This is a genomic window from Affinirhizobium lemnae (assembly GCF_022968395.1).
Taxonomy (GTDB): Bacteria; Pseudomonadota; Alphaproteobacteria; order Rhizobiales; family Rhizobiaceae; genus Neorhizobium; species Neorhizobium lemnae.
Map to the genome: position 1 here is coordinate 1 of NZ_JALJQZ010000013.1, position 57,671 is coordinate 57,671.

Consider the following 57,671-nt stretch of genomic DNA (forward strand, 5'->3'; position numbering starts at 1 on the left):
TCTTGCCATGGTCAACGTGGCCAATCGTGCCGATGTTCACATGCGGCTTGGTACGCTCAAACTTGCTCTTTGCCATTGATGCTTCCTGTGATCAAAAAGAATGATTCATCCGCGCGTGCGGATTTGGTGACGCCGTTTAAGGCTTTCCAGTTCAATGCGCAAGATAATTATTGCAAAGGCCCCGGGGGTATCCACGCGCAACAGTCAGACGCCATTAACTGGTGCATTTTAGTAGAATTTGGAGCGGGTAGCGGGAATCGAACCCGCGTATTCAGCTTGGAAGGCTGCTGCTCTACCATTGAGCTATACCCGCGGGCTTGCATTCGGTCGAAGATCAGAATGGTGGAGGGAGTTGGATTTGAACCAACGTAGGCTGAGCCAACGGATTTACAGTCCGTCCCCTTTAACCACTCGGGCATCCCTCCAGTATCTGTCTGGACCGAAGACCAAGCTTGTGAACCGCGTCGATTGCTGCAGTCACGGCGGCGTATATGACTGGCAGTTCGCCTGCTGTCAACACGACATCAAATGAAAATTTCGAGAAATTTCAGAACTTCTCTTCGACCTGTGGATGACGGTGGACTTTCCCCGTGGATGCACAGTCGCTATAAGGCAGCATGACGAAGAACGATAACAAAGATAAATCCGCCCGAGACAGCCACTACGCCAATCTGCGTCGGCAAGTTCGAGATTCCAAGAGAGAGCGTGGCGAAATTCCAACGCCGGTGCCTGCCAAACGCCGGAAGGCAGGCAGAGATTGGTCTCCGCCGCAGCTTGAGGCGGAACAGGTCTACCTATATGGGCTTCATACCGTGCGCGCAGCCATTGGAAATCCGGCGCGCAAACTCGTGCGCCTCTTTGTGACCCAAAATGCATTTATGCGGCTCGATATCGGTCCCGCGGAATCGCTGCCGTTTCCGGTGGAGTTCGTCGTTCCATCGGACATCGAGCGTGTCCTGGGTCCTGAAGCGATCCATCAGGGCGTCATGCTTGAGACTAGAGCGTTGCCAATTCGAAGGCTCGAAGCGCTGAAAGACAGCCCTCTCCTTCTGGTTCTCGATCAGGTAACTGATCCGCATAACGTGGGCGCGATCATGCGTTCAGCCGTTGCATTCGATGCGGGTGCAGTGATCACGACCCAGCGCCACAGCCCGACCGAATCGGGTGTCCTTGCGAAGTCGGCGTCGGGAGCACTGGAACTCATCCCCTACATTCAGACTACGAATCTGGCGGACGCTCTTGAAGAGCTCCATCGATTGGGGTTTCAGTCCGTCGGCCTCGATTCTGAAGGTCCTGCACCGATCGAGGGTGCGTTCGCCGGAAGCAAGATCGCGCTTGTTCTCGGTTCCGAAGGCAAAGGTTTGCGTCAAAAGACCCGCGAGACGGTTAGCGCTCTCGCACGCCTCGATATGCCGGGAGCAATCAAGTCTTTGAATGTGTCAAACGCTGCGGCAATAGCACTTTACGCCAGCCGACATTTCCTCAGCAGAAAATAGGTCAGGCGCAGCATCAGGATGCAAGTCGATTGAAGCGTTCCGGCGCAAATACGTCTGCGCCAGACCTGAAATCCGCGGCGATTTGTATGACAGCTACCAGCTCCAGATCGAAGATCGGCTTGGAAATGACACCGAGTGTTCCTGGCACGCCCTCCCCCAGCAAATCCGGGTTGGCGGTCATGAATAGCACGGTCGCGCCAGATTGCGCGAGTGCTGCACCAATAGTCGTGCCTGTTATGCCGTCCTGTAACTGCGCATCGAAGAGCGCGATTTTGCAGTCCTGAGCATAATTTATCGCGTCCTGTAAATTTGCCGCTATACCCATCATGTCGTCGCCGAGCGCCGTCACCGCATCCTAGATAGGAGGTGCGGTCAGCAACTGGTCTTCGACAATCAAAATTTTATAGGTCATAGAATTCGGCCCGCCATCAGATCCTTGAAAACCCACTATTACGGGAAAGGTTCCCATATTTTTCCGCGATTCTGAAGGTGAGGAACGACGACCCGGATGTTTCGGATGAATCATTTGGCGCGCGGCTTCCTCCATGGATCAGCCACGCGCCTCGCAACGCAGACACCAATTTCCGTTTTCAACTCTTTGGCTAAGAGAACCGGCTGTTCAGGCGGCAGCTCCCGACTCTTCGGTTCTCTCATGCGGAGCGTTCATGATTCTTCTGATATCCGGCAATGCGCTAATGAAAGCCTGAACACATTGCGGATCAAACTGACTGCCAGCTCTATCCTGAATATGCTGGATCGTCTTATCTATGGTCCATGCCTCTTTATATGGTCGAGCCGTCGTGAGGGCGTCGAAGCTATCGGCAATTGCAACGATGCGGCCCGCTAGAGGAATCTCTGCTCCCGAAAGGCGATGCGGGTAACCCTGACCATCCCATCTTTCGTGATGAGCACCAGCAATCTCGGCTGCGAGTTGTAGAAGACTAGAACGGGAGTGACCGAGAATTCGCGAGCCGATCGATGGATGACACTGCATCTGTTCCCGCTCGACATCCGAGAAGATACCCCTTTTCAGAAGCACAGCGTCGGGAATACCCACCTTACCGATATCGTGCATCGGGGCCGCAATGCGAATATCGGCGCAGATCTCATCTGGAAGCCCGTAAGCTTGGGCGATTGCTTCTGAATAGGCCCCCACTCGCAGAGTGTGCATGGCAGTTTCCGGATCTTTATAGCTTGCAGCCAGTGTCAGTCGGTAGATTATTTCCTGCTCACGCTCGCGCAGTTCGTTAACGACTTTTTCAACTTCGGTGCGAAGCCATTCAGCCCGATCCGCCAATTGATTTCGCGCAATGGTCAAGGCCGTAAGGTTGCGGATGCGTGCCTGAAACTCAAGCGGATTAATGGGCTTCGTCAGAAAATCGATTGCCCCGGCGTTGAGTGCAGTCATTCGCGTCGCGGTATCTCCGTCGGCAGTAACCACCACAAAAGGCTTGTCGCGATATTTATCGAAACGACGAATCTCCACAAGAAGGTCCACACCGTTGTAGACCGGCATCTGGAAATCGATCACGCCGATATCGAAGTCCAGATCCGGCATAGCGTGAAGCGCTTCTTCAGGACTGGAAAAACCGATTGCCTTGCATCCATCCACAGTCGCCACAAGTTTCTTCAGCAGAACCAGATTGGTCTTGTTGTCATCGACCACCAGAATGTTCATGTCTTTCTCCTCAGGCGGCCAGCGCAGTTTGCGCGGCACGAATTTGTTGCGAAAGCTCATCAATGTCAGCCAGTGTCAGTTCCCTCTTGCGAAGAGTTTGCGCACGTAAGGCGATCTCCTCCAACCCGATATTGGCTGCAGCTCCCTTGAGATTATGCAGAAGCGTGTCAAAATTTTCCTTACGCCCGTCCTGCATTGAGACATTTAGTGAGTTCAGCAGATCAACCGCGTCGTCAAAGAATGCGGCCATCAGCTCCTCGAAGGCATCAGCTCCTAGAATATCCTCGATTTCCTGACGCCGGTCAGCCACCGCAGCGAGACCGTGTTTAGGCGGATTTATGGGATCAGTTAGTAATGGATCGTTTGAAGCGCTTTCAGTTTGAATAGTTGGCAACGGTGTGATTCCCTTTAGCAAAGCATGCAGCGCAGCGAGGCTTATTGGCTTGGCCTGGAAGCTGGTCATCCCGACATTTATGCAGCGCCGCCGGTCTTCCTCCGACGCATTGGCTGTCAGCGCAACAATGGGTACATTTTTGTTGCGGCTCATGGGATCACGAAGACAACGCGTTGCCTCTATCCCGTCCATAATCGGCATCTGCATATCCATCAGAATAAGATCAAAGTCCTGCTGGGAAGCGAATTCCAGTGCAACCTGACCATTCTCCGCGACTGTTGCCGTCTGACCAAGATGACTGAGATAACCCAGGATCACCTGCTGATTGATTTTGTTGTCTTCCGCCAGCAGGATCCGCAGAGGCGCAATGCTGGCGAATGCCTTGGGTGTTTCGACATCTTGTTCCGTTGCCGGAGCCTCTGTTGCCTTCACAGGGACCTCGAACCAGAAGGTGCTGCCGAAACCGATAGAGCTTTCAACACCGATCCGGCCACCGAAGCGATCGACGATTTCCTTGCAGATTGTAAGACCAAGACCTGTCCCCCCGTAGCGGCGGCTGATACTGGCATCGACCTGAGAGAAGGGGCGAAACAGCTTTTTACGCCCTTCCTCGCCTATACCGATGCCTGTATCCTGGACTTCAACGCGCAACCAAACCTCGCTCTGCCGAACCTGCTGCCGCATTCGCAGGGTGACGGTCCCTTCGCTCGTAAACTTCACGGCATTGCTCATCAGGTTCAACATGACCTGACGCAAGCGCGTAGGATCCGCCAGGACATGCCGAGCATGCCAACGATGGGGAAGATCAACAGCGATCCGCGTTCCCGCTTCCGTCGCACGACCGCGCATCATCTCTGCCGAATTTTCAGCCAGTGAGACAAGATCTACTGGGCGTTCTTCGAGTTCCAGTTTGCCATGTTCGATCTTGGCGTAATCCAGGATCTCGTTGATGGTATCCAGGAGTGCCTCGCCTGATCGGCGAATCGTCCGCACCCGACTAAGCGCATCTTCAGGCAACTTGTTCAGTTCAAGAAGCTCTACCATTCCGAGAATTGCGTTCAAGGGCGTACGAATTTCATGCCCCATAGTCGCCATGAACTGCGATTTGGCCCGGTTTCCCGCCTCAGCTGCCTGATAGGAAACCGTTAATTCTTGCGCCATAGCTTCAAGGCTCGCACCTGCCGCCTGAACACCGCGCAACTGGCGTCTGAGCCCGACTATCAAAAGAAGAACCGATAGAGATAGTAGGCCGACGATCAGGAAAGCCTTCTGCTGGAGAGCCTCCACTTCTAGCCGGTTCTGTGCGCGCTCTTCGCTCGTAAGCGTGTTCGTATAGACGAGAAGAGCGCCCGTCGCTTCCGACAAAGCACTTGCCCGAGAGAGAAGTTCAACGGAATCCACGGTCGCGAAATCGATCTGCGTCAATTTGCTGAAGACCGGGTCCAGATGCATGATCATGTCCTGCACCTGCTCAAGTCTTGACTTTACTTCATTATCTGCAGAGAAGCCCTGCTCGAACTTGGACTTTCGCAATACGTCCATGCGCGAAAAAACAATATCGAAGCGTAAGGAGAGACGTTCACGGTTCGACGCTTCTTTCAATCCTCCTTCGATAACTTCCTTCAACGAGTGCAACAATTCGTCGGCTTCGCGATCGAGCTGATACACAGACCACATCGCGTTTTCACGGACGGCGTCTTCGAGGTTTCCCTGCCGGTTCGATATATCAATGTAGATGGATACGAGGATCCCCAACAGGATTACCCCAAATATCTGAAGCGCCGCCGTCGTCCGGCTGGCGCGGCGAATAACCTCCCCACCGAACGGCGTTGCTGGCGTCACGGCTTTACCTCAATCTCCTTGATCTGCCACACTGATCGAGAGAAGTACTTTTCATTATAGAGAGCAGGATCTTGGTCGAAGGGATAGATCAGGAAAAGCGGTCCCTTTTCCCGGATGGACATGACCTTCCCATTTTGCCGCGTCGCGAGAATTGTGTTCAGGTTTTCCGCATCCTCGATGGGAATCTCAGCGAAATAGTCGTTCAACGCCTTGACTTGTAGTTGGCTGCCCGTAGCTCCCGCCTCCTTCAGGATTGCGCGCAAAAGCGGACCGGAGAAACTCGTTTCACCTTCGGTCCATGGTGTCTTCATCTTGCCTGTGCGGCCATCCAGTTTCTCCAGCATTTCAAGGTCAAACTGTGCGGTCCCGCCAACATTGGCATGAGCAAGTGTGCCCTTCACGGTGAGGATTACAGGACCCTTAGGCGCGTCCAGTGCCAGGGCCGAGGAGGTAAACAGCAGAGAAGAAGCGATCAGCGTGAGAAATCGCATTTTGAACACCCGTTTCATTTTTTTTTTGCAGTCCGAAGAAGCGCGAACTCAGGCAGCCTGCGGAATTTGATCGTTCTCGAACAGACGTTCGATGTTGAGGTAACAGATCATTCCGGAGTCATGGGTGATGATCCCGTCACAATAGCGGCTGTCGAAACTAGTCAGTACAACGGGGACCGGTTGCAACTGGTCAGCAGATACGGTGAGCATGTCCGTAACGTGATCAACAACCAAACCGACTATAGTTGGGCCCGCCTCAGCCACAACAATGGCACTGCGTTCCGTACGTTCCGCTGGCGTCATGCCAAGTCGGCGCGCCAGATCAATGGTGGGAATCACGTTGCCGCGCAAGTTAATGACACCGAGCACGAATTCAGGAGCGTTCGGGATAGGCATTGATGGCCCCCAACCGCGAATCTCACGCACGCCAGTGGTGCGGATGCAAAAGTTTTGTTCGCCCAAACGAAAGGCGATGATTTCCAGAGCGTCGTTTTTAGTTGCGGCCGTCATGGGTCGATCCTCATCTGGCAGTTTCGGGCAATGGTTCCGAACCGACGAGGGATGCCGTTCACGCAAGAACAATGGCCTGCATGCCTGACAGCTGAAAATCGTGGGGATGTCCGCGCTGAAGATGGCTTAACTGCGTCTCAGCATCGATTCGGTCGGGTCCGCATTCATTTCGGTGGTGATGCGACCGCATCGCCCGACGCTTTCAACCTAGTAGAAAGAGTCTAATCGACGCTGAAGTAATTGCTTCAATTTGATTGAATTCTCGCTTTTTCAAGCAACGGCAGCATCTGTGCTGCAACATCGGATGGCGAGTATGAGGATATGAATGGTGCCCCCGGCAGGGTTCGAACCCGCGACCCCCTGATTACAAATCAGGTGCTCTACCAACTGAGCTACAAGGGCACTTGCGGGTGTCCAACTAGCATATCTGGCCGCTGTGTAAACCCCAAAATCCAATTTTCGAGAAGAAGAAGAGATAAAAGAGACGGAGAACCATCAAACCTCAGCGCGGACTTGTACCTGGAGACCGATATCGGCTACCAAAGTGCTCGGAACAAGGAGAGCCAATGTCATATAGCAGCTTTAAACTCTGTTTTCTGGCTTCTCCAGCACCAGAAGCACAGGCCGCTTATGCCGAGTTAACATCGCTCTATGGGAACCACGATATCTCAGACGCCGATGTCGTGGTTGCCCTAGGAGGCGATGGGTTCATGCTGCAGACGCTTCACCAGACAATTAACAGCGGTAAACGCATCTACGGCATGAATTGCGGCTCGGTCGGCTTTCTGATGAACGATTACCGTGTCCATGGTCTCAACGCGCGGATCGAAGCTTCGGTTGAAAACGACCTTCATCCTTTGCAGATGAAAACCTTTAATGCAGACGGATCCCGGTCCATCGCTCTCGCCATCAATGAGGTCTACATCTTCCGGCAATCTTACCAGGCGACCAAGGTGCGCGTGACCATCGATGGGCATACACGCCTGGAGGAGCTGATTTGTGACGGGCTAATGATCGCAACACCAGCAGGTTCAACTGCCTATAATCTGTCTGCTCACGGACCCATCCTACCGCTGGAAGCCCCTTTGCTGGCGATGACACCGGTGAGCGCTTTCCGGCCTCGTCGCTGGCGCGGCGCGCTTTTGCCGAACAAGGTCTGCGTTGAACTCGATATTTTGGAGCCCGGCAAACGTCCGGTGAACGCTGTCGCGGATAATACGGAGGTCAAGAGCGTACTAAAGGTGACCATTTCACAATCGAACGATCGGACGGCACGAATACTATCCGATCCCGATCATTCATGGTCGGAGCGCATTCTGGCGGAACAGTTCTCAGACTGAATATTCCCGCAGCGTACAAAAAAGCGACTGCGCAACTTGCACGCAGCCCTTTTGCTATCACGGCTCAAAGATCGAGCATCTCAATCGATGTCGGCCACGTCTGCTCCGGCACCACCGTTGATACGATGTGCGAGGGCCGCCTCCATAAACTCATTCAGTTCGCCATCCAGAACATCGCCCGGTGCAGTGCTTTCCACACCGGTACGTAAATCCTTGACCAACTGATAGGGCTGCAAAACATAAGAGCGGATCTGATGCCCCCATCCGATATCGGTCTTCGATGCGGCTTCGGCGTTTGCCGCCTCTTCCCGCTTCTTCAATTCGACCTCATACAGACGAGCGCGCAACATGTCCCACGCCTTGGCGCGGTTCTTGTGCTGCGAACGTTCCTGCTGGCACGCAACCACGATGCCGCTTGGAATATGCGTGATTCGTACGGCCGAATCCGTCGTATTGACGTGCTGTCCACCTGCACCGGATGAACGATAGGTATCGATCCGGCAATCGCTTTCGTTCACCTCGATCTGGATCGAGTCGTCAACCACAGGATAAACCCAGATCGACGAGAATGACGTGTGACGACGTGCGTTGCTGTCGTAGGGCGAAATACGCACAAGCCGGTGAACGCCGGATTCGGTCTTGAGCCAGCCATAGGCATTGTGGCCCTTGACCAGGATCGTGGCAGATTTGATGCCCGCCTCTTCACCGTCATGGACTTCAAGTAGTTCCACCTTGAAACCCGAGCGCTCCGCCCAACGGGTATACATGCGCAGGAGCATGTTGGCCCAATCCTGCGATTCGGTACCACCAGCGCCGGAGTGAACTTCAACATAGGTGTCGTTGCCGTCCGCCTCGCCCGAGAGCATGGCTTCGACCTGCCGGCGGGTTGCTTCAGCTTGAAGAGCCTTCAACGCATCTTCCGCGTCGCGAACGACGGTTTCGTCGCCTTCTTCTTCACCAAGCTCGATAAACTCGATGTTATCCCGCAGTTGCTGCTCCAGAGACTTTACGCCACTGATGCTGTCATCCAGCTGCTGGCGTTCGCGCATAAGCTTTTGCGCTTCGCTGGCATCGTTCCAGAGTGTTGGATCTTCCGCCTTGTTGTTCAACCAGTCCAGCCGTCTTACCGCCTGATCCCAGTCAAAGATGCCTCCTCAGCAGGCTTATGGCCTGCTTGATTTCGTCGATAACATTCAAAGTTTCGTTGCGCATTCTCTGCCTTCTCGTCCTTTCGGGATTTGACGGTTGAATAGTTCCACCGGCGAGTTCTGTAAAGCATCACGATGAGGCCATGACTGCCTCATCACAGGATCTCGGCAAGTTGTATGGTTAGAAGAGGCCACCGGAACCCGAGGTAACGGCCTGCTGTGCCTGTGGCGACGTCTTAAGGATTTCTTCCGGCGGTAACTGTGCATTAGCACCGATGATCGTCAGCGTATCTGCTGGTCCCGTTCCAGGCTTGAAGGCTTCGACAATCGTGTCCGGCTCGCCTTCGAGAGCGAACATGCCGGTTTTTCTGTTGACGGCAATGAACTGCATCCCAGCAGGAACCTGGAACTTCGTCGCCGGGGTTACCTTCGCCGCCTGAGCGAGGAATTCGCCAAAAATCGGCGCCGACAGGTTTCCACCGGTACCGCCACGACCGAGCGGCGTGGGTGTATCAAAGCCGATGTAGAGGCCAGCAACAAGGTTCGGCGTAAAGCCGACAAACCAGGCGTCCTTTTCGTCGTTCGTCGTACCCGTCTTGCCAGCGACCGGACGATCCTTCACCGGGATCTTGCCTGCGGCGGTGCCACGCTGGACAACACCCTCCATCATCGATGTTATTTGATAAGCCGTCATCGGGTCGAGAACCTGTTCGCGGTTATCTATCAGCGTTGGCTCGGGCTGGTTTGCCCAACTATTGAAATTACATCCCTCGCAAGTCCGCTCCTCATGGCGGAAGATGGTCTTGCCATAGCGATCCTGAATACGGTCAACCAGCGTGGGCTTGATCTGCTTGCCACCGTTCGCGATGACCGAATAGGCCGAAACCATACGCAGAACGGTAGTTTCACCGGAACCGAGCGACATAGACAGAAGCGGCGCCATTTTATCGTAGATGCCGAACCGTTGTGCATATTCCGCAACCAGATCCATACCCATATCCTGCGCGAGGCGCACAGTCATCTGGTTACGCGATTTCTCGATGCCAACTCGCAGCGTCGATGGGCCACCTGATTCGCCACCATAGTTATCCGGACTCCAGACCTGCCCACCAGACGTGACTTCGATCGGGGCATCCAGAATGACGGAGGATGGAGTGTAACCGTTGTCCAGCGCGGCAGCATAGACAAAAGGCTTGAATGACGAACCGGGCTGTCGCATCGCCTGTGTAGCGCGGTTGAACTCCGACTGAGCGTAGGAGAAGCCGCCCACCATGGCCAGGACGCGGCCTGTATGCGGATCCATCACCACCATACCGCCCTGTACCTTCGGAGGTTGTCTCAATGCGAAAATGCCAGGCTTGTTCTCGATCGGCTCGACATACACGACATCGCCCGGCTCGACCACACCGACGGGAGACTTGGCCGTTTTCTTGACGCCCTTCGCATCGCGGAAAGCCCATTTCATCTGATCGGCTGGTATTGTGCCCTTTTTGCGTTCCTCGACAACTTTACCGGCTACCAGGTCGGGTTGAAGGCCGATATCGACCTGCTTGTCGGACACGGCGGTGACAACGGCGAGCTTCCACTCCGGAACATCGCGGAGAGCCGGAACCTTGGCGAGTTCCATGCCCCAGTCACCGGATACGCCGATCTTGGCAACCGCACCGCGATAACCCCGACGCTCGTCGTAATCTACCAATCCCTTCTGCAAGGAAGCCCTGGCCATGATCTGCAACTGCGGATCGAGCGAGGTACGAACGGACAGGCCGCCCTCATAAAGGGCCTTGTCGCCATATTTTTCTATGATCTGGCGGCGTACTTCTTCCGAGAAGTATTCGGACGCAGCGAGCGTCGCGCCACCACGGTTCATGTTCACGCCAAGCGGCTGCTTTTTGGCCAGTTCAGCATCACTGGCGGTGATGTAGCCGTCTTCCGCCATACGGCTGATAACGTAATTGCGTCGGGTAATTGCCGCCTCTTCGTGACGAAATGGATTGTAGTTTGCCGGACCTTTCGGCAGGCCGCCCAGATAGGCAGCCTCCGCAATCGTCAACTCTGTCACGGACTTGTTGAAATAGGTCAACGCGGCGCCGGCGATACCGTAGGAATTGAAACCGAAGAAAATCTCGTTGAGATAAAGTTCGAGGATTTTGTCCTTCGAGTAGGTCTGCTCGATACGGAAGGAGAGGATGGCTTCTTTGACCTTGCGGTCGATAGTCTGGTCTGCGGAAAGGAGGAAGTTCTTGGCAACCTGCTGGGTGATCGTCGATGCACCCTCGGGCCGACGACCGGAGCCAATGTTTTGGATGTTATTGACTACGGCACGTGCGAGGCCCCAGGGATCGACGCCAGGATGCTTGTAAAAGTTTTGATCTTCCGCAGCGATGAATGCAGCCTTAACGCGATCCGGAATAGCCTGGATGGGCAGGAAAAGCCGCTTCTCTCGCGCATACTCAGCCATCAGCGCTCCATTGCCTGCGTGAACGCGCGTTGCGACAGGTGGCTCGTAAGAGGCCAATACCTCGTAATTAGGAAGATCCTTGGATACGCCCGTCAGGTACACTGCGGCTACTGCAGCAAACGCAAAGAACGCTATGCACGCAAAGCCGAAGAAATATCCAAATAATCTTATCATTCGCTAGCTACCGCTTCGGTCGTTCGGCACAGTCTCGGCCGACTCTCATGTTTTCACGGGTTTTGCACATGGCCTATGCCGACTGCAAGCTTCAGTCGTTAAAAACCATATCCAGCCACGTATCTGCACCCTAATTCTGTAACGCCGGGAATGTGAGTAAAATAGGGCTCTTGCGAAGACTTACTCCGTCTTGGCCGCGATAGTTCGACCGGAACAGCGACCCAACAGGAGCCTGTTGTACTCAGGCAACAATGCAATCTGCTCCAATGCTAATCAGCCACCGCCTGCGACAGCCTCACCCCTATATTTGAGGACTGCATCAACAAGAAGGCTGGTTAACTTGTCTCGCCACTCCTCGCTCAAAAGCAGCTTCTCATCTCCCTCGTTGGACAAAAAACCGAGTTCAAGAAGGATCGATGGGATGTCTGGCGCCCGCAGTACCTGAAAACCTGCAAATCGATGAGGATTATTGATGAGCCCGATCTGCCCCTCGAAAGATTTCACCACTCTGTTGGCCATTGAAATGGAGAATGCTTGTGTTTCCCTGCGAGTGAGGTCCAGCAAAATGTCGGCGATTTCCGGTTGTGGCACCTCAATGGAGTAACCGGCGAGTTGGTCCGAAAGGTTTTCACGGGCGGCAAGTGCCGCAGCCATCTTGTCCGATGCAGTATCGGAGAGCGTGTAAACGGTCGATCCCCGGATACTTTTCTGACCAAGCGTGTCGGCATGAAGGGATATGAACAGATCTGCCTTACCCTGCCGAGCAAGGACAACGCGCTCCGACAGCGATAAAAAGCTATCATTGCTACGGGTCAGAAACGCTCGGATACCCGTCTGCTCGTTCAGTTTCCCAACCAAGACCTTGGCAAAGGCAAGCGTAATTTCCTTCTCCGGCGTCTTCGTTACTGCGCCAGACGCCCCTGCATCGATTCCACCATGACCGGCGTCAACGGCAATGGTGAAGACGCCATCCTTGGCCGACGTACCATCCGGCAGTCCGTCAACTGCCGCGGATTGCTTCAATTCGGCATTCTTCCAACTCTGGGTCCTGACGAGTTCGGCGAACTTATCCTTCGTGGTGATTTCGGCATCGAGAACCAGCCTGAAACCTCGATCCTCGTTTTTTTGCACCTCCGCAGAAACGAGTTTCACAGGCCGCTGTGCAGTCAAGACAATGCGCGCGCTGCCCTCACCCATTGTTCCGTAACGGATGTCCTTGAACAGCCCACGCGCGGCAAGATCTCCAGCAGGAAAACCGAAGGCCGTTGCCGGCAAATCAATGACGATGCGTTCCGGAGAGGCAACATAATGGATTGAAAATTCAGGCTTGTTATCGAAATCAACGACAACCCGCGAGCGTGCATCGTCGCCAACGATTCGTGCCGAGAATGCGAGAAGTGCGTTATCCGGTGTTTCGCTCGCTTGGATCGAGAGAGAGCAGAAAAGAAATAACGCAATAAACACGGCCGCAAACATGCCGTAGGCGCTACCCAAAGCGCCAGACAGCCGGCCCATTGACCTCACAGATTTGCTCCAAACCGGACCCAATTCAATACGCCCCTCAACGAATGATTCTCAATGTATAATAGGCGGTGACCCGTCTTCAAATTCAGATGCATGCGAAAGTGAAGCAGCACCCAGGGCTTTAGTGCGTGAATTTGATCCATAATAAGGCAGGATCGGCTTTGCCCTTGCTATTGTGACAGATAAAACATACAAGGCTTGAGAGGGTTTAAGTGTCGACGGGATAGTCTATTGCAGGCAGCCAGCTGTCATGTTCTGGCGCCGTGGAGCAAAGACATCCGCCGTCTCTACACTTGGCCTGAAACACCATCAAATCCGGCATGGCTGGACGAATACCGGATGGCTCGCCATCCTGCTCATTGGGAGCAAATTCATCGGGTTCCGCAAGGAACCTTGTATAACGTCATTCTCGACTGGTTTTCAATGTTGCGGCACGATTTGCATACTCCAGACAGGCTCAAAGGAACGAAGGTTCTGACGCTTGTCGTGGCGATGCCGCTTGAAAGCGTATCAGCGGGAAATCATTATCCGGCGCAGAACTCGCGATGCAGGGAGGTGCTGACATGAGGACAGGCCTCTTCAAGCATGCGCGGCTGCGCCGAGGAGCACATGTTCAATGGCAGACAAAATGCTTATCGACGCCTCCCATGCGGAGGAGACACGCGTCGTAGTCGTCCGGGGGAACCGGATTGAAGAGTTCGATTTCGAGTCGCAGCACAAAAGGCAGATACGCGGCAACATTTACCTAGCGAAGGTGACCCGCGTTGAACCTTCTCTCCAAGCTGCATTTGTGGACTATGGTGGCAATCGCCATGGCTTCCTCGCTTTCGCGGAAATACATCCAGACTATTATCAAATCCCGCTTGCAGACCGCCAGGCATTGCTTCAGGCGGAAATGGAAGACAATCCACGCCATCACGATCACGATATAGAACCGGTTCTTGATCTGGCTAAGGCGGATCAGCCGGATGTGGGAATTGTCCATCAGGTAGACGCCGCTCTTGGCGCAGATGACAGCTCAAGCGAGTCGGTCTATGCAACAGAGGCTCATGCCACTGACGACAATTCTGTTGAAGGGGCAACTGCTGATGCGGTTGCGGAAGAAAAGCCGAAAGCCAAGCCGCGCCGTAGCCGGGCCCGCAAGAAGCCGGTTGAGGCTGCAGCAGATGAGGTGGTCGTAGCTTCAGACACGACGGACGCAAACGACGATAGCACGCCGGACGAGATGGCGGCGATGGTTGATACCGATTCCGTGTCCGAAGATGTCGTCGATCGCCGTTCCAACGACGACGATGATGACGATGATGACGACCATGAAAAGGAAGTCATCGAGTCCGTTGGTGCAGAAGATGCCATGGAAGAGGTGCCGGATCGCGTATTCCGCAAGCCTCGCAAGCAATACCGCATCCAGGAAGTCATCAAGCGCCGTCAGATCCTGCTGGTTCAGGTTGCTAAGGAAGAACGTGGCAACAAGGGCGCTGCTCTAACGACCTATCTCTCGCTTGCAGGTCGGTATTCCGTTCTTATGCCCAACACCGCACGCGGTGGCGGTATTTCGCGCAAGATCACCAATCCGACGGACCGCAAGCGCCTCAAGGAGATTGCGCGCGAGCTGGACGTGCCGCAGGGCATGGGCGTGATTCTTCGCACGGCGGGAGCAAACCGCACCCGCGTCGAGATCAAGCGCGACTTCGAATACCTAATGCGCCTGTGGGAGAATGTCCGAACGCTGACGTTGAACTCAATCGCTCCCTGTCTGGTTTACGAGGAAGGATCGCTGATTAAGCGCTCCATCCGCGACCTCTATAACAAGGACATTTCCGAGATCATCGTGGCGGGTGAAGAAGGCTATCGTGAAGCGAAAGACTTCATGAAGATGCTGATGCCAAGCCATGCGAAGGTGGTCCAGCCCTACCGGGATTTGCATCCAATTTTTTCGCGCTCTGGTATCGAGGCGCAGCTCGACCGTATGCTGCAGCCGCAGGTTACGCTGAAGTCTGGCGGCTACCTCATCATCAACCAGACGGAAGCGCTGGTCGCCATCGACGTCAACTCCGGGCGTTCGACTCGCGAGCATTCGATCGAAGAGACCGCACTTCAGACCAATCTGGAGGCGGCAGAAGAAGTTGCTCGTCAGTTGAGGCTCCGCGACCTTGCAGGTCTGATCGTCATCGACTTTATCGACATGGAAGAGAAGCGGAACAACCGCTCCGTCGAGAAGAAGTTGAAGGATTGCCTCAAGAATGATCGGGCACGCATTCAGGTAGGCCGCATCTCGCATTTCGGTCTGCTCGAAATGTCGCGTCAGCGGATCCGTGCCAGCGTGCTCGAATCGACAACACAGGTCTGCTCGCATTGTGGCGGAACAGGTCATGTTCGTTCGCAGTCCTCGATTGCCTTGCATGTTCTGCGCGGTGTCGAAGAATACCTGCTCAAGAATACGACGCACGATATCACAGTGCGGACAACGCCCGAGATTGCGCTTTATCTGCTCAATCACAAGCGCAGCAACGTGGTGGACTACGAGAACCGCTTCGGTGTCTCTATCTTTATCGAGGCCGATGGCGGCGTGGGTTCAAGTCACTTCGTAATCGACCGCGGAGAGCCCGTCGCAAATCCGGTAAAGATCGAAAGTCTCGTACAATTTGCGTCCCTGCCGATTGAAGAGGAAGAGGACGACATCATCGTTGAAATTGACGATGAGGACGAAGACGAGACCGCAGTAGTCGCAACTTCACCCCCACAGGCTTCGCGCTCCGAAGACGAGCAGAGCAATCGCAAGCGCAAGCGCCGCCGCCGTCGCCGCAACCGGAATGGCGATACATCTCAGCATGCCTCGGGCGCAGCGTTTGGCGCCGAGGATGATGGCGAGGATGATGAAGACGATGATTCTGCGGAAGGCCAGACGGATCAGGCCCAGTCGGAAGCCGATGAAGGCAATAAGCGCAAGCGTCGTCGTCGTGGCAAGCGCGGCGGTCGCCGCAATCGTCAGGGCGAAGAGGACGGCGTGCAGGCAAACTCTGGCGAGGACGATGCTGAAGCCAATACTACTGCCGATGAGAGCGCAGACGACAATGACCTGAGCCCTGTATCCGGCTTCTCCGACGGCGGTTCGACGCAGGAACTCCAAGTCGATACTGAAGAGGCTGTAGCAGTAGACGCAAACGAAGCCGTGAAAACGGAAGAGGCACCGGTCAAGCCGCGTCGCACGCGTCGTTCCAAGGCCTCCAGCAAACCGGAGACCGAAGCCGTTGCCGATACTGTCGCGGTGACGGAACAGCCTGTAGCGAGTTCGGCCGAGGCTGAAGTGGCAGAGCCAGAAGCCGTAAAGCCGGAACCAGCAGTCGAAACCGCTTCGTCATCGGAAGAAAGTGCGGCCGAAAAAGCAACTCGGGCAAACCGTGCTTCCAACATAGCTTCATCGGAACCGGTGGTGACATCCAGCGCTCCATCCGACAGTGAGCCAGATGGCGAGCTGACGAAACCGAAGCGTGCTGGCTGGTGGCAGAAGCGCGGCTTCCTTTGATCTCGGTAAAACGGTCGCACATGTTGCGGCCGTTTCGCTTTTCGGGGGTAAGATAGTGAAATATGTGCGCGCAGTGCTGCGGCGCATTTTTGGTCAAAGATGATTGATCTCAACCTGTTGCGATGGCAATCATGAATTGATCAGTGTCTGCCAAATTTGTGATCGTTTGATCCAGTAGACCCCGAGACCACCGAAGCGCTACAGGATCACAAATGATTCACCCAGACGTCAATTGACGGGGTTGAGTCGCAATCATTTTTAGCGATGCGCGATACAGAGGATAGCCATGAAATCTTTTCTGAAGTTGCTTACCGTCGGGCTACTGGCCTCCGCTACCGTTGTCGCGCCTGGAACTGCTGCAAACGCTCTAGATGATCAGCAGAAAAAAGACTTCGGCGCATTTATCCGCGAGTATCTGATTGCAAATCCCGAGATCATGCTTGAAGTTCAGGACGCTCTGGAAAAGAAACAGCAGGACGCACGAACCTCTCAAGCCTCGGAGGGTATTGCAGCAAACAGCAAGGCAATCTTTTCAACAGCCAGCGACATCACCTTGGGTAATCCGAACGGTGATGTGACGATCGTTGAGTTTTTCGATTACAACTGCACGTATTGCAAGCGCGCCCTAAACGATATGGAAACGATCCTCTCGTCGGACCAGGGGGTGCGTTTCATCCTGAAAGAATTCCCGATTCTCGGCCCTGATTCCATGGCCGCCCACCGCGTTGCCAGCGCCTTTAAGGCTCTAGCGCCGGAGAAGTATCCGCAGTTCCACAAACAGCTTCTCGGCGGGCAGCAGCGGGCAACAGAACAGACCGCCATTGCTGTCGCAACGGCCCTGGGTGTCAGCGAAGCCGCAATCCGGAAATCGATGAAGGACAATCCGAACGACCAGCAAATCCGTGCGACTTATGAGCTCGCCAACAATCTCGGCGTCACCGGCACACCCTTCTATGTTGTCGGCAACGAGGCCGTGTTTGGTGCTGTTGGACATGAGGAACTGTCCAGCAAGATCAGCAACATGCGCGCCTGTGGCAAGGCAACCTGCTGATCAACGTCCTACGGCCTCATCCTAAGGCCTTCACGGCGCGGTGAATTCAGAATATTCGCTGAGTAAACTCGGTTATTCACGGCTTTCGTGGCCGGGGGCTTTCCCTTACCATTCTGCCGGTCTATAGGTTTCCCTGGTTTTATGGTAGGAATTCCATGAGCAAGACAATTTTTGTCCTCAACGGACCGAACCTGAATATGCTGGGTAAGCGGGAGCCTGGAATATACGGCGGCAAGACACTCAACGATATCGAGAGTGAATGTGTGGCAGCCGGTCGGCAACTGGGGTTCGATGTCGAATGTTTTCAAAGCAATCACGAGGGCATTCTGGTTGATCGCCTTCACGAAGCCGATGATCGCGCTATTGGCGTCGTCATCAATCCCGGCGCGTACGGGCATACGTCGATCGCGCTTCACGACGCCGTAAGAGCGATCTCGGTTCCCGTGATCGAAGTGCATATCTCAAATATCCACGCCCGTGAGGAGTTCCGACACAAATCGATGATCGCACCAGCGGCCAAAGGCATGATCTGCGGCTTGGGTCCGGGCGGTTATATCCTGGCATTGCACGCACTGCACAACATCACCAATTAAGAACAACAGAGCACATAGGTTGACCATGTCTGAGAAGAAGAACGGTTTCGACAAGGGGTTGATCCGCGATCTGGCGAACATCCTCAACGATACCGATTTGACAGAGATTGAAATCGAGCAGGACGATCTGCGCATTCGCGTATCTCGCACAATTCAGGCGCCGCAGTACATCCAGGCGCCAGTCCCGGCTCTACAGCATTATGCAGCGCCCGCCGCTGCACCTGCCGCGAACGTACCCGCAGCAGCACTCGAACCTGCAAAAGATCGTTCCAAGGCTGTCACTGCACCAATGGTTGGGACAGTTTATCTGTCGCCCGCCCCTGGCGCACGGTCCTTCATTGAAGTTGGTGCGACCGTAAAGGAAGGGCAAACGCTTCTGATCATCGAGGCCATGAAGACCATGAACCAAATCCCTGCACCGCGTTCGGGCAAGGTGACGGAAATCATCGTCAATGACGCGCAGCCCGTTGAGTACGGCGAACCGCTCGTTGTGATCGAATAAGGCGGTCTCATGATTTCGAAAATCCTCATTGCCAACCGTGGCGAAATTGCCCTTCGCGTTCTGCGAGCGTGTAAGGAACTTGGCATCCCAACCGTCGCCGTTCATTCAACGGCTGACGCTGACGCAATGCATGTCCGTCTGGCAGACGAAAGCGTATGTATTGGCCCTCCGCCATCACGTGATAGCTATCTCAACATCCACCAGATCGTGGCGGCTTGCGAAATCACGGGTGCGGATGCAGTGCATCCTGGTTACGGCTTCCTGTCGGAAAATGCCAAGTTCGCGGATATTCTTGAAGCGCATGGCATTACATTCATCGGACCAACTGCCGAGCATATTCGCCTGATGGGTGACAAGATCACGGCTAAGAAGACGGCTGTCGAGCTTAGCATTCCAGTCGTTCCGGGCTCCGATGGAGAAGTGACGCCCGAAAACGCTTCGGAAATCGCGCGGCAGATAGGCTTCCCGGTCCTAATCAAAGCTACTGCCGGCGGTGGCGGTCGTGGCATGAAGGTCGCCAAAACCGAGGCCGATCTTGAGGAAGCCTTCAATACAGCCCGTTCGGAAGCGGCTGCCGCATTTGGCAATGATGCCGTCTACATGGAGAAGTATCTCGGCAAGCCTCGCCACATCGAGATCCAGGTCGTGGGTGACGGGGCCGGCAATGCTATCCACCTCGGAGAACGCGATTGCTCGCTTCAGCGCCGTCACCAGAAGGTTTGGGAAGAGGCAAATTCCCCTGCCCTGAATGTCGATCAACGCATGAAGATAGGTCAGATCTGCGCTGACGCAATGAAGAAGATGAAGTACCGCGGTGCCGGTACGATTGAATTCCTGTATGAGAATGGCGAATTCTACTTCATCGAGATGAATACGCGTCTTCAGGTCGAGCATCCAATCACCGAAGCCATCACCGGTATCGATCTCGTTCATGAGCAGATCCGCGTTGCCTCTGGCGCCGGGCTTTCCGTAACCCAGGATGAGATCAGTTTTTCCGGTCACGCGATTGAGTGCCGCATCAACGCCGAAGACCCGCGTACGTTCGTTCCGTCTCCGGGAACGATCACACACTTCCACGCGCCGGGTGGCTTGGGTGTTCGTGTCGATTCGGGCGCCTATGCGGGTTACAAGATCCCTCCCTACTATGACAGCCTGATCGGCAAGCTCATCGTCCACGGTCGGACTCGCGTCGAATGCATGATGCGTCTGCGCCGCGTGCTCGACGAATTCGTCGTTGACGGTATCAAGACGACACTGCCGCTTTTCCAGGATCTCGTTTCCAACCAGGATATCGCCAACGGTGACTACGATATCCACTGGCTGGAAAAGTATCTGACTGGCGACAAGCCCAGCGCGTAGTCATGGCAGGTCGGCGCGGCAGATATTATCCCGCCATCACGCCGGAAATTCTGCTGCGCGCCTATTCCATCGGTCTGTTTCCGATGGCCGAATCAGCGGACGACCCGGAAGTCTTCTGGGTCGAGCCAGAACTGCGGGGCATCATTCCATTGGATGCCTTCCATGTATCTAAGAGCCTTCACAAGGCCGTTCGGCAGCAAGCTTTCTCAATTCGCCGTAACACGGCATTCGAAGCCGTAATGACGGGCTGCGCCGAATCAGCGCCCGATAGACCGACGACCTGGATCAACTCCACAATCCGATCGCTCTACAAACAGCTCCATGCCATGGGTCATGCGCACAGTGTTGAAGCCTGGGAAGGCGGTCAACTGGTCGGCGGGCTTTACGGAGTGTCCCTGGGCGCTGTATTCTTTGGAGAAAGCATGTTCTCCCGGCGCACGAATGCGTCGAAGATCTGCCTTGTACATCTCGTCAATCATCTGCGTGCTAACGATTTTCACCTACTGGACACGCAATTCACGACTGATCATCTGAAAACGTTTGGCGCAATCGACATCCCGAAACAGGTTTATCTCGAACTGCTGAAAGCAGCTGTCGAACTGCCTAACCGCCCCTTCTGATCAGTGACGGCTGATCCTCCCAGGCATTGACCACCAGGGAACCCAATACAGTTTGAGGCCGAATGCGATGCGAGTTTATGGCTTGGCAGCGGCAGCTGGCTTTGCTGGACTGGCGGGCGGCGGAACATCTGACTTCTGCTTGCAGCCTGTCAGCCAGACGTCGTAGATCGGATGTTCAACAGCATTAAGACCAGGGCTGTCGGCAAACATCCATCCCGTAAAGATCCGCCTTATCTTGCGATCAAGGGTGATTTCATCAACTTCAATAAAGCCGTCCACCTTTTGCGCTTCTGTGTCATCGCGCGAGAAACAGGCTTTGGGCGTTACCTGCAAGGCTCCGTACTGGACAGTCTCATTCACATAGACATCAAAGCGGGTAATACGACCAGTGATCTTGTCGATACCTGAGAATTCTGCAACCGGATTTTCGATACGGGCCGCGGAAGCAGGTGCAACCATCACCAGACAGAGCGCCATTCCCAGAAGCAGCGAACGAACGGATCTATGGGACATGGGAGCGAGACCACCTTCAGAAAATACCAAAGCGTGTCGCGATCTTTAGGACTCGCTGCTGACGCTTTATCTCTTTATCTTATCGCACGTCGTTATCGCAAAACCGCTGCGCACTTTTGCGGAACATGCTTTAGGTCCCGATCAATGCCGGGACCTAATGGCGATAGTTCAAAAATGTGGCATGAGATGGAGCAAGACGCTCAGGAACCCGGTGTCCATGCATCATAGTCACCGGTGACACGCGGACGCTGACCTGTCGCATCCATAGAGCCCGTTGGCTTGTACGCGAACGGCGTCCCTGTCAGGTTCTCATGATGTGGCTTCTGCCACTCACGGGCCGCATAATTCTCCTTCGAAGGAGGCGTATCGGTCCGGTAATGCATCCAGCCGTGCCAGCCCGGCGGAATAGCTGAAGCTTCGGCGTAACCCTTGTAGATGACCCAGCGACGAGGCAGGCCAAAGGACGTCATGCCGCCTTCGTAATAGACATTACCCAGTTCATCCTCGCCCACGCGCTTGCCGTTGCGCCACGTAAAGAAGCGCGTGCCAAGCGTCTGGCCATTCCACCAGGTGAAGATTTGAAGGAGAAGATTCTTCATAGTTTTCCAGCGTCCTCGCGAGAGACAAGGAATGTTTCCTTGCCTCGCTTATGCAATCTCGATCCGCGAATGTCCAGCCTTTAGGGGGTGGATACGCGCTATTTGAAGTGCATTCTGAAGCCTGTGTAGTCCGGCGAAAAACCGGCCCTCTCGTAGAAAGCCCGGGTTCCGTCACGGTCACTTCGATGCGTGATTTGCACCAGCCGGCAACCGCGTCGTTTCGCCTCGCTCACGGCGAACTCCAAAAGCTTGGAGCCGATCCCCTGTCCGCGTTTGTCGGAACGCGTATGAACCGCCTCGATGACCCCCGTCAAACCTCCGCGGCCGCGCAGCGTTCTTAGAAATGCAAGCTGAAAGCTGGCAACGACTTCGCCACCCTGTTCGGCGACGTAAAGCTGCTCGTTCAGCGACTGGTCAATTATGTGAAATGCTTTGACGTAGTCATCATATGCATGCTCGTCGCTGGTATCACCATGGCCGCCATGCTCATCCTCCTCAAAAAGCCGGATCAATTCAGAAAGATCACTTTCCCTGGCTCTTCTGATATGCAAGTCGCTGTCAGTCATGGCACTCCTCCCTTAGTGCGCGAGCGGCTTCTCCATGATGATTGCTTCAATACCACTATTGTCCTGACCGCAGTTCTTGGTGCGGTCAACTTCCGTGAAGCCTAGTCGCGTATAGAAGGAAATTGCGCGTTCGTTCGCTACGTCAACTTCCAGGCGAAGAATTTCGGCATCTGGGAAACAGGTTTCTAACTCGGCAAAGAGATCCCGCCCGATTCCTTCATTCTGGCAGGTCGGATGCACGTAGAGCTGATGCAGGACTGCGGTCTTTGTCATCGTAGGCGACATGGCGGCAAATCCCATGCCACCAATCCGCTTTCCGTCATCGGCAACCAGAAACTCGCCGTCCTTCAGGTTGATCCTCTTCAGGATGGCCTCTGCGCTATGCAAGCTTGTGACGAGTGAGCCCACCTTCAGCGGACCATGGATGGGATCATAGGTCGCGTGCCATGTCTCCGCCAATAGCTTTCGCACCGGCTCTACGTCCTTTGGGCCCGCTGTGCGAATGAAAAACATGGAACAGCCCTCTCTCGGAGAAGCAAGGCCGAAGCCTTACTCCTCGATGCCCAGCTTTGCCTTTACCAGCGCCTGCACAGCCTGCGGGTTGGCCTTGCCACCGGTCGATTTCATTACCTGGCCCACGAACCAGCCGGCCAGCGTTGGCTTCGCCTTGACCTTGGCGACCTGATCGGGGTTTGCGGCGATAATATCGTCGACGGCCTTCTCGATGGCGCCGGTATCGGTCACCTGCTTCATGCCGCGGCTTTCCACGATTTCCGCAGGATCGCCGCCTTCGTTGAAGACGATTTCGAACAGGTCTTTGGCTATCTTGCCGGAGATGGTCTCAGCCTTGATGAGATCGATGATACCACCGAGCTGAGCAGGAGAAACCGGAGTCTCTTCAATGCCTTTGCCAGCTTTGTTCAAGGCGCCAAGCAAGTCGTTGATAACCCAGTTCGCCGCCGTCTTGCCATCACGCCCTTCAGCAACCGACTCGAAATAATCGGCAATTGCCTTCTCGGACACGAGCACAGAGGCGTCATAAACCGAAAGCCCCAGTTCGCGTACAAATCGGGCCTTCTTGTCATCCGGCAATTCCGGCAGATCGCTCTTCAGTGCCTCCACGAAAGCATCGTCAAATTCCAGCGGCAGCAGATCCGGATCCGGGAAGTAGCGGTAATCATGCGCATCTTCCTTGGAGCGCATCGAGCGCGTCTCGCCCTTGCCCGGATCGAACAGGCGAGTTTCCTGGTCGATTGAGCCGCCGTCTTCCAGAATCGCGATCTGGCGGCGTGCTTCGTATTCAATCGCCTGGCCAATGAAACGGATGGAGTTGACGTTCTTGATTTCGCAACGTGTGCCAAAGGCTTCGCCTGGACGGCGCACGGAAACGTTCACGTCGGCGCGCATGGAGCCCTCGTCCATGTTGCCATCACAGGTGCCGAGATAGCGCACGATGGATCGCAGCTTTGTCATGTAGGCCTTCGCCTCATCCGAGGAGCGCATGTCCGGCTTGGATACGATTTCCATCAGGGCAACGCCTGAACGGTTCAGATCAACATAGGACATGGTCGGATGCTGGTCGTGCATGGATTTGCCAGCGTCCTGCTCAAGGTGCAGGCGCTCGATACCGATCTCGATGTCTTCGAAATTGCCCTGACGATCTGGCCCCAGCGAAATGATGATCTTGCCTTCGCCGACGATCGGATCCTTGAACTGGGAAATCTGGTAGCCCTGCGGCAGGTCCGGATAGAAATAGTTCTTGCGATCGAAAATCGAGCGGTTGTTGATCTGCGCCTTGAGGCCGAGACCTGTCCGCACTGCCTGCTTCACGCATTCTTCGTTGATCACGGGCAGCATGCCGGGCATGGCTGCATCCACCAGCGACACGTTGGAATTTGGCGCCTTGCCGAACTCGGTGGAAGCGCCGGAGAACAGTTTGGACTGTGAAAGAACCTGCGCGTGAACTTCCATGCCGATGATGATTTCCCAATCACCCGTGGCACCGGGAATCAGACGTTTCGGATCAGGTGTGCGCGTATCGACAAGGGTCATCTTAAAGGCTCTTCATGCGGTCAAATGGGTTGAATGTCAGGTAGAGCAATTGGTGAAGCGGTGCAAGCTTTGAGGCCTAGCACCTCGTCGTTAGAGGTTAAAACTCGACGCCGTAGCCCGCTGGTACCGGGGCAACCAGTTGCTTGGACATACCAACGGATTGCACATCCTGATCAAGCTTCGGCGCATAGGCGATCGACAGCCAGTTGACCCGATAACCGTTCTTTTCAAAGAAACTGACCGCATCCGTATTGTGCGCATGCGTTTCCAGCTTGATTTCATCGAAACCATGCTGGCGGACTTCTTCTTCAACGGCTTGAAGGAGTTCAGAACCGAGACCTCGCCGCTGATGGTCCGGGTCGATCCAGAAATCGGTTATCTTTTCGTCCAGCGCTTCGCGGGATGCCCATCCGGCAGGGACACCGCCTTCCTCAATCACCGTAATCTTAACCCAGGAGGATCGAACGAAGTCTCCAAATGCACGTAATGCATTTTGCAGCATCGCCTCCGTGCCGCCAATGGGGCCCATGGCCTGGGCCCAGGCTCGCAGACCTATGCCTGTCAGCGCATCAATCTCGTCTTCACGGGCATTGCGAACATGATGCATGAAAATCCCCGGAACGTCGCCACGATTAGATCATTGCCGGACGGTGTTTCCAAGCCCGTCAAAGGGATTAGCCTGCGATATAGAGATCTTTGTTGAAAACTGGTCAACAAAAAGGACCGGTCCAATGGATGAGCCGGTCCTTCTGCAGTCGGCTATTGGAACTCAAAGGTGTTACCACCACTTGGCGGGGGTGAATTTTCCGGCTGCCTGTTCGATCACATGCGCCGTCTTGAACAGGGTTTCTTCTTCGAACGGCTTGCCGATGATCTGCAGGCCCAGCGGCAACCCCTTGTGATCAAGGCCAGCCGGAACCGAAATGCCAGGCAAACCGGCCATGTTTAGCGTGACCGTGAAGACGTCCTGCAGGTACATCTTAACCGGATCTGCGGCGAGTTCCTTGTCACCGATGGCAAAGGCGGAAGACGGCGTGATAGGTGCCAGTATAGCATCGACGCCCGCATGAAACGCTTCTTCGAAGTCACGCTTGATGAGAGTGCGAACCTTCTGCGCCTTCAGGTAATAGGCGTCGTAATAGCCGGCCGAGAGAACATAGGTTCCGATCATGATGCGGCGCTGAACTTCCTTGCCGAAGCCAGCAGCGCGGCTCTTCTCGTACATGTCGGCAATGTCCTTGCCGTCAACGCGAAGGCCGTAGCGAACGCCGTCATAGCGCGCAAGGTTGGACGATGCTTCAGCGGGTGCCACGATATAATAGGCCGGAAGCGCATATTTGGTGTGTGGCAGCGAAATTTCGACGACTTCAGCGCCGGCATCCTTCAGCCATTCCACACCCTGCTGCCAGAGCTTTTCGATTTCCTCTGGCATGCCCACGATACGATATTCCTTCGGAATGCCGATCTTCATACCCTTGACCGACTGACCAAGTGAAGCTTCGTAATCCGGCACCGGCAAATCGACAGAGGTCGTGTCCTTGGTGTCGACGCTTGCCATGCTCTTCAGCAGGATTGCTGCGTCGCGCACATCGCGCGCGATCGGACCAGCCTGATCCAGCGACGAGGCATAGGCAACGATACCCCAGCGGGAGCAACGGCCATAGGTAGGCTTGATGCCGACCGTGCCAGTAAAGGCTGCAGGCTGGCGGATGGAGCCACCGGTGTCGGTTGCGGTCGCACCGGCGCACAGATGCGCCGCGACTGCAGCAGCGGAGCCCCCTGAAGAGCCGCCCGGCACCAGTTTTTCGTCCGAACCCTTGGCCTTCCAAGGGTTTACCGAGGGTCCGTAATAGGAGCTTTCGTTGGATGAACCCATCGCGAATTCATCCATGTTCAGCTTGCCGAGCATTACGGCACCGTGATTCCAGAGGTTCTGGGTGACGGTCGATTCGTACTTCGGCTTGAACCCATCGAGAATGTGGCTGCAGGCCTGCGTGTGGATATCACGCGTTGCGAATAGATCCTTCACGCCAAGCGGAATACCCTCAAGCGGGCCGCCCTTGCCGTCTGCCAGTCGCGCATCCGAGGCTTTCGCCATCTCGCGCGCCTTGTCGGGCGTTACGGTCACGTAGGCGTTCAGGGCGCCGTTGGCAGCGTCGATGGCCGACAGGTAAGCGTCCGTCAATTCGACCGCCGTAATTTCACGGCCCTTCAGTTTGGCGCGCGCTTCGGAAATGGTAAGGTTGGTAAGTTCGGTCATCGTGATCTCGAATTTTGCTTAAGGCTGCGTTGAAGGTCGGTGCTGCGGAATGGTCCGCGCTTACTCGACGACCTTCGGCACGAGGAAAAAGTTCTGATCTGAATTGGGGGCATTGGCCACGATATCGGCAGCCTTATCACCATCCGTCACCGCATCGGCGCGCTTGCGCATGGTGATTGGCGTAACGGATGTCATGGGCTCGACCCCGCTGACATCGACCTCGGAAAGCAGCTCAACAAATCCAAGGATACCATTCAATTCGCCCGTCATCCGCTCCAGATCATCTTCGGAAACTGCAATGCGGGAAAGGCGCGCAACGCGCTTGACGGTAGCGATATCGACGGACATGGAACTTCTCCGGATGAAATTTCCTCCCGCTATAATGGCCATATCCGGCATTCGCAACGGTTTTAGCCGCAAGGCGGACGGAGTTGTGACGGAAATCGGCGCGGTTGGCCCAAGACGCCGCGCCGATTACGTAAGGTCAGATGCTTAGCGTAACGCCAACCTTAGGCGTCTCTACCCTCGTCTTCAGACCTTCCAAGCCTTTCACGAACTTTTCCGGCGTCTGGTCAATGATCGGGAAAGACCCGTAGTGGCACGGGATGGCGTGCTTGAAATCGAAAAAGCGCTGGCAGGCGAGCGCTGCCACAGCACCGCCCATCGTGAACCGGTCGCCAATCGGCACCAGACCGATATCAGGCTGATGCAATTCGTTGATCAGACCCATGTCGGTGAAGATGTCCGTGTCGCCCATGTGCAGCAGCGAGGCCTCTTCTTCGAAATGCAGCATCAGCCCATTGGCATTGCCAAGCGCATGGGAGACCCCGTCTTCCGTGATCTGGGCGGAGGAATGCAGGGCCTGCGTAAAGGTCGCGCTGAAGCTGCCGAAGCTGACGGTGCCGCCGGTATTGCCCATTTCGAGACGCTGGACACCTTTGGAACCGAGCCATGCCGCGAGGTCGGCATTTGCCAGCACGACGGCACCGGTTTCCTGTGCCAAGGCGACGGTATCCCCTACGTGATCTCCATGACCGTGCGTCAGCAAAATGTGCGTGATGCCCGCAGCCGCTTCCTTGCGATCCTGGTCTGCAAAGGATGGGTTACCGCTGAAGAATGGATCGATCAAAATCTTCGCATGGGTGGTTTCGAGCCTGAAGGCCGAATGGCCAAGCCAGGTGATCTTCATGATAAATCTCCATTTTGCAGTTGAGATCAAAGGATCCGGGTGTGGACCGTCAGTTAAGCGCAGGTTATTCAACGCCATGATACGCATCAACGGGACAGACGGATTTTATTTCCCGTGCTGACCTAGAGCAGCCGCAATTAATTCAAGAGCATAGACCGAGAGAAGGAATAAGCTTTGGCAACAATGACGATCGAAGAACTGGCTGCCAGTCTGTTGCCGGGGCAACCAGTGGCCGGTCTTGATCTTGGCACAAAGACCATCGGCCTTGCCGTATCAGATCTCGGGAGGCGGTTTTCGTCCCCTCGGCCCGTGTTGAAGCGCTTGAAGTTCACAAAAGATGCGGAACTCTTGCTGGCGTGGGCAGACAAGGAAAAGGTGGCAGCCTTTATCATCGGCCTGCCTATCAATATGGATGGCTCGTCGGGCCCGCGTGTCCAGGCGACCAGAGCTTTCGTCCGCAGCATGAGCGACAAGACAAAGATACCGTTCGTCTTTTGGGATGAACGTCTATCCACTGTGGCCGCAGAGCGGGCACTTCTGGAAATGGATGTTTCCAGGGCGAAGCGCGCTGAACGGATCGATTCGGCAGCCGCGAGCTTTATTCTTCAAGGAGCCTTGGACAGGCTCGTATCCTTGGAAAGGGCTGCATCGGGAGATGACGCATAACGCCTGATCCACCAGGCGTGAATCTGCTTGCGGCGACGGAATGCCAGAATTGCGATGACGATCAGGCTGTCCACCGCAACGGCACGGACAACCAGCATGGGAAGAAGCGCCGGATCAATTCCCAGGGTCTGCCCATAGATCTGAAACACCAGATCGTGGGTATCACGGGTCAGCATGAAGAACCCGAAACTGATGTTGTAGTAGGATAGCCAGTACCAGGCACCCAGGAATGCGACCGGGCCAGCCCAGAGGATGAGAAACCACTTCATGCGGCGTTTCCTTCCACAGTTAGCCAGCGCGTTGATTTCGGCCAAGGTGCCGACAGAACCGCCCAGCGCAGAAACGCCATGACGCTCAGCACGATTGCAGGAAACGTCAGATCAACCGCCCAACTCGTAAAGAAGCAAAGAGCCAGACACAGTAACCCGTAGTGATAGCATTGGTTGTCAGACACAGCCTTACCACGCAGCGATGGTTAACAAATCGTTAACCTCAACCTATTGCTCGCGGCCCAAAGCGCAACGAGAACCACCTGATATGGTTAACGCTGGGCGTTGACCTGTGGATGAAGGCTCCGGGTTCAGCTTGCCGCGGGATAAAGAAGGTCGACGATGTAGGAGGCATCGAAGCGGGAATCGAGCATCCCGTAAGTTGCCCGCCATCCTCCGGCCAGACGGGTTTCCACGAAGGCGTCCGCGATCTTGCCCGCGCCAAGTCTAAAAAGCTCTGCAGCCGCAGCCGCGAGTGCAAGTTGCTCCACCAGAAGTCTTGCCGCGCCCTCGTCCCGTTCCGCCAGTGCCATGGCGGCACGCAGAACATCCGTCGTCTTTCGTCCACTCGGACCCAGATCCCGCTCGATGCCCGACAGAACCGAATCGAACAGATCACGGCCACGGCTCAACACGCGCAGCACATCCAGCGCCATGACATTGCCGGACCCTTCCCAGATCGCATTGACCGGAGCCTCGCGATAGTGACGGGCAAGCGGACGCTCCTCCACGTAGCCATTGCCACCAAGGCATTCCATCGCTTCGTAGATCAGCGGAGGCGCGATCTTGCAGCACCAGTATTTGATGACGGGCGTCATGACGCGGGCAAAAGCTGCATCGGCGGGATTGCTACCGGCCTTGTCGAAGGCTTCTGCCAGACGATAGGCCAGCGCCGTCGCGGCTGCGACGTCCAGCGCCATATCCGCGAGAACCCGGGTCATCAGCGGCTGGTCAATCAGGTTCTTGCCAAAGACGCTGCGACCACGGCAATGATGCACAGCCTCTGCCAGAGAGGCCCGCATGATGCCAGCTGACGCAAGAGCACAATCCAGCCGCGTCAGCGTCACCATGTCGAGAATGGTTCGCACCCCACCGCCCGGTTCACCCAGCAGGTAGCCGAACGCATCCTGGAACTCGACTTCGGAGGACGCATTGGAACGATTGCCCAGCTTATCCTTCAGCCTCTGGAATTGAAGCCCATTCGCCGTACCATCTTCCAGGAGGCGCGGAACGAGGAAGCAACCGATACCTTCATTGGTTTTCGCGAGCATGACGAAGGCGTCGCTCATCGGCGCGGACATGAACCACTTGTGACCGGAAAGACGATAGACGCCCTCGCCCACCCGTTCGGCAATCGAGCGGTTGGCGCGCACATCCGTCCCGCCCTGCTTCTCCGTCATTCCCATGCCAACGGTGATCGCGGTTTTCTGCTGCGCGGGACGGTTCGACGAATCATATTTCCGCGACAGGATACGCGGCGCCCATTCTTTCTGAACGCGAGGCGAAGCCATCATCGCAGCAACAGAAGCGCTGGTCATCGTCAGCGGACACAAGTGGCCACATTCGAGCTGAGAGGTCAGATAGAACCGGGCAGCACGAGCGCGGTGCTGGTTGTTGCGCGATTCCGGAATGTTCTCCCATAGCGAGGAATGCAGCCCGCTGCCCATCGAGCGCCGCATCATGGCATGCCAGGCGGGATGAAACTCCACAGTATCCTGCCGTTCGCCTCTCGGACCGTGGGTCTTCAGCTTTGGCGGATTTTCATTCGCCATCCGCGCAAGTTCCTGCGCTTCAGGGGAGGTCACATAGCGGCCCAGCGCATCGAACTCCTCGCGGATCGCGCGGTGCAATCCCGCCGTCAGATCCACGATCAACGGGTCTGTGCGATAGGCATTGATACCGGACCAGAGGCTTGGCTGGTTCAGGTCGGTGAGATTGTCGTCGGTCCGGTTCATCTGATTCATGAGCTGCTCTTAAACGAAAGCTGGGCAAATTGCATGGGGATCAGAAAAACTCGATGCAGCACACGCTTGCCCGCTCGCCTCGCTGTCTCTATAGACCGCGTAAACAAGCGGAGGACGTTATCGTGGTCTTCTTTCCCCACCGCCATCTCCTCGGGATCAAGGGCCTGACCGAGCAGGACATTACATTCCTTCTCGACAAAGCCGACGAGGCGGTCAAGATCAGTCGGCAAAGAGAGAAGAAAACTTCGACTCTTCGCGGGCTCACCCAGATCAATCTTTTCTTCGAGGCTTCGACACGCACGCAAAGCTCCTTCGAGCTTGCTGGCAAGCGTCTGGGCGCAGATGTCATGAGCATGTCGGTCGGCAACTCTTCGGTCAAGAAGGGTGAGACGCTGATCGATACGGCGATGACGCTGAACGCCATGCGGCCGGATGTCTTGGTGGTTCGCCACTCATCCGCAGGTGCCGCTGCCCTTCTGGCGCAAAAAGTGGCGTGCTCGGTCGTCAACGCCGGCGACGGTCAACACGAGCACCCGACGCAGGCACTACTGGACGCGCTGACAATCCGTCGCGCCAAGGGCAAGCTATCCCGTATCATCGTCGCAATCTGCGGCGATGTTCTGCACTCGCGCGTTGCCCGCTCCAACATTCTTTTGCTGAATGCCATGGGCGCACGCGTTCGCGTCGTCGCGCCGTCCACTCTGCTGCCGTCGGGCATTTCGCAAATGGGCGTGGAAGTCTTTCATTCCATGGAAGAAGGCCTGAAGGATGCGGATGTCGTCATGATGCTGCGTCTTCAACGGGAGCGCATGTCCGGTTCGTTCGTGCCGTCGGTTCGCGAATACTTCCATTTCTACGGCCTGGACGCCGAGAAACTGAAAGCCGCCAAGGAGGATGCGCTCGTCATGCATCCGGGGCCAATGAATCGCGGTGTCGAAATTGCCTCTGAAGTGGCCGATGGACCACAAAGCGTCATTGAAAGCCAGGTCGAAATGGGCGTTGCCGTCCGCATGGCTGTGATGGAGGCATTGCTGATTTCCCAGAACCAGGGGCCGAGAAGCGAAGGAGTGGTCGCATGAAGCCGCTTGTTCTGAAAAACGCGCGTATCATCGATCCTTCCCGGCATCTGGACGAAGTCGGCACGATCATCATCGGTGATGACGGTCGTATTCTTGCGTCTGGCGCAGACGCACTCAATCAGGGGCATCCTGACGGTGCCGAGATCCGCGATGCCCAAGGTCTCGTTGCGGCACCGGGTCTTGTCGATGCGCGCGTCTTTGTTGGCGAACCGGGTGCGGAACATCGGGAGACCATCTTTTCCGCCAGCCGCGCCGCCGCTGCAGGCGGTGTGACGAGCTTCATCATGATGCCGGATACCGACCCGGTTCTTGACGATATCGCCCTCATCGAATTCGTCCTCAAGACGGCTCGCGACAAAGCTCTCGTAAACATTCACCCAGCAGCTGCTTTGACGCGCGGGTTGAAGGGCGAGGAAATGACCGAGATCGGCCTATTGAAGCAAGCGGGCGCCGTCAGCTTCACCCAGGGCCGTCATGGATTGGCGGATACGCAAGTTCTGCGACGCGCCATGACCTACGCGCGCGAGTTCGGGGCCGTCATTTCTCTCGAAGCCCGCGATCCCTACCTTGCTGTTAACGGGGTCATGAACGAAGGGCTGTTCGCCAGCTGGCTCGGTCTGGCAGGCGCCCCGCGAGAGGCCGAACTCATTCCGCTCGAGCGTGACCTGCGGATAGCCGCCCTCACTAAGGCCGCCTATCATGCTGCGAAGATTTCGGTGCCGGAATCTGTCGAAGCGATTCGCATTGCTCGCGATCGAGGCGCGAACGCAACCTGCGCCGTGTCAATCAACCACCTTTCGCTGAATGAAAACGATATCGGCGAGTATCGTACTTTCTTCAAGCTTTCGCCGCCGCTGCGCACGGAAGACGACCGTCAGGCCCTGGTCGATGCTCTGGCGAACGGAACGATCGATATCATCGTCTCGTCGCATGATCCGCAGGATGTCGATACGAAGCGTCTTCCTTTCGGTGATGCGGCGGATGGCGCCATCGGGCTTGAAACCATGCTGGCGGCCGCCTTGCGGCTCCACCACTCCGGTCAGGTTTCGCTGATGCGCCTCATCGACGCCATGTCCACAAGGCCCGCCCAGATCTTCGGGCTGGACGCTGGAACGCTGAAACCGGGCGCGAAGGCAGATATCGCCTTGATAGACATTGATGAACCGTGGATCGTGACGAAGGATACCATCCAGTCCCGCTCCAAGAACACGCCCTTCGAGGATGCGCGTTTTAGCGGACGGGTTGTTTCGACTTATGTAGCTGGCTGTCTGGTACACTCGCTGTAAGGAAATTAAGCATGGCAGAGCTGTTTAACTGGCAAATCACGCTTCCTATCGCGCTGGCCGCACTTGCCTTCGGCTATCTGCTGGGCTCAATCCCCTTTGGCCTCCTCCTGACAAAGGCGGCTGGTCTCGGCGACATCCGCTCCATCGGTTCAGGCAATATCGGCGCCACAAACGTCTTGCGCACTGGCAATAAGAAGCTGGCTGCAGCCACGCTTCTGCTCGATGCATTGAAGGCTACGGTTGCTGCCCTTCTGACTGCAGCCCTTTGGGGTCAGGAAGCCGGGTTGCTGGGTGGCTTTGCAGCGTTCCTTGGCCATCTGTTTCCGGTCTGGCTTGGTTTCAAGGGCGGAAAAGGCGTTGCAACCTATATTGGTACATTGTTGGGTATTGCACCGGCGATGGTTCTGGTATTTGCATTCCTGTGGCTGACAGTTGCAAAGCTCAGCAAATATTCATCTCTATCGGCGCTCGTCGCCACACTTCTTATTCCCGTCGTGCTCTGGCTAATCGGGGAACCAAAAATTGCACTAGTCATGGCCATCATGACCCTCATTACCTATTGGAAGCATAAGGCCAACATCGAGCGTCTGATCAACGGAACAGAAAGCAAGATCGGCCAGAAGGGATAAGTTCCTCTGTGTCCTCCGGCAAAGAAAATCGGAGGGGGGTTGCACTCACAGACGCTCAACGGATCGCCTGGCTCAGGCTGATTCGCAGCGACAATGTGGGACCTGCAACCTTCCGTGACCTCATCAATCATTTCGGCTCTGCCGACGCGGCTCTGGCTGCGATCCCTGAAATGTCGCGCCGGGGTGGCGCGGCACGTGCCATCCGCGTGGCGACCGTCCAGCAGGCGGAGCAGGAACTGGAAATAGCTGCTCGTTTCAATGCCAAGCTTGTCGGTATTGGAGAGCCGGACTACCCTTTTGCGCTTCGCCAGATTGACGCGGCCCCGCCCCTGCTGGCGATGAAGGGTGACTTTGCCGCAGCCAACCGACCGTCGGTCGGCATTGTCGGATCACGCAACGCATCGATCAGCGGAGCCAAAATCGCGGCGATGATTGCTCGTGATTGCGGTCGTGCCGGCTACACGATTACCTCGGGTCTCGCGCGCGGCATCGATACGGCTGCCCACCGAGCAAGCCTGGACACGGGAACCATTGCTGTGCTGGCGGGCGGCCTTGACCAGCCCTACCCGCCCGAGAATATTCCGCTGCTTGGAGATATTACCGGCGGCGTTGGATTGTGTGTGAGCGAGATGCCCTTTGGATGGGAGCCACGCGCACGCGATTTTCCGCGCCGCAACCGGCTCATCGCAGGGATATCTCTCGGGGTGGTCGTCGTCGAAGCCGCCCAGCGTTCCGGGTCTCTGATCACGGCGCGGCTGGCGGGCGACTTCGGGCGTTTGGTCTTCGCTGTGCCCGGATCTCCGCTCGATCCGAGATGCCATGGTACAAACGATCTGCTGAAAAACGGCGGCATCGTAACCACCTCTTCACACGACGTGCTGGAGGCGCTGGCTCCTATTTCTCAACTAGACCTATTTAACGGTTCTACCATAGCGGAACCGGAAGACGACGAGACGACACCTTTGCAGCAGCCCCTCGACGATAGTGACCGGATGCGTATTGCCAATGCTCTTGGGCCGACACCTGTCGAAATAGATGACATAATTCGACACACCGAAATTCCAGCAGCGACTGTTTATCTCGTGCTGCTGGAACTTGATCTCGCCGGAAGGCTCCATCGGCATCCTGGCGGCTTAGTTTCCCTCTCGATGCAAAACTGACCGCGGACGTCGACCGGTGAGCATATCGCCTGATTCCACGTAAGCCATTTCAAGAAGATAGCAGAGCATATCTGCATTCTCCTTATGAGCAACCTGTCTCAACTGACCCAGCATATGCCGGATATAGGCGATGTTCGATCGCCATTCCTCATTCGTAATTTGCTTTGAAGATGGCTCAACCATCTTGTCCTCGCTAAAATAACTTAAAATAATGCACGCTTAGGATGCGCATTCCTGAGCGCACTCGCAATGTGACATTTCTCATCTAGGATTGCAATATAGTAATTATCTTCTTATGGTTGCATAGAGGCGAGAGGCAAAAATGCATCCTCCCTCTTGACCGCAGACAAAACGCCCTCCATGTCGGGTGGTCAGATTCAAGCCGAAGCGCCATTTTTCGCTTTGTCGCACCTCTCAGAGAAAAAAGTTATGAATGTCGTCGTTGTAGAATCCCCTGCCAAGGCCAAGACAATCAACAAATATCTTGGATCAGGCTTCAAGGTTCTCGCTTCCTTTGGCCACGTCCGTGACTTGCCTGCGAAAGATGGATCCGTCCTGCCTGATCAGGATTTCGAGATGTCGTGGGAAGTCGACAGCGCATCCGCGAAGCGGATGAAAGACATCGCCGACGCAGTTAAGGGATCCGACGGACTGTTTCTCGCGACCGACCCGGATCGAGAAGGTGAGGCTATTTCCTGGCACGTTCTCGATCTTCTCAAGAAAAAGAAGGTCATTGGCGATAAGCCGGTCAAGCGTGTGGTGTTTAACGCCATCACAAAAAAAGCCGTCTTAGATGCGATGGCGAACCCGCGCGATATCGACATATCGCTGGTGGATGCGTATCTGGCCCGTCGCGCACTGGATTATCTTGTGGGTTTCAACCTTTCCCCGGTTCTTTGGCGCAAGCTTCCGGGCGCTCGCTCTGCTGGCCGTGTGCAATCCGTTGCATTACGCCTTGTTTGCGATCGGGAAAATGAAATCGAGCGTTTCGTTCCAGAAGAATACTGGAACATCTCCGCGCTTCTGAAGACGCCGCGGGGCGATGAATTCGAAGCCAAGCTTGTGTCCGCCGATGGGAAGCGGGTCCAGAGCAAGGGCGTCAAGAACGGCGAGCATGCCGGCCGTCTGAAGGCGCTTCTGGAAGGCGCTGCATATTCGGTCGAATCGGTCGAGGCAAAGCCGGTCAAGCGCAACCCCGGCCCTCCCTTCACGACCTCTACCCTGCAGCAGGCTGCCTCCTCGAACCTGGGTTTCTCGGCATCGCGCACCATGCAGGTTGCACAGAAGCTCTACGAAGGCGTGGACATTGGCGGCGAAACAGTCGGTCTGATCACATATATGCGTACCGATGGAGTTCAGATGGCGCCGGAGGCGATCGATGCTGCCCGCCGTGCGATCGGCGATCAATTCGGTGAGCGCTATCTGCCCGAAAAGGCGCGATTCTATTCCACGAAGGCAAAGAATGCGCAGGAAGCGCACGAAGCCATTCGTCCCACCGACTTCAATCGTTCGCCGGAGAAGGTCCGCAAGTTCCTGGATGGAGACCAGCTTCGCCTTTACGAACTCGTATGGAAGCGCGGTATCGCCAGCCAGATGGCGTCTGCTGAAATGGAACGGACGACTGTTGAAATTACCGCCGCAAACGGCTCCGATCGCGCGGGCTTACGGGCTGTCGGCTCCGTTGTCCGCTTTGATGGATTTCTAGCTGCCTATATTGATCATCGCGACGATAGTGACGCGGGTGATGACGACGAAGATGGCCGTCTCCCCGAAATCAATGCGCGTGAAAGGCTGCACAAATCGAAGGTCAATTCAAGCCAGCACTTTACGGAGCCGCCGCCGCGCTACTCGGAAGCTTCTTTGATCAAGAAGATGGAAGAGTTGGGCATCGGGCGCCCTTCGACTTACGCCGCGACCTTGAAGACGCTCAGCGACCGCGAATATATTGTCATCGAAAAGCGCAAGCTGATCCCTCATTCCAAGGGTCGGCTGGTTACTGCCTTCCTCGAGAACTTCTTCACGAAGTATGTGGAATACGATTTCACAGCCGATCTGGAAGAGAAGCTCGACAAGATTTCAGCTGGCGAATTGAACTGGAAGCAGGTTCTCCGGGAGTTCTGGGACGCCTTTTTCGCCCAGATTGAAGATACGAAGGAACTTCGCGTTACCAATGTTCTGGACGCGCTGAACGAAGCTCTCGCCCCGCTCGTTTTCCCCAAGCGGGAAGACGGCAGCGATCCGCGTATCTGCCAGGTCTGTGGTACGGGCAACCTGTCTCTGAAGCTTGGGAAATACGGTGCCTTCGTCGGATGCTCAAACTATCCCGAGTGCAACTATACCCGCCAACTGTCCTCGGATGGCGCCGAAGCTGAGGCCGCCTCCTTGAACGAGCCGAAGGCGCTGGGCCGAGATCCGATGACCGGCGAGGAACTGACCCTACGATCCGGTCGTTTCGGACCTTACATTCAGCGCGGAGACGGCAAAGACGCGAAGCGGTCTTCGCTGCCACGCGGGTGGAAGCCCGAAGACATCGATCACGAGAAGGCTCTGGCCCTTATCAATCTTCCTCGGGATGTGGGCCAACACCCGGAAACCAGCAAGATGATTTCTGCCGGCCTTGGTCGGTACGGGCCCTTCCTGCTGCATGATGGCACCTATGCCAACCTTGAAAGCATCGAGGATGTGTTCAGCATTGGCTTGAACCGCGCTGTGACAGTCCTGGCCGAGAAGCAGAGCAAGGGCGCCGGGCGCGGGCGGACTGCAGTAGCCGCCCTCAAGGAATTGGGCGATCATCCGAGCGGCGGAGCCATGACGGTTCGCGAGGGACGCTATGGTCCTTATGTCAACTGGGGCAAGGTGAATGCCACCCTGCCAAAGGGCAAGGACCCACAAAGTGTGACGGTTGAAGAGGCGCTTGCGCTCTTGACCGAAAGGGCTGGCAAGGCACCGGCTGCGAAGATCAAGTCTACGAAAGCGACCAAAGCGGAGGCCGCTGACGCCAAGCCAAAAAAGACGGCTACCAAGGCAAAGTCTGCCGCCAAGCCGAAGGCGGCCACGAAAGCAAAGAAGACGGACACGTGAGCAAGAAACCGCGCGAAGACAAAAAACCCGTTCCGGTTGGCCGCAAAGCCGCCCTTCGCGCGGAAAAGGCCGCTCTGGGCGATCCCAATGTGATCGTCCACGGCGTTGTTCCGCCCCGCGATATTCTGCTCCAATTCATTTCCGATAACCCGGACCGCGCCTCGAAGCGGGAAATTGCCAAGGCCTTCGGTCTCAAGGGTGATACCCGTGTCGAGCTCAAGGATGTGCTGCGTGACCTCGAGGACGAAGGCCTTCTTCAGAAGAGCCGCAAGGCGCTGATGCGGCCGGGTGGCCTGCCGCCCAGGACAGTGCTGGACATCACGACCCGCAGCAAGGACGGCGAACTGATTGCCCGGCCTGCCGAATGGCCGGATGATGGTGGTGTTGCGCCTGCGGTTTTGATCCGGCAGTCCTCCGATAACCGCAGCAAGAGCAAGACGCCCGCTGCCGGACTTGGCGACCGCGTGCTTGCGAAGATCTTCCCGAATAAGGATCGATCCGGTCCCGCCTATACGGCGCGCGTGGTCAAGATCGTCGACAAGCACCGCAATGCCTCTCTCGGCGTCATCCGTATGATGCCGGAGGGTGGTGCGCGATTGATGCCGATTGATCGCCGCGGCGAGGAAATGCAGATTTCCGCCAGTGATCTTGGAGATGCAAAGGATGGTGATCTGATTGAGGCTGACGTCCTGCGTGGGAATCGCTTCGGTCTGACCCGCGCGAAGGTTCTGTCAGTGGTCGGCTCCGTGGCGTCCGAGAAGGCAATCTCGATGATTGCGATCTATTCGCATGGCATTCCGCACATCTTTCCGAAGCAGGTTCTGGATGAGGCGGAAGACGCAAAGCACGCCAGCATGACGAAACGGGAGGACTGGCGGCATGTGCCGCTGGTCACCATCGATCCGGCCGATGCCAAGGACCATGACGACGCCGTCTATGCCGAACCTGACCCATCGCCGGATAATCCGGATGGCATCATCGTGACGGTTGCAATCGCAGACGTATCCTATTATGTCAAGACGGGATCACCACTCGACCGTGAAGCGCTGCAGCGGGGTAATTCGGTCTACTTCCCGGATCGCGTCGTGCCGATGTTGCCGGAGCGGATTTCAAATAACCTCTGTTCGCTGCGCGAGGGCGAAGATCGACCGGCGCTCGCAGTCCGCATGGTCTTCTCCAAGGACGGCAAGAAGGCGGGCCACACCTTCCATCGCATCATGATGAAGAGTGCCGCCAAGCTCTCCTATCAACAGGCGCAGGCGGCCATCGACGGCAAACCGGACGACAAGTCCAAGCCGCTTCTGGATCCCATCCTGAAGCCGCTCTGGCATGCCTATGCGATCATGAAGCGTGGTCGCGACCGTCGCCAGCCGCTGGAACTGGATATGCCGGAACGCAAGATCCTGCTGAAGCCGGATGGCACCGTCGACAAGGTTGTTATCCCCGAGCGTCTGGACGCGCACAAACTCATCGAAGAGATGATGATCCAAGCCAACGTTGCTGCCGCGGAAACACTGGAGAAGCAGCGTCAGCCGCTGATCTATCGTGTGCACGATGCGCCGTCGCTTGCTAAGCAGGAGATCCTGCGGGAGTTCCTGGCTATGCTCGGTATCCCGATGGCGAAAGGCGGACAGGTGCGAGCAAACTCCTTCAATGGTATTCTCGCGAAGGCTGAAGACACGCCGCATCAGGTGATGGTCAACGAAATGGTTCTGCGCAGCCAGAGCCAGGCCGTCTACAGCCCCGACAATCTTGGCCACTTTGGCCTGAACCTGATGAAGTATGCGCACTTCACCTCGCCTATCCGCCGCTATGCAGACCTTATTGTTCACCGTGCCCTCGTGCGCGCTTTGGGCCTTGGCGAAGGCGGACTTTCGCCTGAGGAAGAAACGCAGCTCGACGACATTGCCGCAGAGATTTCCACATTCGAACGACGCGCCATGGCGGCCGAGCGCGAAACGATTAACCGTCTGATTGCCCATCATCTAGCGGAGCGGGTCGGCCAAGAGTTCGAAGGCCGCGTCTCTGGCGTGACGAAAGCGGGACTATTTGTCACGCTGCCGACCTATGGTGCGGATGGCTTCGTGCCGGTATCCACGCTGGGGTCTGATTATTTTGTCTATGATGAAGCCAGGCAGGCACTCATCGGCGAACGGCATGGCCTTGGCTACCAGTTGGGCGATTCTGTCGACGTGCGTCTGGCAGAGGCGATACCTCTTGCGGGCGCACTGCGCTTCGAAATGCTGAGCGAAGGCCAGAAGATGGGCGTCGCAATGCGCTCGTTCCACAAATCGGGACGGCGCGGTCGTTCAGCACCAAAACGACCAGGGACCAGACCACCGCGCCGCCGTTGATGAGCGTCGTTGGCGTGCAGGCTGGTCTGGGGTCCGTTATTCCTATATTGGAGAAGGCAATGGCCGAGCAGAAAGCATTATCAACTCCTGTAAAGCCGGTTCGGTTTGGAGGCGCACAGGAGCCTGAGCGGCAACTCGGTCAATCCATCATGCGTGGACTGCGTTGTACCTGCCCTAGATGCGGTACTGGTCGTCTGTTCAAAGCGTTTCTGAAACCGGTGGAGCAATGCTCTGCCTGTGGTGAAGATCTGCACCACCAGCGGGCCGATGACCTGCCCCCTTACCTCGTCATTTTCATCGTGGGTCACGTGACCGTCGGTGGCTTCATGATGACAGATATGGTCTGGCAATTGTCCGTCTGGACGCATCTTGCGATCTGGACGCCAATCACCATCCTGATGGCGTTGCTGATGATGCAACCAATCAAAGGAGGCGTGATTGGCCTGCAGTGGGCGCTGAAAATGCACGGTTTCGGGAAAGAAGATGAGAGTATCGATCCCGGTCGAGGCGGCCCAATCGATTAACCGATAATACGTTGCCAGAGCGTGAACATCCTGATGCCCCAATCATCAACAATCAAGACATCGACAAAACTCGCGGTCACCTGACATCCAGCAGTCATGCAAGCACGTTATGAGGCAACATGATCACTCAGAACGGAAGCCTTCTTCGTTGAAGTTTTTGCCGGTACCGCTTCACCACGTGTCGATTGCAGATTATATCGACTTCGGCCGCGCCGAATTTGCGCGTAGAACCTAAGCGACGGGCAAATGGATTCATATTCGAAGGACAACCACCATCCTAACCAGGGGAACAGTGACAGCTTTCACCCGGAAGAGATCCATTGGCCTTCGCTCTTTGCCGCCGTGTCGGCAATAAGCGCGGTCGGCATCGCAATCGGTCTTGGTCTACCCCTGCTCAGCATCATCCTCGAAAAGCGCGGAATTTCGTCGACGCTGATCGGATTGAATTCCGCTATGGCAGGAATCGCCGCAATGGCGGCCGCTCCGATTACAACAAAGCTGGCACATGATTATGGCGTGGCAAAAACGATGCTCTGGGCGGTCGTTCTGGCAGCGGTCAGTGCCCTTGGCTTCTATTATGCGACCGAATTCTGGATGTGGTTCCCATTGCGTGTGGGCTTCCACGGCGCCACCACTACGCTGTTCATTCTCTCGGAATTCTGGATCAATGCTGCCGCACCACCGCGTAAGCGAGGGTTCGTGCTCGGCATATATGCAACGGTGCTCGCAGTTGGTTTTGCAATCGGGCCTTTGATCTTCTCGAAGATTGGAAGTGAGGGAATACTTCCATTCGCAGTCGGCGCAATCGCCATTATGCTGGCCTTCATACCGATTTACATCGCGCGCGGCGAAAGCCCGGTTCTAGACGAGAAGCCACAGCAGCATTTCCTGCGTTATGTGTTTCTTGTGCCAATGGCAACTGCAGCGGTCTTTGTTTTTGGTGCCGTCGAAGTCGGAGGGCTCTCGCTCTTTCCTGTCTATGCAAACCGCGTAGGCCTGCCGGAAGCAAGCGCCGCTATGCTCCTGACGATCATGGGAATTGGCAACATGGTCTTCCAGATCCCGTTCGGTATGATTTCAGACCGGCTGAAGGACCGAAGACCGATGCTCTTCCTGATGGCTCTGGCGGGCCTTCTGGGAGCATTGGCACTTCCCTATTTGATCCATCATTGGTGGCTGATGGCGGGCCTACTGCTGGTCTGGGGTGGATGCGTATCCGGCCTCTATACCGTCGGGCTTGCGCATCTTGGATCACGACTCACGGGATCCGATCTCGCGGCGGCCAATGCTGCCTTCGTTTTCAGCTATGCGGTTGGGACGGTCGCCGGACCCCAAGCTGTTGGAGTTACGATCGATCTGGTCGGTAATAATGGCTTTGCGTGGGCACTCGCCGGTTTCTTTGCCCTTTATGTGGTGATATTCATCGTTCGGACGATTTTCAGCCGTCAACGGACTTGACTTTCTGGGCGCGATTTGTAGTTTCGCGCCAGATTTCGCCGTGGACCATATGAAGGCGTCCGCGGCTTGATTTTTTATTAGAGGCAGGAAGACCATGGCGAAAGCTACGACCATCAAGATCAAGCTGCTGTCGACGGCCGATACAGGTTTCTTCTACGTGACGACGAAGAACAGCCGTACGTTCACGGACAAAATGACGAAGACGAAGTACGACCCGATCGCTCGCAAGCATGTCGAGTTCAAGGAAACCAAGATCAAGTAATCTGATCTGGATTCCACTTTAATGAAGCGCGGCACCTCGGTGTCGCGCTTTTTTGTGCAAGCGTCGACAACCGCCTGCAACCGCTCCTCCGCTCTTGCGATGTATTTGGGACTCTCTTGTCAATTGTTATTCGCGGGAAAGAAAGAAGCAGTCTACCTGCAAGATTTCAGTTAATACTGAGTATTCTGAGGATGCCGAAGTAGCGACGTCGCCTACATCACGGTGAACGGCTCATCTTAATTAGGGGGCCGATCGGCATGCAAAGCGGCACGAGGAACCGCAAAATGCACGCCGATCGACCGACCCCACGACCCAGGAGATGCGGCGGACCTGAGCATCATGGGGTATCTTTATGTTCCTTCAGGAACTTATTCCATTGACAACAAAGTCGCGTAAAACCGGGACGAAATCAACCCATTCTTAACTAGCGCGTCAATTGATGCGTGACATGGTTAAAACAGCAAGATCGAAATTCAAAATCGAACTACTTACCCAAGAGATAACCAAGCTTAGATGGGGAGTTAATAAAGGAAAAACTTATAGAGAGACGCACAATACTGATATTCTGTCGTTTTGTCCGAACTGCTCAAGCGCTGAAACTATAGGGCCGAATCTCTCTTCGATTTAGACGAGCCATAACTGAGAGCAATGAACTTCAACCTTAAGGTGCAAGGCAAAGTATGACTGTAATCCGTCTTCTGTTTGTCAAAAGGTAGCCGCCTTCTGACAGTCGCTCCAATTATAATCGTTGCTGTCGCCCGAGGGAGCCATACGAGCCGTCTGACAAAACGCTCCAGTCGCTATGCTGCCGCCGCAACGACCCGATTTCGTCCGCTGTTCTTTGCCTCGTACAATGCTCTATCTGCGTTTTTAAGCAACTGCTCAGGCGTGTCGATACCTGCCGTGAAGCTCGCGATCCCTAAGGACGCAGTGATATTCAACGCACCACCGGAGGGAAGAGCAAACGGAGCCGCCTCAATGATTCCACGCAGCCGTTCCGCGATTGAAGCAGCTGAATTCGCGTCGGTATCCGGCATCACGACTACGAACTCTTCGCCTCCGTAACGACAGGCAAGATCTGCCCCGCGCACCGTGGAGCGAATGCGCCGGGCGAATTCCCGCAGGATCTCATCACCAATGTCGTGCCCATAGGTATCGTTAACACTCTTAAACCGATCAATGTCAGTAATACAGACCGAGAGAGGCCGTGACCTAGCGGCGGCGCGATTAAAAAGTGTCTTCAAATGATTATCGAGATAGCGTCGATTATGGAGACCCGTCAGCCCGTCTGTCACCGCAAGCTCTATTGTCTGTCGAACGCTAGAGCGCAGTTTATCGTTGTATCGCTTGCGTCTGATTTGCGTCAGTGTCCGTGCGACCAGTTCGTTAGGGTCAAGCGGGCGCGTCAGGTAATCATTCACTCCGAGATCCAAAGCCCTTACAATAAGTTCCTCACGCCCGCTTTCTGTGATGAGCAAGAGTGGCAGGAAGCGGGTTCGTTCCAGGAGGCGAAGTTGCGAGCATAGTCTGAGGGGATCGTATTCCTCGATATTGTCATTGATGATCACGAGATCGATCGGAGACTCGGCTGCCTCGAAGATCGCGGCCTGTGGGTCCGACATTGCAGTGACTTCAGCAACCGGCTTCAACGCCCTGACTATGCGCTCCTGGGAGCTTCCGCGGCCGTCCACGAGTAGAACCTGACCGCTAATATCGAAGCCATCGAAGCGGGTCAGATCCTCGAAGCCAATCGTTCTGGCGGTATCGGCGCGGATGCGAAGTTCGTCGCTGAGCGTCTTGAGACGCACGAGACTCTTGACGCGCGCAACGAGTTGCAGATCGTTCACAGGCTTGGTGAGAAAATCATCGGCACCGGCCTTCAGGCCACGCACACGATCTGCTGGCTGGTCGAGTGCCGTCACTATGACTACTGGAATATGCATGGTCTTGGGATTAGCCTTCAGCCGCTCACATACTTCAAAACCGTCCATGCCCGGCATCATAATGTCGAGTAGGATAACGTCCACATTGGTGTTTGCGACGATTTCTAGCGCCTTGAAACCGTTCTCGGCTGTCAACACGTCGAAGTATTCGGCAAGCAGCCGTGCTTCCAGCAGCTTCACATTCGCCGGAATGTCATCCACTACGAGAATACGCGCAGTCATGTCCGCCTCCCCGCCTCAGGCGTCCCCAAGATAGGTCTTTATCGTTTCGAGAAACTTAGGCACCGAAATAGGCTTGGAGACGTAAGCTTCGCATCCACCCTGACGGATGCGCTCCTCATCTCCCTTCATCGCGAAGGCAGTAACCGCAACGACTGGAATGACGTGAAGCTCGTCGTCTTCCTTCAGCCATTTGGTGACTTCAAGGCCCGAGACTTCCGGGAGTTGGATATCCATGAGGATCAGATCGGGACGGTGCTTTCTCGCGAGATCCAGCGCCTCCATCCCATTGCGGGTCTGGATCGTCGTATACCCGGAAGCCTCGATCAGATCGCGGAAGAGCTTCATGTTCAGCTCATTGTCTTCAACAATCATCACCCGCTTGGGCATACTTTCTATCCTTCATTTCGAGCGATCGCGCCTATATTGAGATATAAGGCTCCAAACGCTCGATTCCATGCTCCGGCTTCCGGAACAGTAAGCGGATTTGGTTGAAGAAAAGGTAACTGGATCGTTGATGCGTTCAGAATTTGTAAACAGCCCGAAGCCAGACGAAACAGCAGCCGCAGTTTTGCAATGGCTGGCCAATGAGCCGGACATGCTGGGTCGCTTTCTGGCGCTTTCCGGCGTCCAGCCTATGCAATTGCGCAGTGCACTGAACGATCCCGGCTTCCTGGCAGGCCTCCTCGACTTCGTCATATCGCATGAACCCACGCTCCTCGAATTCTGCAAGGTCTCGGAATGGAAGCCAGAGGATGTCGTTGCCGCTTGGCGACATTACTCCGGACCAGAACTTGAATCGGGGCACTACGAATGAGCGAAATCGTTGACATCGACCATCTGCGTCTCAGCGACCGTCCGCTTGTCGTTTGCGATGTCGATGATGTTGTGCTCGAATTCTTGTCTCCTTTCGAAGGCTTCATCGGCAGCCTGGGTCATCGTCTCGTTCCCCGCTCCTACCGTCTGCATGGCAATATTCTCTCCACGCTGGACGATCGTCCTATCGCTGACGATGATGTTACGCAGTTGATCCAGGATTTCTTCGCCGCGCAGGAAGCTTGGCAACGGCCCTTTGGCGATGCGGTAAAGACCTTGAAGCGGCTAGCCGCGGAGGCCGACGTTGTCTTTCTCACAGCCATGCCGCCGCGCTATACGCATATGCGCAGGCGCCTGCTGGATAGCATCGATCTCACCTACCCTCTGCTCGCAACGGAGAGCCCAAAAGGCCCTGTTCTTCGCCAGATACACGGCACCCGAGATCTACCTGTCGCGTTCATCGATGACATGGCTCACAATCATCATTCCGTTGCCACCGCGGTTCCCGAGTGTCTGCTGGTTCATCTCATGCCGCAATCAGAGATGCATAACCACGCGCCTAAACCAGCCCCCACGGTGCTTTCTGCGCAGAACTGGTCGGATGTCGAGCGCTTCCTTCTGGCTCACTTCGCTCAGCGTTGAGGCCAGGTCTCTGATATCCTGCTTGATAGGAAACATGACGGCGCCAGAATCTGGCATCTGCTCGCATATACTCAAACCTTCATTAAGCTCCGTGGCGTAATGTATCTTTTTGATATTGCGTATGAGGTATGTCATGGTTGGACGCGCGGCGCTCGCGCTCGCCATTCTTCCGAGCCTTGCGGGTTTCAGCTTCGCGGCAGAGGATGGACGAACGATTAAGATCATTGTGTCCAGGGCAAAGCAGAGCCTGACCGTATATGATGATGGCAAGATAATCGCGACCTCGAAGGTTTCTACAGGTAAGCCCGGCCACGATACGCCAACAGGTATTTTCTCGATCCTGGAGAAACGAAAATACCACGAGTCCAATATCTACTCCAATGCGCCTATGCCCTGGATGCAGCGCCTGACATGGTCAGGTATCGCCCTCCATGAAGGCAAGGTGCCGAACTACCCGGCATCGCATGGCTGTGTGCGGCTGCCTTCCGGCTTCGCCAAAACCCTCTTCTCCATGACCGAGCGTGGGGCGCATGTCATCATCGCCGATGAAGATGTGGCACCAATCGTGGTAAAGCACTCGTTTCTATTCCAGCCGACAACCGACGTGCAGATCCTTTCAGATGTGCCTTTGCGTCCTTCCAGTAAGACAACCGGCCCCGTCGAACTGGCAATGAACAATCCTGACCGGTCGCTGCTAATACCCAAACCAGAACGTCTGGTCCGGACTCCGGAGGAGTCCCAACCGCTTCGAATATTGATTACGCGTCGAGGCGACCGCGAACTCGTTGCAGATGTTCAGGCGATGCTCACCGACCTCGGCTTTGACGCAGGGGTACCGGATGGCTTTGCAGGCGAAATGACGCGCAGTGCAATAGCTGGCTTCAAACGGTGGAAGAACCTGCCCTCAAAAGGCACGCTGATATCGAAAGAGATGCTGGCAGTCCTATATGCAGTGGCTGGTCGCGAACCCGCTCCGCAAGGCCAGCTCTACATCCGCCAAGGCTTCAAAGAAGTGCTCTCGACACCGGTTGCCATACGGCACCCGGAGCGCGAGCTTGGAACATACCTCTATACCGTAGCCGATATCGATCCGAAGAACGGTCAAGCCGTCTGGCAGGCGATCGGCCTCCGAAACGAGCTCAGCGACGGCGCGCGCAAAAGGCTGGGCATTGCCCCGGAAGGCTCCGTGCTTGAAGCAACGGGCCAGAGCGTTCTGGATCGTATCGAGATACCAACGCAGATCCGTACCCAGATCAATGATATGCTCACCGAGGGCACATCAATCACCATTACAGACAACGGTGTTAGCACCGAGACCGCACCCCAGGGAACCGACTTCATTACACTGACGCGCTGACGCCGTCTCTGAGCCACTGACAATGTAGCTGCTTCTCCAGCGGCGCTTTCACAGAAGGATCTGTGTCAGCGTTTCTCGACGCATGGGCTAAAGCGTGTCGCGATCTTTCAGATTCGCTCCTGACGCTTTAGATCTTTGCATTATCGCATGTCGTTATCGCAAAACCGCTACACACTTTTGCGCGACATGCTTTAAACGACGAGTTCGACGTCCAAGACACCCGGTGCAGTTTTAAGTGCCGCGGCAATTTCCGGGGAGATGCGATATTTCTCCGTCAGTTCGACCTCGATTTCCCGCTTGCCATCGTCCTTGACGACCACAAAGGAAACAAGCCCGTCTCCTCTCGCATTCAGGTGCTTCACGATCGATCTCAGTGGACTTGAGTCCTTGACGTAGACGCGAAGCGCCTTCTGCATCTGGATCGACATCTCCTCCAGCGACTGAACCGTCTGGATGCGCAGCCCGATCCCTTCCGGTCGCTCATCCGCCTGCACCGTAATGACCAGCGATTTTCCCGGCTCCAGCAGATCGCGATACTGGTTCAAGGCTTCGGAAAACAGCACAGCTTCGAACTGACCAGTTGCATCGGAAAAGGTGACGATCCCCATCTTGTTGCCAGTACGTGTCTTGCGTTCCTGCCGCGCGGTGACCGTGCCTGCAAGCCTGCCAGCCCCTGCCCCGGCTTTCACAGCAGCGGAGAACTCCGCGAAATTTTGAACGCGCATTTTTGCCAGCACCTGCGCGTAGGTATCCAGCGGATGTGCAGATAGATAAAATCCTAGCACCTGATATTCGCGCAGCAGCTTTTCAGACGCTGTCCAAGGGTCAAACGCGGGTAGAATGAGCTTCTCCGGCCCTGCGGCAGAGGAAGCGCCGAACATATCATGTTGTCCGCTGGTTTTGCCTTCCGCCGCCCGCTGCGCATAGCCAATGATCCGGTCCAAACCGCCGACAAGCTCTGCACGATCCTTGCCGAAACAATCAAACGCCCCAGCGAAGATCAGGCTTTCGAGAACGCGTCGATTGACCTGCTTGGGATCGATGCGCAGGCAGAAATCTTCCAGGCTGCTGAACGGCTTCTCACCACGTACCGCGACGATGTGTTCAACAGCGGCCTCGCCGACACCCTTGATCGCAGCCAGCGAGTAAAAGATGCAATTGTCACCCGTCTCGAACATGCGGAACGAGGTCTGAATGGACGGCGGAACAACCTTGATACCGAGGCGCTGAGCATCCTGTCGGAAATCATTCAGCTTCTCCGTATTGGCCATATCGTAGGTCATGGATGCGGCGAGAAACTCGACCGGATAATGAGCCTTCATATATGCCGTTTGATAGGAGACGATGGCATAGGCGGCAGCGTGCGACTTGTTGAAGCCGTAGTTCGCGAACTTGGCCAGAAGATCGAAAATAAGATCTGCCTGCGGTTTGGAAACCTCGTTCTTGATGGCGCCCTGAACAAAGCGTTCGCGCTGCTTGTCCATTTCCTCCTTGATCTTCTTGCCCATCGCGCGGCGTAGAAGATCGGCCTCTCCAAGCGAGTAACCGGACAGAACCTGAGCGATCTGCATGACCTGCTCCTGGTAGACGATAACGCCTTGCGTTTCCTTCAGCAGGAAGTCGATCTTGGGGTGGATGGATTCGATTTCTTCTTCGCCATGTTTACGCGCATTGTAGACCGGAATGTTTTCCATCGGTCCCGGTCGGTAAAGCGCCACCAGAGCAATGATATCTTCGATACAGTCCGGTCGCATACCCAGCAGTGCCTTGCGCATGCCGACACTTTCCACCTGGAACACGCCGATGGTTTCGCCGCGCGACAGCATGTCGTAAGTCTTCTTGTCATCGAGCGGAATTGTGGCCAGATCGACATGGATGTTGCGTTTGGCGACGAAATCCACGGCAGTCTTCAGGACGGTCAGTGTCTTCAAGCCAAGGAAGTCGAACTTTACGAGTCCGGCCTGCTCCACCCATTTCATGTTGAACTGGGTGACCGGCATGTCCGAACGTGGATCGCGATACATCGGCACGAGTTTCGAAAGCGGCCTGTCGCCGATCACGATACCCGCGGCATGCGTCGACGCATGGCGATAGAGGCCTTCGATCTTCTGCGCGATATCCAGCAGCCGACCAACGACCGGCTCCTTCTCAGCCTCTTCCCTCAGGCGCGGCTCTTCCTCAATGGCCTTGGAAAGCGGCGTCGGATTGGCTGGATTGTTGGGCACCAGCTTGCAGATCTTGTCGACCTGACCGTACGGCATCTCGAGAACACGCCCGACATCGCGCAGTGCGGCGCGCGCTTGAAGCGAACCGAACGTGATGATCTGCGCCACCTGCTCGCGGCCATACTTCTGCTGGACGTAGCGAATGACCTCTTCGCGTCGATCCTGACAGAAATCGATATCGAAGTCGGGCATTGAAACGCGCTCCGGATTGAGGAAGCGCTCGAAAAGCAGCGAAAACCGGAGTGGGTCCACGTCCGTGATGGTCAGCGCATAGGCAACCAGCGAACCTGCACCCGAGCCTCGGCCCGGGCCGACCGGGATGTCATGTTGCTTTGCCCATTTGATGAAGTCAGAAACGATCAGGAAATACCCTGGGAACTTCATCCTCTCGATAACCGACAGTTCAAAATCGAGGCGTTCGCGATAATCCCGTTCCGTATAACCGGCAGCCATTCCGAGCGCCGCAATGCGTCCTTCTAGTCCCTCCACGGACTGGCGACGCAGTTCTGCCGCCTCTGCGCGCTCCGCCTCCTCCGCATCACTGGCACCGCCGGTAAAGCGAGGAAGGATGGGCTTTCTCGTTTTCAGAACGAAAGAGCAGCGACGGGCAATCTCGATCGTATTTTTAAGCGCTTCGGGAAGATCCGCAAACAAGGCCTGCATTTCAGCACGGCTCTTCAGGCAGTGGTCCGGCGTCAGGCGGAAGCGCGTGTCATCGGAGACAATGGCGTTATGGGCGACCGCCATTAGCGCATCGTGTGCATCGTACTCGGCCTTGGACGGGAAGAACGCCTCGTTGGTCGCGACCAGCGGAAGATCATGGGCGTAAGCAAGGTCCACCAGCTTTCGCTCATGCAGCCTGCTATATCCCGTATGTCGCTGCAACTCGACATAGAGCCTGTCGCCGAACACTGACTTCAACCGGAGCAATCGTTGTTCAGCCTGGGAAACGTGCCCTTCCTTCAGCAGTGGGTCTATGGGTCCGGAACTGAAACCGGTCAGCGCAATGATACCGTCCGCGCCGCCCTCTTCGAGCCATGACATCCGGATGTGAACGGCATGCCCCCCTTCACCACCAAGATAGGCGCGGCTGACGAGGTCGACCAGCCGCTCATAGCCAACAGCATTGGCCGCCAGCAGTACGATTGATGGAAGCTTGACGAAGCCTCCGTTACCAACCCGCTTTTCGTCGCCCTGATCTTCCATATCGATGGACATCTGGCAGCCGATGATAGGTTGGATTCCGTCACCAGTAGCCTTCTCGGCAAACTCGAGCGCCACAAAAAGGTTGTTCGTGTCGGTGATCGCGATCGCGGGCTGATTGTCCGCGCTCGCTTTGGCCAGAATTTTCTTGAGCGGCAGGGCCCCCTCCAGCAGAGAGTAAGCCGAATGCACACGCAGATGAACAAAACCTGGTGATACCGCCGTTTCTGCTGTCGCCGTTTCGTGAACCTGATCTGCCATTTACCTGCCGTTCTGCCTCAAAGAGTCTCCTCCCAATTGTCGACGGAACGGTCGCCAAAGTCCAGCAATGGGATGACCAATCAACCGGAAAACGGCGTTCGATCTTTACATGGACAAGACAATGACGCAGAGGCTGGCGAGAAAGGTCATCATAGAAGCAAATGCAGCAACATCCCGGAGCAAGTCAGTCATCACGCTCTCCCTTTCCGTTATGTTTTTAATTTGTTCTTTTTTTGTTCCTTCGTCAATAAGAAGAACATTCGCAGAACGCTTTTAATGAATAAATTATGAGGAGCGCGATGGGCTGCCCGCCCGATCATGACCCGGAGGTAGCCACATGCGGAGGGAGCGTCCGACTATTCCGTCTAACGTGGCAGGCAGGTTGGGTAACGGCAAAAATCAGGTGAGCACCTGGAAACCGATCAAAACTCGCGAATCTTACCGCCTTCAATGGTGACGCGCCGATCCATCCTGCCTGCAAGTTCGTGATTGTGCGTTGCGATCAAGGCAGCAAGACCGGACTGACGCACGAGCGCTTCCAAGGCATCGAAGACATAGGAAGCCGTTTCCGGATCAAGGTTTCCGGTCGGCTCATCTGCAAGCAGGATCAATGGTGCATTGGCAACAGCGCGCGCAATCGCCACACGCTGCTGCTCACCTCCGGACAACTCTGCGGGCCGATGATCGGCGCGGTGGCCGATTCGCATATAGTCCAGCAACTGCGCGGCCCTTTCCTTGGCTTCCTTCCGGGAAAGCCCAGAAATCAACTGCGGCATCATGATGTTTTCAAGCGCTGAGAATTCCGGAAGAAGATGATGAAACTGATAGACGAATCCTATGTCGCCGCGGCGAATGGCCGTGCGCCTGTCGTCCGGCAATCCGCCACACGCTTCCCCGTTGATGTATATCTCGCCTCCATCCGGATGTTCGAGAAGGCCTGCCAGATGCAGCAATGTCGACTTACCGGTTCCAGACGGTGCGACAAGTGCCACGATCTCTCCAGCACGCAATTCGAAATCTGCATTTTTGAGGATCGAGAGAACTTGCTCGCCCTGACCGTATTGACGGTCCACCGCGGCAAGCTTGAGAACGGTCTTTCGCGCCATGTTCCGATCCTATTCGTAACGCAATGCCTGAACCGGATCGAGCCGTGAGGCGCGCCAGGCGGGGAATATGGTGGCAAGGAAAGACAGAAAGAGTGCCATGATAACCACAGACAGGGTTTCACTGAAGCTCATTTCTGCTGGCAACTGGCTAAGGAAATAGAGCTGCGGATCGAACAGGACCGTGCCCGATACCCAGGAAAAGAACTGCCGGATCGACTCAATATTCAGACACACCACGACGCCCAGAATGACGCCCGCGATCGTGCCGACGATGCCGATCGCAGCACCCGTCATAAAGAAGATGCGCATCACCGCACCTGAGCTGGCGCCCATCGTCCGCAGGATGGCAATATCGCGTCCCTTGTCCTTCACCAGCATGATCAGGCCCGAAATGATATTGAGCGCAGCGACCAAGACGATGAGTGTCAGGATCATGAACATGACGTTTCGTTCCACCTGCAGTGCCGAAAAGAATGTCTGGTTGCGTTGGCGCCAGTCGGTCAGAAACACTTGCCGCCCTGCGGCTTCTTCGATCTTTGGTCGAAGCTCATCAACCTTGTCCGGGTCCTGCAGGAAAAGCTCGATCGACTGCACGATACCGTCAGCATTGAAGTAGGCCTGCGCTTCGGCCAAAGGCATGTAGATAATGGAAGCGTCGTACTCCGACATGCCGATCTCGAAGACGCCAGAAACACGGTATGATTTGACGCGCGGCGTCATCCCCATAGGCGTTACGTCACCCTCGGGGGAAACGAGCGTAATTCGTTCACCGGCAGAGATGCCCAAGGACGCTGCCAGTCTCGAGCCAACGAGAACTCCGTCTCCTGTTGCAAATCCTGTCAGATCGCCAGAGCGAATATTGGTCGCGACCTCTTTCAGCTTTTCGAGATCTTCCGTTCGAATGCCGCGAACGAGGGCTCCCGAACCTGCCCCCTGCCGGCCCGAGGCCAAGGTTTGACCCTCCACAAGTGGCAGGGCCATAGTGATGCCGGATACGCCCGCAAATTTCTGCGCCAGCTGCGCATAGTCGGTTAGAGGCTTGTCTACCGGTTGAACAATAATGTGCCCGTTAATGCCCAGAATGCGAGAGATCAGCTCGGTGCGGAACCCGTTCATCACAGCCATGACGATGATGAGAGTCGCGACGCCGAGCATGATGCCGACGAAGGAAAAACCCGCAATGACTGATATGACAGTTTCCTTGCGCCGAGAACGGAGGTAGCGCCATGCAACCATGCGCTCGAAGGCCGAAAAAGGTCCAGCAAATGGAGTAACGTCTTGCTGTTGCACTGCTTTGTTAGCCTCGGCCTTCGCCATGATTTCTCCTGCCCCTGAGACCGTCTGCCTGAAGTTGCGGTTCAGGCAGTCAGGCGATTCAGTGCCGCTTCGACTGTCATCGTTTCACGAGCACCCGTTTTCCGTTCCTTCACCTCGACCTCACCCGTGGCCCCGGAGCGCGGACCAACAATGAGCTGTACCGGAACGCCGATGAGATCCGCTGTCGCGAACTTGGTTCCAGCACGGTCGTCGGTATCGTCATACAAGACGTCGAGACGGGCATTGGTCAGACCGTCGTACAACTGTCCACAGACCCGATCACAGGCTTCGTCACCCGCTTTCATGGTAATGACCATCGCGTCAAACGGCGAAACCGAAGCAGGCCAGATGATTCCGTTCTCGTCATGCGAGGCTTCTATGATGGCAGGAACAAGGCGCGTCGGCCCAATGCCATAGGATCCCATGTGGACCAGATGCTCCTTGCCATCCGGCCCCTGTACTTTCGCACCCATGGGTTCGGAATACTTGGTTCCGAAATAGAAAATGTGGCCAACCTCGATACCACGGGCAGACAGGCGGTCCCCTTCCGGAATGGCGTTGAATGCAGCTTCATCATGCATTTCCGAAGTGGCAGCGTAGGCGGATGTCCACTTTTCGAAGATGGCCTGCAATCCAGCGACATCATCGAAATCAGTATTCTCACCAGGGATATCGAACTCGATAAAGCTCTTGTGCGAATAAACTTCCGATTCGCCGGTATCCGCGAGAATGATAAATTCGTGGCTGTGATTGCCGCCGATGGGGCCCGTATCCGCGCGCATAGGAATGGCGCGCACACCCAGGCGGGCAAATGTGCGGAGGTAAGCTACGAACATCTTGTTGTAGGAGTGAAGCGCACCTTCGCGCGTCAGATCGAAGGAATATGCGTCCTTCATCAGGAATTCGCGAGAGCGCATCGTGCCGAACCGTGGCCGGATTTCATCACGGAACTTCAGCTGAATATGATAAAGGTTCAGCGGCAGGTTCTTGTAGGATTTGACATAGGAACGGAAGATATCCGTGATCATTTCCTCATTCGTCGGACCATAGAGCATGGGACGATCCTGCCGATCCTTGATCCGCAGCATTTCCTTGCCGTAGGCATCGTAGCGCCCGCTTTCCTGCCACAACTCCGCAGACTGCAATGTCGGCATCAGCAACTCGACTGCGCCGGCACGATCCTGTTCCTGCCGCACGATGGCATTGACCTTGTCGAGCACACGCTTGCCGAGCGGTAACCAGGAGTAAATGCCCTGGCTCTGCTGGCGGATCATCCCCGCACGAAGCATGAGACGATGCGAGACAATTTCAGCCTCCTTGGGATTTTCCTTTAGGATCGGCAAAAAGTAGCGGGAGAGACGCATTGCGTTTTCCGTAGTTGTAAGCTGATCCCGAATGACAGGAATCAGCAATTGAAAAAAGCGAGAGAGTTGAGGGCTACATAGCGGTTTAGCGTGTCAATTGGAACCCGCTACGCTGGTCAAAGGCGTGTTCACACACAGCGGAAAAGCGATGATTTGCAGCCACCCACGCCACAATTGCGCCAGTTCTGTGACGAAAAGTATGACATATGCGTTATTGGAAAAAAATTATGGGAGTGTGTCAAAACTGTCAAAAAGGCTAGTGACAAAGCTCAAACGTTAAGCTAGGTTCGGCTCATAAAAGAGGCAGGGAGTTCAAATCTTTGCCAATCGCGGTCAAGTCTTGGGAGGATCAGATCTTAGGCGCGCTCGTACGCAGCCCCGGTAACGGTTGAAGATCACGCGAAACTTTGAACAAGGCGTTTTCGCCTTGTTTTTTTTTGCTTATTCGATGCGTCATATACATTCTACGCCACATCTTGCCGCAATTTCTGGCGCTCTTGCAGCCCTTCTATAGCGCGGAGCACTATGCACCCCGCACGTCTCTGCTGTCAAAATTCAAACTGAATGCGGGCCTACCTGCAGAAGGGTCGCGTCAGGTGCGGCCAAAATCCGGAACGATGCGCGGTAGAGAATTCATACTGAAGCCAAAATATGTCGACGCGACATACCATGCGCCATAAATCGCTGCTGAAATGACACTGGTAAGCAGAACAACGCGCGCGCCACGAAATCGAGCCGGGGCGCTTTCAACAGTTCCAAGCACCACTTCGTTTTCATCAGCCTGCGTTCTCAGCCCGATTGGCAACACCATGAACAGCACAGTCCACCAGATAATGAAATAGACTGCAAAGGCAGACATAAACTGAGTCACTGGGCCTCTCCTGATCCCTGAAACAATTGCGCACTCGGATTGCGGCAGGCTGGCCAGTCTCCGCGCAACAATACCCCATATTTGTTTGATCGCACAGGCGCAAACCAGTGAGCTTGATCGTTATGAAGCGGAGCTGTTTGGCCGCAGCCCCGCAGACTTACCATTTCCCCGCTTTGTATTCACTGCGTCAATCGGTCCATCTGCGGATGAGCCTGTCGCGCTTAAAGCGTGTCGCAATTTTTAAGATTCGCTCCTGACGCTTTATCTCTTTGTTTTGTCGCATGTCGTTATCGCAAAACCGCGGCGCACTTTTGCGCGACATGCTTTAGTGGTCGGCGGTCTTGTCTGCGTCTAGACCTGTTCAAGCTCGATCAAGGTTCCCTGGAAGTCCTTCGGATGCAGAAACAGTACAGGTTTGCCGTGGGCACCGATCTTCGGTTCACCGGAGCCAAGCACCCGAGCGCCCGCTTGGCTTAGCTGGTCCCGCGATGCGAGGATATCCTGCACCTCGTAGCATATGTGGTGCATGCCACCGGATGGATTTTTTTCCAAAAAGGAGCGAATTGGTGAATCGTCACCAAGCGGCTCCAGCAGTTCAATCTTCGTATTCTCCAACTCCACAAAAACGACCGTTACGCCATGTTCCGGAAGAGCCTGAGGCTGCGAGATCCGCGCGCCCAATGTATCACGGTAACTGGCAGCCGCGACACCAAGGTCTGGAACGGCAATTGCGATATGGTTCACTCTACCAAGCATCCATTTCCTCCGTTCCTAAAATCAATTCGGCACATCTCGCTCGATTTACGAGTCCCAACTAAACCTCCTGGGCGTCGCCGTCGCTGCTCTCTGGCGCTTATCAGGCCATGCGGTTGACGAACACCGTGACCACAGGTTTTTTGCCCCAGGCGTTATTCGCCGCTGAACGAACGGAGCGGCGCACCGCCTCTCTCAGCGTGTCCAGATCCTTCCGACGACTGCGCGGGATGCTTTCGACAGCTCCAAGTACAGCGTCATAGAGCGTGTCCTCCATATCCTCGCCCTCGTCATCATATTCCGGAAGACCGAAGGGTACTACATCGGGATCGCCGATGAAATCATATCGCGCATCCAGCAAGACACTGACCGCGACATGGCCAACATAAGCAAGCTTTTTGCGATCAGATATGCCCATTTCATCTATATCGCCGATGAGCTTGCCGTCCTTGAAGATGCGGCCATGAGGTGCGTCATCGATGACTTGAACATCACCGGGCGCAAGGCGCAAAATATTGCCGTTTCGAACACGGGGCACGATCCCGATCCCGGCACCACGCGCCAAATCTGCCTGGGCCGTCAGATGCGCTGCCTCGCCGTGCACCGGAACCAATACCTGCGGGCGAATCCACTCGTACATCTTCAGCAATTCGTTACGACGCGGATGACCGGAAACATGAACGAGCGCCTGAGAATCTGTCACAATCTTGATGCCCTGGTCAATCAGGCCGTTCATGATCTCGAGAATGGCTTTCTCGTTGCCCGGAATCGTTCTCGATGAAAAGACGACCGTATCGCCGGCCGCCAACGCCACGTGGCGCATCTCATCACGGGAAAGTTTGGCGAGTGCCGCACGCGCTTCGCCTTGGCTGCCAGTCAGGATGACGACCACTTTATCGCGCGGAATGTAACCATATTCATCTTCAGCGATAAACGGCTTGATTCCTGCCATCAGCCCAACGTCGCGGGCGACA

The 57,671-nt window shown here is 55.6% G+C and carries 50 protein-coding genes, 3 tRNA genes and 1 pseudogene (1 of these 54 running past the window's edge); 22 read left to right on the forward strand and 32 right to left on the reverse strand.

The window, feature by feature from the left end:
- The 3 genes and pseudogenes from MUU53_RS10460 to MUU53_RS10470 form a co-directional block, all read right to left on the reverse strand.
- Nucleotides 1–76 (reverse strand): annotated as a pseudogene (locus MUU53_RS10460) (GTP-binding protein); the annotation flags it as partial.
- Nucleotides 77–239: 163 nt separating this feature from the next.
- Nucleotides 240–313 (reverse strand) — tRNA-Gly (locus MUU53_RS10465).
- Between the two features lie 27 nt (nucleotides 314–340).
- Nucleotides 341–425 (reverse strand) — tRNA-Tyr (locus tag MUU53_RS10470).
- A gap of 192 nt (nucleotides 426–617) precedes the next feature.
- Here MUU53_RS10470 and MUU53_RS10475 point away from each other — a divergent pair.
- A complete protein-coding gene (locus MUU53_RS10475; protein WP_247260861.1) occupies nucleotides 618–1,496 on the forward strand; it encodes a TrmH family RNA methyltransferase in 879 nt (292 codons plus the stop codon).
- Between the two features lie 13 nt (nucleotides 1,497–1,509).
- Here MUU53_RS10475 and MUU53_RS10480 read toward each other — a convergent pair whose 3' ends face one another.
- The 6 genes from MUU53_RS10480 to MUU53_RS10505 form a co-directional block, all read right to left on the reverse strand.
- Complete coding sequence (locus MUU53_RS10480) at nucleotides 1,510–1,845, reverse strand: response regulator (protein ID WP_247260862.1); 336 nt, start codon at nucleotides 1,843–1,845, stop codon at nucleotides 1,510–1,512.
- Nucleotides 1,846–2,115: 270 nt separating this feature from the next.
- Nucleotides 2,116–3,174: an HD-GYP domain-containing protein gene (locus MUU53_RS10485; protein WP_247260863.1), complete on the reverse strand. Its 1,059-nt coding sequence runs from the start codon at nucleotides 3,172–3,174 to the stop codon at nucleotides 2,116–2,118.
- 10 nt (nucleotides 3,175–3,184) lie between these two features.
- Entirely contained in the window at nucleotides 3,185–5,410 is a 2,226-nt protein-coding gene (locus MUU53_RS10490; protein ID WP_247260864.1) for an ATP-binding protein, read from the reverse strand.
- The gene (locus MUU53_RS10495; protein ID WP_247260865.1) at nucleotides 5,407–5,901 is read right to left on the reverse strand and encodes a putative pterin-binding protein; all 495 of its coding nucleotides are present in this window, start codon (nucleotides 5,899–5,901) and stop codon (nucleotides 5,407–5,409) included. Before MUU53_RS10495 ends, MUU53_RS10490 begins: the two co-directional genes overlap by 4 nt.
- Before the next feature lie 48 nt (nucleotides 5,902–5,949).
- A complete protein-coding gene (locus MUU53_RS10500; protein ID WP_247260866.1) occupies nucleotides 5,950–6,411 on the reverse strand; it encodes a chemotaxis protein CheW in 462 nt (153 codons plus the stop codon).
- Between the two features lie 326 nt (nucleotides 6,412–6,737).
- Nucleotides 6,738–6,813, reverse strand: a tRNA-Thr gene (locus MUU53_RS10505).
- 164 nt (nucleotides 6,814–6,977) lie between these two features.
- Here MUU53_RS10505 and MUU53_RS10510 point away from each other — a divergent pair.
- A complete protein-coding gene (locus MUU53_RS10510; protein WP_247260867.1) occupies nucleotides 6,978–7,751 on the forward strand; it encodes an NAD kinase in 774 nt (257 codons plus the stop codon).
- A gap of 80 nt (nucleotides 7,752–7,831) precedes the next feature.
- Here the strand turns inward: MUU53_RS10510 and prfB are convergent.
- From prfB to MUU53_RS10525, 3 genes are all read right to left on the reverse strand, one after another.
- Nucleotides 7,832–8,963, reverse strand: a protein-coding gene (gene prfB / locus MUU53_RS10515) for a peptide chain release factor 2 (protein WP_247260868.1) whose coding sequence is annotated in 2 segments (ribosomal slippage) — nucleotides 7,832–8,893 and nucleotides 8,895–8,963 — 1,131 coding nt in all. Because the reading frame shifts where the segments join, the coding sequence is not laid out codon by codon here.
- 117 nt (nucleotides 8,964–9,080) lie between these two features.
- The gene (locus tag MUU53_RS10520) at nucleotides 9,081–11,534 is read right to left on the reverse strand and encodes a penicillin-binding protein 1A (RefSeq protein WP_247260869.1); all 2,454 of its coding nucleotides are present in this window, start codon (nucleotides 11,532–11,534) and stop codon (nucleotides 9,081–9,083) included.
- A 273-nt stretch (nucleotides 11,535–11,807) separates the two neighbouring features.
- Complete coding sequence (locus MUU53_RS10525; protein ID WP_377307206.1) at nucleotides 11,808–13,058, reverse strand: N-acetylmuramoyl-L-alanine amidase; 1,251 nt, start codon at nucleotides 13,056–13,058, stop codon at nucleotides 11,808–11,810.
- A gap of 231 nt (nucleotides 13,059–13,289) precedes the next feature.
- Here MUU53_RS10525 and MUU53_RS10530 point away from each other — a divergent pair, with 231 nt between their 5' ends.
- The 7 genes from MUU53_RS10530 to aat all read left to right on the forward strand — a co-directional run bounded on the left by MUU53_RS10530 (nucleotide 13,290) and on the right by aat (nucleotide 20,709).
- Nucleotides 13,290–13,625 (forward strand): hypothetical protein, encoded by a 336-nt coding sequence (locus MUU53_RS10530; RefSeq protein WP_247260870.1) that lies wholly within the window; start codon nucleotides 13,290–13,292, stop codon nucleotides 13,623–13,625.
- 49 nt (nucleotides 13,626–13,674) lie between these two features.
- The gene (locus tag MUU53_RS10535) at nucleotides 13,675–16,584 is read left to right on the forward strand and encodes an Rne/Rng family ribonuclease (protein ID WP_247260871.1); all 2,910 of its coding nucleotides are present in this window, start codon (nucleotides 13,675–13,677) and stop codon (nucleotides 16,582–16,584) included.
- Nucleotides 16,585–16,870: 286 nt separating this feature from the next.
- Nucleotides 16,871–17,635 (forward strand): DsbA family protein, encoded by a 765-nt coding sequence (locus MUU53_RS10540; RefSeq protein WP_247260872.1) that lies wholly within the window; start codon nucleotides 16,871–16,873, stop codon nucleotides 17,633–17,635.
- A 155-nt stretch (nucleotides 17,636–17,790) separates the two neighbouring features.
- Nucleotides 17,791–18,228, forward strand: a complete 438-nt coding sequence (gene aroQ / locus MUU53_RS10545; RefSeq protein WP_247260873.1) for a type II 3-dehydroquinate dehydratase — start codon at nucleotides 17,791–17,793, stop codon at nucleotides 18,226–18,228.
- Nucleotides 18,229–18,253: 25 nt separating this feature from the next.
- Complete coding sequence (accB, locus tag MUU53_RS10550; protein ID WP_247260874.1) at nucleotides 18,254–18,730, forward strand: acetyl-CoA carboxylase biotin carboxyl carrier protein; 477 nt, start codon at nucleotides 18,254–18,256, stop codon at nucleotides 18,728–18,730.
- 9 nt (nucleotides 18,731–18,739) lie between these two features.
- Nucleotides 18,740–20,089: an acetyl-CoA carboxylase biotin carboxylase subunit gene (gene accC, locus MUU53_RS10555; RefSeq protein WP_247260875.1), complete on the forward strand. Its 1,350-nt coding sequence runs from the start codon at nucleotides 18,740–18,742 to the stop codon at nucleotides 20,087–20,089.
- A 2-nt stretch (nucleotides 20,090–20,091) separates the two neighbouring features.
- Entirely contained in the window at nucleotides 20,092–20,709 is a 618-nt protein-coding gene (aat, locus tag MUU53_RS10560; RefSeq protein ID WP_247260876.1) for a leucyl/phenylalanyl-tRNA--protein transferase, read from the forward strand.
- 75 nt (nucleotides 20,710–20,784) lie between these two features.
- On the opposite strand, the gene MUU53_RS10565 is transcribed toward aat, so the two are convergent.
- The 9 genes from MUU53_RS10565 to MUU53_RS10605 all read right to left on the reverse strand — a co-directional run bounded on the left by MUU53_RS10565 (nucleotide 20,785) and on the right by MUU53_RS10605 (nucleotide 27,888).
- Nucleotides 20,785–21,186, reverse strand: a complete 402-nt coding sequence (locus tag MUU53_RS10565) for a DUF2155 domain-containing protein (protein ID WP_247260938.1) — start codon at nucleotides 21,184–21,186, stop codon at nucleotides 20,785–20,787.
- 236 nt (nucleotides 21,187–21,422) lie between these two features.
- Nucleotides 21,423–21,821 carry an NADH:ubiquinone oxidoreductase subunit NDUFA12 gene (locus MUU53_RS10570; RefSeq protein WP_062552588.1) on the reverse strand — a complete coding sequence of 133 codons (399 nt, stop codon included), beginning with the start codon at nucleotides 21,819–21,821 and terminating at the stop codon, nucleotides 21,423–21,425.
- 98 nt (nucleotides 21,822–21,919) lie between these two features.
- A complete protein-coding gene (locus tag MUU53_RS10575; RefSeq protein WP_247260877.1) occupies nucleotides 21,920–22,387 on the reverse strand; it encodes a GNAT family N-acetyltransferase in 468 nt (155 codons plus the stop codon).
- 12 nt (nucleotides 22,388–22,399) lie between these two features.
- Complete coding sequence (locus MUU53_RS10580; RefSeq protein WP_165136250.1) at nucleotides 22,400–22,900, reverse strand: GNAT family N-acetyltransferase; 501 nt, start codon at nucleotides 22,898–22,900, stop codon at nucleotides 22,400–22,402.
- Between the two features lie 36 nt (nucleotides 22,901–22,936).
- Nucleotides 22,937–24,439 carry an Asp-tRNA(Asn)/Glu-tRNA(Gln) amidotransferase subunit GatB gene (gene gatB, locus MUU53_RS10585; RefSeq protein ID WP_247260878.1) on the reverse strand — a complete coding sequence of 501 codons (1,503 nt, stop codon included), beginning with the start codon at nucleotides 24,437–24,439 and terminating at the stop codon, nucleotides 22,937–22,939.
- 97 nt (nucleotides 24,440–24,536) lie between these two features.
- Entirely contained in the window at nucleotides 24,537–25,046 is a 510-nt protein-coding gene (locus tag MUU53_RS10590; protein ID WP_247260879.1) for a GNAT family N-acetyltransferase, read from the reverse strand.
- Nucleotides 25,047–25,217: 171 nt separating this feature from the next.
- Entirely contained in the window at nucleotides 25,218–26,699 is a 1,482-nt protein-coding gene (gene gatA / locus MUU53_RS10595) for an Asp-tRNA(Asn)/Glu-tRNA(Gln) amidotransferase subunit GatA (protein ID WP_247260880.1), read from the reverse strand.
- 60 nt (nucleotides 26,700–26,759) lie between these two features.
- Nucleotides 26,760–27,047, reverse strand: a complete 288-nt coding sequence (gatC, locus tag MUU53_RS10600; RefSeq protein WP_062552594.1) for an Asp-tRNA(Asn)/Glu-tRNA(Gln) amidotransferase subunit GatC — start codon at nucleotides 27,045–27,047, stop codon at nucleotides 26,760–26,762.
- Between the two features lie 136 nt (nucleotides 27,048–27,183).
- Nucleotides 27,184–27,888 (reverse strand): metal-dependent hydrolase, encoded by a 705-nt coding sequence (locus tag MUU53_RS10605; RefSeq protein ID WP_247260881.1) that lies wholly within the window; start codon nucleotides 27,886–27,888, stop codon nucleotides 27,184–27,186.
- A 174-nt stretch (nucleotides 27,889–28,062) separates the two neighbouring features.
- On the opposite strand from MUU53_RS10605, the gene ruvX reads away from it, so the two are divergent.
- Entirely contained in the window at nucleotides 28,063–28,554 is a 492-nt protein-coding gene (gene ruvX / locus MUU53_RS10610) for a Holliday junction resolvase RuvX (protein ID WP_247260882.1), read from the forward strand.
- Here ruvX and MUU53_RS10615 read toward each other — a convergent pair.
- Nucleotides 28,494–28,823, reverse strand: a complete 330-nt coding sequence (locus tag MUU53_RS10615; RefSeq protein ID WP_247260883.1) for a DUF6105 family protein — start codon at nucleotides 28,821–28,823, stop codon at nucleotides 28,494–28,496. The genes ruvX and MUU53_RS10615 overlap by 61 nt on opposite strands.
- A 311-nt stretch (nucleotides 28,824–29,134) precedes the next feature.
- Nucleotides 29,135–30,787 (reverse strand): acyl-CoA dehydrogenase family protein, encoded by a 1,653-nt coding sequence (locus MUU53_RS10620; RefSeq protein ID WP_247260884.1) that lies wholly within the window; start codon nucleotides 30,785–30,787, stop codon nucleotides 29,135–29,137.
- Between the two features lie 122 nt (nucleotides 30,788–30,909).
- Between MUU53_RS10620 and MUU53_RS10625 the strand changes: the two genes are divergently transcribed.
- From MUU53_RS10625 to rpmG, 9 genes are all read left to right on the forward strand, one after another.
- Nucleotides 30,910–31,866, forward strand: coding sequence for an aspartate carbamoyltransferase catalytic subunit (locus MUU53_RS10625; RefSeq protein WP_247260939.1), 957 nt, complete (start codon nucleotides 30,910–30,912; stop codon nucleotides 31,864–31,866).
- Nucleotides 31,863–33,152, forward strand: a complete 1,290-nt coding sequence (locus MUU53_RS10630) for a dihydroorotase (RefSeq protein WP_247260885.1) — start codon at nucleotides 31,863–31,865, stop codon at nucleotides 33,150–33,152. The genes MUU53_RS10625 and MUU53_RS10630 overlap by 4 nt, the downstream gene beginning before the upstream one ends.
- Before the next feature lie 11 nt (nucleotides 33,153–33,163).
- Nucleotides 33,164–33,781, forward strand: a complete 618-nt coding sequence (gene plsY / locus MUU53_RS10635; RefSeq protein ID WP_247260886.1) for a glycerol-3-phosphate 1-O-acyltransferase PlsY — start codon at nucleotides 33,164–33,166, stop codon at nucleotides 33,779–33,781.
- An 8-nt stretch (nucleotides 33,782–33,789) separates the two neighbouring features.
- The gene (gene dprA, locus MUU53_RS10640; protein WP_377307205.1) at nucleotides 33,790–34,941 is read left to right on the forward strand and encodes a DNA-processing protein DprA; all 1,152 of its coding nucleotides are present in this window, start codon (nucleotides 33,790–33,792) and stop codon (nucleotides 34,939–34,941) included.
- A gap of 429 nt (nucleotides 34,942–35,370) precedes the next feature.
- On the forward strand, nucleotides 35,371–38,022 hold the full coding sequence (gene topA / locus MUU53_RS10650; protein WP_247260888.1) for a type I DNA topoisomerase: 2,652 nt from the start codon (nucleotides 35,371–35,373) through the stop codon (nucleotides 38,020–38,022).
- Between the two features lie 74 nt (nucleotides 38,023–38,096).
- Nucleotides 38,097–40,376: a ribonuclease R gene (gene rnr, locus MUU53_RS10655; protein WP_247260941.1), complete on the forward strand. Its 2,280-nt coding sequence runs from the start codon at nucleotides 38,097–38,099 to the stop codon at nucleotides 40,374–40,376.
- Between the two features lie 59 nt (nucleotides 40,377–40,435).
- A complete protein-coding gene (locus tag MUU53_RS10660; protein WP_247260889.1) occupies nucleotides 40,436–40,900 on the forward strand; it encodes a DUF983 domain-containing protein in 465 nt (154 codons plus the stop codon).
- Between the two features lie 246 nt (nucleotides 40,901–41,146).
- Entirely contained in the window at nucleotides 41,147–42,358 is a 1,212-nt protein-coding gene (locus tag MUU53_RS10665; RefSeq protein WP_247260890.1) for an MFS transporter, read from the forward strand.
- Nucleotides 42,359–42,452: 94 nt separating this feature from the next.
- Nucleotides 42,453–42,620: a 50S ribosomal protein L33 gene (gene rpmG, locus MUU53_RS10670; protein WP_062552606.1), complete on the forward strand. Its 168-nt coding sequence runs from the start codon at nucleotides 42,453–42,455 to the stop codon at nucleotides 42,618–42,620.
- Between the two features lie 800 nt (nucleotides 42,621–43,420).
- Here the strand turns inward: rpmG and MUU53_RS10675 are convergent.
- Nucleotides 43,421–44,785: a PleD family two-component system response regulator gene (locus MUU53_RS10675; protein ID WP_247260891.1), complete on the reverse strand. Its 1,365-nt coding sequence runs from the start codon at nucleotides 44,783–44,785 to the stop codon at nucleotides 43,421–43,423.
- 15 nt (nucleotides 44,786–44,800) lie between these two features.
- Nucleotides 44,801–45,172 carry a response regulator gene (locus MUU53_RS10680; RefSeq protein WP_062552608.1) on the reverse strand — a complete coding sequence of 124 codons (372 nt, stop codon included), beginning with the start codon at nucleotides 45,170–45,172 and terminating at the stop codon, nucleotides 44,801–44,803.
- 127 nt (nucleotides 45,173–45,299) lie between these two features.
- Between MUU53_RS10680 and MUU53_RS10685 the strand changes: the two genes are divergently transcribed.
- From MUU53_RS10685 to MUU53_RS10695, 3 genes are all read left to right on the forward strand, one after another.
- Nucleotides 45,300–45,599, forward strand: coding sequence for a DUF3572 domain-containing protein (locus MUU53_RS10685; protein ID WP_247260892.1), 300 nt, complete (start codon nucleotides 45,300–45,302; stop codon nucleotides 45,597–45,599).
- On the forward strand, nucleotides 45,596–46,240 hold the full coding sequence (locus MUU53_RS10690; RefSeq protein ID WP_247260893.1) for a hypothetical protein: 645 nt from the start codon (nucleotides 45,596–45,598) through the stop codon (nucleotides 46,238–46,240). Before MUU53_RS10685 ends, MUU53_RS10690 begins: the two co-directional genes overlap by 4 nt.
- Before the next feature lie 133 nt (nucleotides 46,241–46,373).
- On the forward strand, nucleotides 46,374–47,597 hold the full coding sequence (locus tag MUU53_RS10695; RefSeq protein WP_247260894.1) for a L,D-transpeptidase family protein: 1,224 nt from the start codon (nucleotides 46,374–46,376) through the stop codon (nucleotides 47,595–47,597).
- 191 nt (nucleotides 47,598–47,788) lie between these two features.
- Here the strand turns inward: MUU53_RS10695 and dnaE are convergent, their stop codons facing one another.
- The 7 genes from dnaE to MUU53_RS10730 all read right to left on the reverse strand — a co-directional run.
- Nucleotides 47,789–51,286 (reverse strand): DNA polymerase III subunit alpha, encoded by a 3,498-nt coding sequence (gene dnaE, locus MUU53_RS10700; protein WP_247260895.1) that lies wholly within the window; start codon nucleotides 51,284–51,286, stop codon nucleotides 47,789–47,791.
- Between the two features lie 422 nt (nucleotides 51,287–51,708).
- Nucleotides 51,709–52,392, reverse strand: coding sequence for an ABC transporter ATP-binding protein (locus MUU53_RS10705; RefSeq protein ID WP_062552613.1), 684 nt, complete (start codon nucleotides 52,390–52,392; stop codon nucleotides 51,709–51,711).
- A 9-nt stretch (nucleotides 52,393–52,401) separates the two neighbouring features.
- Complete coding sequence (locus tag MUU53_RS10710; protein WP_247260896.1) at nucleotides 52,402–53,709, reverse strand: lipoprotein-releasing ABC transporter permease subunit; 1,308 nt, start codon at nucleotides 53,707–53,709, stop codon at nucleotides 52,402–52,404.
- A 41-nt stretch (nucleotides 53,710–53,750) separates the two neighbouring features.
- Nucleotides 53,751–55,073: a proline--tRNA ligase gene (gene proS / locus MUU53_RS10715; RefSeq protein WP_247260897.1), complete on the reverse strand. Its 1,323-nt coding sequence runs from the start codon at nucleotides 55,071–55,073 to the stop codon at nucleotides 53,751–53,753.
- Between the two features lie 592 nt (nucleotides 55,074–55,665).
- Nucleotides 55,666–55,932: a DUF1467 family protein gene (locus MUU53_RS10720; RefSeq protein WP_062552616.1), complete on the reverse strand. Its 267-nt coding sequence runs from the start codon at nucleotides 55,930–55,932 to the stop codon at nucleotides 55,666–55,668.
- 363 nt (nucleotides 55,933–56,295) lie between these two features.
- Nucleotides 56,296–56,700 (reverse strand): methylmalonyl-CoA epimerase, encoded by a 405-nt coding sequence (mce, locus tag MUU53_RS10725; protein ID WP_247260898.1) that lies wholly within the window; start codon nucleotides 56,698–56,700, stop codon nucleotides 56,296–56,298.
- Between the two features lie 100 nt (nucleotides 56,701–56,800).
- On the reverse strand, nucleotides 56,801–57,671 hold the 3' portion of the coding sequence (locus MUU53_RS10730) for a ribonuclease J (protein WP_247260899.1). The gene runs 800 nt beyond the window's last position; 871 of the gene's 1,671 nt are visible here — the last part of the coding sequence; its start codon lies off the right edge, out of view; it ends in the stop codon at nucleotides 56,801–56,803.

Excerpts from the sequence above, each read along its gene's own strand:
- MUU53_RS10475 (WP_247260861.1), top strand. The coding sequence starts at position 618 with ATGACGAAGAACGATAACAAAGATAAATCCGCCCGAGACAGCCACTAC.
- MUU53_RS10485 (WP_247260863.1), bottom strand. The coding sequence starts at position 3,174 with ATGAACATTCTGGTGGTCGATGACAACAAGACCAATCTGGTTCTGCTG.
- MUU53_RS10495 (WP_247260865.1), bottom strand. The coding sequence starts at position 5,901 with ATGCGATTTCTCACGCTGATCGCTTCTTCTCTGCTGTTTACCTCCTCG.
- MUU53_RS10500 (WP_247260866.1), bottom strand. The coding sequence starts at position 6,411 with ATGACGGCCGCAACTAAAAACGACGCTCTGGAAATCATCGCCTTTCGT.
- MUU53_RS10510 (WP_247260867.1), top strand. The coding sequence starts at position 6,978 with ATGTCATATAGCAGCTTTAAACTCTGTTTTCTGGCTTCTCCAGCACCA.
- MUU53_RS10520 (WP_247260869.1), bottom strand. The coding sequence starts at position 11,534 with ATGATAAGATTATTTGGATATTTCTTCGGCTTTGCGTGCATAGCGTTC.
- MUU53_RS10535 (WP_247260871.1), top strand. The coding sequence starts at position 13,675 with ATGGCAGACAAAATGCTTATCGACGCCTCCCATGCGGAGGAGACACGC.
- MUU53_RS10540 (WP_247260872.1), top strand. The coding sequence starts at position 16,871 with ATGAAATCTTTTCTGAAGTTGCTTACCGTCGGGCTACTGGCCTCCGCT.
- aroQ (WP_247260873.1), top strand. The coding sequence starts at position 17,791 with ATGAGCAAGACAATTTTTGTCCTCAACGGACCGAACCTGAATATGCTG.
- accB (WP_247260874.1), top strand. The coding sequence starts at position 18,254 with ATGTCTGAGAAGAAGAACGGTTTCGACAAGGGGTTGATCCGCGATCTG.
- accC (WP_247260875.1), top strand. The coding sequence starts at position 18,740 with ATGATTTCGAAAATCCTCATTGCCAACCGTGGCGAAATTGCCCTTCGC.
- aat (WP_247260876.1), top strand. The coding sequence starts at position 20,092 with ATGGCAGGTCGGCGCGGCAGATATTATCCCGCCATCACGCCGGAAATT.
- MUU53_RS10565 (WP_247260938.1), bottom strand. The coding sequence starts at position 21,186 with ATGGCGCTCTGTCTGGTGATGGTTGCACCTGCTTCCGCGGCCCGTATC.
- MUU53_RS10570 (WP_062552588.1), bottom strand. The coding sequence starts at position 21,821 with ATGAAGAATCTTCTCCTTCAAATCTTCACCTGGTGGAATGGCCAGACG.
- MUU53_RS10575 (WP_247260877.1), bottom strand. The coding sequence starts at position 22,387 with ATGACTGACAGCGACTTGCATATCAGAAGAGCCAGGGAAAGTGATCTT.
- MUU53_RS10580 (WP_165136250.1), bottom strand. The coding sequence starts at position 22,900 with ATGTTTTTCATTCGCACAGCGGGCCCAAAGGACGTAGAGCCGGTGCGA.
- gatB (WP_247260878.1), bottom strand. The coding sequence starts at position 24,439 with ATGACCCTTGTCGATACGCGCACACCTGATCCGAAACGTCTGATTCCC.
- MUU53_RS10590 (WP_247260879.1), bottom strand. The coding sequence starts at position 25,046 with ATGCATCATGTTCGCAATGCCCGTGAAGACGAGATTGATGCGCTGACA.
- gatA (WP_247260880.1), bottom strand. The coding sequence starts at position 26,699 with ATGACCGAACTTACCAACCTTACCATTTCCGAAGCGCGCGCCAAACTG.
- gatC (WP_062552594.1), bottom strand. The coding sequence starts at position 27,047 with ATGTCCGTCGATATCGCTACCGTCAAGCGCGTTGCGCGCCTTTCCCGC.
- MUU53_RS10605 (WP_247260881.1), bottom strand. The coding sequence starts at position 27,888 with ATGAAGATCACCTGGCTTGGCCATTCGGCCTTCAGGCTCGAAACCACC.
- MUU53_RS10615 (WP_247260883.1), bottom strand. The coding sequence starts at position 28,823 with ATGAAGTGGTTTCTCATCCTCTGGGCTGGCCCGGTCGCATTCCTGGGT.
- MUU53_RS10620 (WP_247260884.1), bottom strand. The coding sequence starts at position 30,787 with ATGAATCAGATGAACCGGACCGACGACAATCTCACCGACCTGAACCAG.
- MUU53_RS10630 (WP_247260885.1), top strand. The coding sequence starts at position 31,863 with ATGAAGCCGCTTGTTCTGAAAAACGCGCGTATCATCGATCCTTCCCGG.
- plsY (WP_247260886.1), top strand. The coding sequence starts at position 33,164 with ATGGCAGAGCTGTTTAACTGGCAAATCACGCTTCCTATCGCGCTGGCC.
- topA (WP_247260888.1), top strand. The coding sequence starts at position 35,371 with ATGAATGTCGTCGTTGTAGAATCCCCTGCCAAGGCCAAGACAATCAAC.
- MUU53_RS10660 (WP_247260889.1), top strand. The coding sequence starts at position 40,436 with ATGGCCGAGCAGAAAGCATTATCAACTCCTGTAAAGCCGGTTCGGTTT.
- MUU53_RS10665 (WP_247260890.1), top strand. The coding sequence starts at position 41,147 with ATGGATTCATATTCGAAGGACAACCACCATCCTAACCAGGGGAACAGT.
- rpmG (WP_062552606.1), top strand. The coding sequence starts at position 42,453 with ATGGCGAAAGCTACGACCATCAAGATCAAGCTGCTGTCGACGGCCGAT.
- MUU53_RS10675 (WP_247260891.1), bottom strand. The coding sequence starts at position 44,785 with ATGACTGCGCGTATTCTCGTAGTGGATGACATTCCGGCGAATGTGAAG.
- MUU53_RS10680 (WP_062552608.1), bottom strand. The coding sequence starts at position 45,172 with ATGCCCAAGCGGGTGATGATTGTTGAAGACAATGAGCTGAACATGAAG.
- MUU53_RS10685 (WP_247260892.1), top strand. The coding sequence starts at position 45,300 with ATGCGTTCAGAATTTGTAAACAGCCCGAAGCCAGACGAAACAGCAGCC.
- MUU53_RS10690 (WP_247260893.1), top strand. The coding sequence starts at position 45,596 with ATGAGCGAAATCGTTGACATCGACCATCTGCGTCTCAGCGACCGTCCG.
- MUU53_RS10695 (WP_247260894.1), top strand. The coding sequence starts at position 46,374 with ATGGTTGGACGCGCGGCGCTCGCGCTCGCCATTCTTCCGAGCCTTGCG.
- dnaE (WP_247260895.1), bottom strand. The coding sequence starts at position 51,286 with ATGGCAGATCAGGTTCACGAAACGGCGACAGCAGAAACGGCGGTATCA.
- MUU53_RS10705 (WP_062552613.1), bottom strand. The coding sequence starts at position 52,392 with ATGGCGCGAAAGACCGTTCTCAAGCTTGCCGCGGTGGACCGTCAATAC.
- MUU53_RS10710 (WP_247260896.1), bottom strand. The coding sequence starts at position 53,709 with ATGGCGAAGGCCGAGGCTAACAAAGCAGTGCAACAGCAAGACGTTACT.
- proS (WP_247260897.1), bottom strand. The coding sequence starts at position 55,073 with ATGCGTCTCTCCCGCTACTTTTTGCCGATCCTAAAGGAAAATCCCAAG.
- MUU53_RS10720 (WP_062552616.1), bottom strand. The coding sequence starts at position 55,932 with ATGTCTGCCTTTGCAGTCTATTTCATTATCTGGTGGACTGTGCTGTTC.
- mce (WP_247260898.1), bottom strand. The coding sequence starts at position 56,700 with ATGCTTGGTAGAGTGAACCATATCGCAATTGCCGTTCCAGACCTTGGT.